This window comes from Commensalibacter sp. M0268 (assembly GCF_016101925.1).
Taxonomy (GTDB): Bacteria; Pseudomonadota; Alphaproteobacteria; order Acetobacterales; family Acetobacteraceae; genus Commensalibacter; species Commensalibacter melissae.
Window position 1 is genome coordinate 57672 of record NZ_JACFPQ010000001.1, and the last position, 57671, is coordinate 115342.

Here is a 57671-nt window from a genome sequence, read left to right on the forward strand (position 1 = left end):
ATTTCATGAATATTTTTGTCGTAATAAAGGTGAAAACAGTATTAAAATTGATGAAAAGCGAAATAAATCTTTAATTCAGATGATCAATGAATATCAAGAACTTTTACCTGAAGGTGTAAAGAGAAATCTTAAAGCTATTATTAAAATTAGAAACACTGTTGAGCATTCTTTATTGGGTCAAGGTGAAAAAAGATGGTATTCTATTTTTCAGGCGTGTTGTTTAAATTTTGATAAATATCTTTGTTCATTCTTTGGTGATAATCAATTAACTTTATCTTATGATTTGTCTTTTTCTTTACAATTTGTAAAACCTGAAATTAGTCAATTAAGTCAGTTAATGGAATATAATATTCCTCCACAAATAAAAGCGTTAGATCAGGCTTTGCAAAAACAACCCTCAGAAATATTACAAAGTACGGATTATCAATTTCAAGTTTGCTACGTATTAAATAAATCAAATAAAAGTGAAGCTCATTATCGGTTCTTTAATTCTAATGAGGAAGAGGCTATAAAAATAGTTAATATTCTCAATAATGAAATTAATACTGATAAAAAATATCCGTACAAATTTTCAGATGTGCTTGAAAAAGTTAATGAACAAATTAATAAAGATCTTGACAGAAATATAACATCAAGGGATCTTGTAAAGATATGGAAACATTTTAAAGTAAGACCCATGGGAAGTGAACGCAATCCTGAAAAAACCGATAAAAGATATTGCTATTACCATAAATCATTTACTAGATATACATATTCACAAGAATGGGTAAATTTTATTATTAACCAAATTAAAGAAAATAATTTATTAGAAATAATCAGCAAAATTAAAATAAGGTAAGTGTTTAGATCAATCATTAAATGAAAGCGGGTCCGATATTATATGCATGTTCTTCAAAATCTGCTTTTTAATAATCATTTATCAGATATTTCAGAAAAATTATATTTTGATATTCAAAAAGGCGGTATACAACCGTTATCGGAAAATGATGGAATTATTCTTGAAAAAAATAGCAGAATTTCTTTTGGAACATATTTCAATTATTTTTCCTTAAATACATGGCGAAAATATTGCCAACTCAAAGATCTTCATTTTCAGTTACAGGGAAAAGGTGAATTTGTATTGAGGTTCTGGTTGACAGACAAAAATTACCAGCCTTCTTCATCAAAGCGTGTTATTGAAAAACAAGTTTATTTAAATAAAGATCAAGATTGTTTTTGCATTGATTGCTCATTTTTATTGAAAAAACAAGGCATTCTTCATTTTACAATAGATACAAAGGGCGAATGTTTCATACAGGGTGGTTCTTTTTGCACCAAAACAGATCCTGTTAACTATGTAAAATTAGGAATAGTTATTACGCATTATAATCGTAAAAAGTATCTGATCCCTGCCATTCGGCGGATAGAAACGCAGCTTTTATCCAATGAATCTTTTAAAAACAACATTGGCCTTATTATTGTAGATAATTCTCAAGATGTTTCTTCAGAAGAGGCAGGGGAGGCGATTGTTATTTCTAATCTCAATTATGGAGGATCCGGGGGATTTACACGCGGATTACTGTATTTGAAAGATCATCATTATACACATTGTCTTTTTATGGATGATGATGCCAGTTGTGAAATTGAATCTATAATCAAGACTTTCAGATTATTGCAATATTCAGCCGTGGAGCGATTGGCAATAGCTGGAACCATGTTATATGAAAAAGAATCGACAATCATTCATGAGAAGGGTGCCCAGTATAAGCCCTTAAGCTTGATACAGCTATATTGTGGTCTTGATATATCGAAATTTGAAACTATTATAGCGACTGATTTAGATAAAAAGAAAATTGAATATGGTGCCTGGTGGCATTTTGCCTTTAAGATTGAAGATGTAAATTATTTTCCATTTCCTTTTTTTGTTAAGGGAGATGATATGCTTTTCGGATTAATGAATCATTTTAATATCATTACTGTGAATGGCATATGTGTTTTTGGAGAGGATTTCCGTTACAAGGATGGCCCCTTACCCCGATATTTAAGCGTAAGGGCCAATTTTGCTTTGGCTTTGATATATTCAGATTGTTCTTTATGGATTTATGTCTGGCGTTATATACGTTGGATATTAATTTCCATTTTAACCTATCGTTATGCTTCTGCCCGAGCTACTAGCATTGCTTTGCAACATGTTATGCGAGGTCCAGAATTCTGGACACGCTATTTATCCTTAACGGATATATATCCTGTCATTTCGAATGTATTGTCGGCAGAGAAAATGGATGATGTTGATATAGATCAACTAAAACCAATTATCAGGCAAGTTCGTTTTCCCATATTGAAAAAAATCATTATTATTATGACCTTCAATGGTTTTTTTCTTCCTGATTTTTTTATTAGAGACAGACTTATTCTGAGTAAAAAGGAAATAAAACATTTCCCATATGAAATATTTCTAGAGAAGAATATATTATATTATTCAAGTGAATATAATAAAGGTTATGTAGCGATATATAATAAAAAAAAATTTTTTTCCGAATTGTTTTTAGGTTTGAAATTGATAATTCAATTTGCTGCCAGATTCAAAAAATTAAAAAGAGAATATAGACAAAAGGTTCCAAAAATCATGACAGAAAAATTTTGGAGAAAGGTTTATCAATTCAAGAGATGATTGGTTAACTGGACATAGTCCAGTTTTATATCAAAGCTAAGAGTTTTTGCATAAAGCTTCATATTCCGCGGGAACCCCACAGAATGTTATGCAATCTTTATTAACAAGTTTATAGTGAATTTTTTTATTATTTTGAATTAAATAATTATATAAGGGCGCTATATATAATTCGGATGTAGAAGGCGTTTTTCTTTCTTGTTGAAGAGCATATAGGAAATCTCCAGATTTCTTGAAGTGATAAAGACCGTTACAACATAAATCGGATATTGGTTTTTTTTCTGCGGTTCTTAGCGCGATAGGCTCTTGACTTTCAGAATCTGGTTCCACGTAAGACCAGTTTTCACCATCACCCTTAAATACTTCTAGATATCCGTCAGAATGTTTAAACCATTCTTGTTTGGGAAAATGAAAATCCCTTCTAAAGGTATCAATATTGAATATTGTAAGCGCCATGTTATTTTCAAGACCGGCTTTGTGAATTCCATATTCTACAGTTTCTGCCTGTCCAGCGGTAGGATGATCTAGAATGACTATATTTGCTTTTTTGATACCAAGCTTGTCAATTTCAGTTTGTATAAAATTTTTCGTATTCATAATTGAACGGGCAATGAACAGAAATGGAGTATCTTGGAAATATGCTTTGAAACTTTCAACTGAATGGGCAAAAACTGTTTTTCCATTTAAAGGCAACATGTATTTAGGTTGCGTATATCCAGCTTTTGAAAAACGGCTGGACAGTCCAGCCATTGGAATAACTATCATTAATCTTTTCTTTCAAATATCGAATATAAACGTAAGGCATTTGCAATAAATGCTTTTTGTCGATCAGGGCGATCAGCATGTAAAGGTAACATCGACAAAAATAATGCTATGGTCATAGCTTGGATTTCTTTGCTTGAAACCGTAATATTTGCAATATTTATTTTATTAAAATATGTCTGTAGCCATTTATGGGAAGATGATAAATCAAATGTTAGTTCGAAATCATATTGATTATTGTTAATAAGATTATAGCGTCCTGTTATGATAAAGTCATATAACCCGTTAATTGAATGGGATAGCTTGGCCATATCATAACGTAAATCACCATAATTTTCCTTTATATGGGGAAATACATATCCTCTTGGATCAATCACTGTAATACGACGATTGCGTGAATTATATAAAATGTTACTGAAACAAAAATCGCCATGCATGATTGTACATAATTCTTCAGGATTTTTTGTAATAAAATCTGACAAATTATTTGCAATAGTTAATAATGATGGATATTTATTACCATTGAAAACGAGGTCATGCATGATATTAAAACCTGTTTGATTTGAAAAGAGTTTCAAACGTTCAAAGGTTTTGTTACCTACTAAATGTGCAGTGTAATCGTCCCGCTTTTTTTTACCTTTTTGTTTTGCGCATAAATTCAGGAAATCAGTACAAGAGGCCAGAATTTTGTTCCATGTAGCTTTTCCAATATCTGAAAATACGAATAATTCAGCTAGCGTTGGTGTGTATTGATATTCAGTGGAATAGAATGTTTTGTCATTATCTTGTCCGTATTCGAAAAGACGAGCGGTAAAGGGCTTTAGATTTGGTGGAGTTGATCCCAACCACTCTGCTTCAGCAAGCATCTTAAAAGAATCAGAAGAAATTTTTTTAACTGTATTTGAGGTAATTTGGAGTGAATTAAAGGCCCTTGCAGTTGTAACCAAACGTCTTGATTGAAAATAAGTCTGAATATGTCCAAAGTCATACCAGTTTTTAATAGCTTTCATTTTTAAGGGCTGATGTTTGTTATATAAGTTTATTCCCTCAATGAAATTTCCACGTGCTTGACATAAGGACTTGATCAGTTCATTCCCCTTTGAGAAAGAAAAATAACCACAAGCTACTGGACGGTAATTATTTTCATCTTTGGTTGATTTGATGGTTTCAAGATTTTTAATATATTTATCATCAGCTTGATTGATAACTGCCCAAGAATAATCGTCACCATCAGGATAACTTGCAATAATATCCATTTCTTGAGGAATATCATCAAGAATTGTATCACCGTGTAAAATACGTATGTTCGAATTGTATGCATTGATGACATTAATCGTATATACTAGGGAATTTCCTAGAGACATGTCATCCGGGACAGAAACGATTACTATACCTTTTTCTTTTAAAGTATGTTTATCATAGGGAGTAACAATAAAGCTATCAGGCAAAGTCAGGTAGATTAGTGAATTTTCAATTAAGTTTTTTCTAAAATTTTTAACCTGTATTTCAAATAATCTTCCCGTTCCCAAAGGTAGAAAGGAAGGGGGAATTAAACCAAATTCGGCTGCCAGTTCTTGATTCACATATGCAGCAGAAGTGATAATATTTACGCAAGATGAAGTCATTTTTTTGTTTCAATTAATTTTGTAATTTCATCAAAAGACATTGAAATGAATTCAGACGGTCGTATGGCACGATCATCAATATAAAATCCCTCTTTTCCACACCATGGTTTTCCTACATAAATTTCATCATATGGAACTTCATGTTTTTTTAACCATTCAATGATAATTGGTAAAGTATTGGCATTAATCTTTCCAATATCACCGTTATAAGTATACATATTTCTGGCTGTTTGAATAATAATTTCAAATCCTTGTTTCTTGTATTCCCTTAATTTTTGAATAACTGGTAGATTCGGGAGTTTGTCAGCATAAGAAACACCCGAAGTATTAATAGTTAAGGTATCATCAAGGTCGAAAACCAAACGTTTCATATAAATATTCAATTCATTATTAATATGTATAAAATTATATATAAATGTTAAAAAATTGACATTTCAACTTCAATTAAATTGTTTGAAATAATTGGGGTACCAATACATTGGCAATTAAGAAAATAGTAATCTATTTTATTTTCATTTTCTTCCTTTAAATCCCAATTTCTTACAAAATAATTATGAGGCCCTTCAATATTTGTATGTTCTACAAAACGTTCAAATAATTTTTGATAATGATGATAGTTATTCATCTTATTTTTATCGATTGAGATTTTTATTGATTTATTCTTTTGCTGTGATGATAAATATAAATATCCCTCCAATTCGGAAATATTAGAAACCAAAGTTTTTTTCTGGGCATCAAAGGTGAGACAAAAATAGCGTAAAATATTACAGGTATTTTTTTTCTCGATGAGAAAAAGGGATAAATCAACAAGGTGATTTGTATTTTCAAAAAATAAGTGTGCAGGTCCTGTTTCTGGATCTTCTGAATCTGTGAAGGACTGACCTATATCTAAATAAAATCTTTGTCGTTCCACTGGATAATTATTATAATTCCAGTGAAAATCTAAAGTCGATTTTTTTTTATCCGGTTTCCATTTTTCAGTCAGTGGCAATGTCTGTATTCTGGATTTAATGGCTTGCAAAAAATCATTAAGGATGATTGAAGCTTGTAATTTGTTAGGCAATCTTTCTTTTTTTTCTAGTCCAATTAATTGTCTTCCCCATGATGTACAAACAGCCAAGGTTGTTGATGCATAACAATCTCTCGGAAACCATTTAATGGATGAAATATGATCTGGTAATTGTGATCCTATAGATAAAATTTCCTTGATTTCTATTAAATAGTTAGGTTTTGTCCATAACATAAAACAGATATGAGTATAATATCCAGAGCCGAACTGGTTGAAAATGGAAATAGGAATGACTTCTTCAAGTGCAACGAAAAAATGAGAGGATAAAAAAGGTGCCAAGTTTTTTATCTCTTCAACTTTTTCAAGAATTAAAAACCAATCCTTTTTATGAGCAAATAATCCCTCGATTTGGGTTGCTGAAATACGGGTAAGTCCGATTTCATTAATGATATGTTCTTTTAATTGGGGAAGAGATTTATAGTGATGCCACATCCAAGTTCCATGATTAGTAGTGATTTCAGCGTCAAGATCAACATCATAATCGTAAGATCTTTGTGAGGCAATTGGAGTTAAAGCTTTTTGATTCAATTGATTTAGTATGGAGGATATTGTAAGGTGCCTTACAAAAAGACTATTTGAAGCCATTGTACAAAAGTAGTCAAAAACAAGATTATTTTTTGCGTATTCCAACGTTTCAAGATGTCCTAATAATAGAGTATTTCCCCATTTGTGTCTTTTAAATCCTCCATTAATGATGATAATACGGTCACTAATTGTTAAAGCAGCCTTAGGAATGGGTCTATTATGTGGAAAATTTAATATTAAAATAACATTTTCTGGTGTAAAAAAAAGAAAGTTATTAATATATAACATTAAATAATCATCAGATTCATTGAATAATGTACTAATAACTACCCTGCTATTAGCTGCCTCTTTTTTTGTTTTTTCTATAAAAGAGGAGATATTTATTATTTCTTCATTATTGTCGATGTGGTTATTGTCCAGTGTTATTTCCAATTTATCTAAATTGCCTTTAGAATTTAATTGAAATTTAATATACTGTGCTTGAACCTTTTTACTTAAATGAATATCAAATTCGGTTGGATTATCCCAATGATGACTGGGTTGTGTATAATAACATACCCAATCTTGGTTATTGTTAGATAAGAATATTGAAAATAAAGGAATACTGATATCATTGTTATTAAAGTTATTGATATGAAGTGTATCAATTGTATTTTCTTTTCCTAAGTCAAAAACTTTAGAAGGAAACCATATTTTTTGCATCATTATTTTTAATGTCTTTAATTGTTAAACTGATGTAGAAATCTTATGAAAATTTAATATTTTGAACATATATGAAGATTTATATTTCGATACATTAACCTTAATTGATATTAAATAAAAGTTATATCAACAAAAATAATTAATGATCATAATCAAATTTACTGTTGATTTAATGATAGATTGTAATCTAATTACAAATTAGAAATAAACTTCCTGACAGGATCACAAATATTTCTATTAATTCTTTTAACCCCATATAAATGGTTTTTATCATAAATTTGCCAAATATAATTGCCATCATTAAGGTATTCTTTTTTTTGAAGGAAATCTGTATCTTTATTTAGGAGAGATAGAACCGTTTTAATATTAATTTTGTAATCACCTTTTTTAAACAGTTTATTATTTAAGATTTTTTTTAATTTATTCTTAATGAATGGATTAAGAAATTTGTTATTGTCTATTTTTGTAAATTTACTCCATAGTATCCTATCAAAATCATGAACTTCTGAAAAAATATAGGGTAATCCATTGGGTTGATATCCTATGCAATGAGCTAGCGTTGAAAAAAATATTTCTTCTTTAGTGTAGTGATAGTTAGTATCCAGCAAATTGTGTTTGTTAATAAGGGTTATAATTTCGAATAAAACATCTGTTTCATAAAAGGATCCTTCTATTTGTGATGCAAAGATAGCGCCTGAATTAAAAGAGTTAACAAAGTTAGTGAAAATCTTATCCTGTAAAACCATATGTGCAGGCCACCAATAAGATCCGGGTAAAACCAATCTTAAATTATAGGCAGATTTTGTGGTAGAAACGTAATTTTCAACTTTATTGGAAATAAGCATATCATTTGATGCATGAAATACGATAATGCCTCTCTCTTTCATATTTTTAATATACTCAATATTGGCAATATGCCCTGCTATTACATTTCCCCATGATGTGTCAGTTTGGTTATTATTGATAATAACATTTTTGATTTTTAAATTTTTTATTTTTTCATTTAAATTATTTGTTGTTATTTTCGAAATTTTGGAAATATGTATGATTATGATGCAGTTAGAATAAAATTTGTTTAAATTATCAATTTGATTAATGATTACATCAATATTTTCATGAACGAGCAAAGAAACATAAATCATTACTATATTAACCCTAATAATGTGTTTAAAAATATAAAAACAATAAATTTTTATATTGAGCTTAAAATTATTCTTATAAGAAAGTAAATTGATTTTTGATATTTTTTTAAATAATTATGATTTAAAAAGAAAGGAACAATTTTAATGGAAAAGCACATATTACATAATTTTTCTTGGGGCGTAGAAACTCCATATGTTGCAGAAAATGAAATTTTTTTCAGATGCCCAAAAGATGTTGTTATACAGGATGGTAATATTTATATTGATGCTTTTTCACATGTGTCTTTTAACACTTATTATAATATCTTTCCTTCCAAACAATATGTTAAGTATACGAATATTAAAGATTTAAATGTTGGGGTGGTTGTAAAAGGTAAAGCAAAGATAGAAGTATATGGGATTAAACAAGAATTGGCACATTCCTATGAAGTTAACTTACTATCGCATTATTTTACTAATGAAGTGAATTTAACAATTGAAAACTGGTCAAAATATGATGCTGTTTATTGTCGATTGGCTTCATGTGAAGATGTTGTTGTTTTGAAAAAAATATTTTTTTATACCAAAGATGAACCGACACAGGATGTAAAATTAGGATGTTGTTTTTGTACATATAATAGAGAAAATTATATAACAAAAAATGTTAAGAAAATTCATGAAGGTATTGTTAATTCACAAATAAATAGTTTAATTTTTATTTCTAATAATGGAAAAAAAATAAATATAAAAAATAATGATATAATTCATTTGGAAAATAGCGATAATTATGGTGGGGCGGGCGGTTTTACAAGAGCTGCATTAATGGCCTCTGAGATGGGCTGTACTCATATTATATTCATGGATGATGATATCGAGTTAAATTTTGAGTCCGTATTTAGAACTTATGCTTTTTATAGTTTTATAGCCAGTAAATATAAGAATATTTTTCTTTCTGGCTCCATGTTTTCTTTAGATGAAAAATGGTTGCAATATGAAAGAAATACAATCATTGACAATTATGGCATGCATCATCAGGGTCATTGTCAAGACCTGCGTTTGTATGGGGAAATTTTACAAAATGCGACTTGTGGATTGGTTAATGGTGTTGCTGGTTGGTGGTTTTGTGCATTTTCAACCCAGCATTTAAAAGATTATGGAATGCCGTTGCCAATTTTTATCCGTGGTGATGATATCGAATTTTCTCGACGTTGTAATGCTAAAATATTGTCATTGCCTGGAATTTGTGTTTGGCATGAGCCTTTTTACAAAAAATACTCTGAGATTATGGAAGATTACTATCTCCTGCGTAATGTATTGATTTTTTCATTTTCTACGCCTCAAAATTTAATCGAATTTGGCATGCGTTTTTTTCGTAACAAATTCATTAGAAATATTACGACTTGGAATTATGTAGCCTTAAAAATGAATATGATGGCTGTTGAGGATTTCATTTCAGGTAGATATGAAGCAAATCCATATGAAAATCATCAAAGAATTGTCAATGTTTATAATTCTGTTAAAAAGAAAAGTAGTGTTGAAGGGTTTGTTTATCATGAAAATCAATATACGCATATCAGGTTAAGAAAAAAGATTTTGTTATTTTTATTGAATTTTATTCTTTCACCTTCTGAACAAGGTGTTTCACAAAAAGGATTTAATCGTAGACCTTCTGATTTTATAAGAAAACGTGAAGTAATTGTATATGATTTTCATAAACAATGTGGTGAGAAACATTTTTTTGAGAGAAAACATTTAATTTTTTATATTACATTTTTTATTAAAAATTATTTATGTATCTTTTTGCGACAAAGTAAGTTTAGGGAACAAATGCTGCAATTTAGAAAAAAAACAACCACTAAAGAATATTGGAATACTTTATTGAAAAGAAAGGTAAAAATTTAGAATTAAATTTTATATCAAGTTAATTTCAAGAATAGGTAAAGATAAATTTTATATATTTTTTTACCTAATTTTTTAATAATGAATTAAAATAATTTTGACATGTGTTAAGGTTATTAGTCGTGTCTTGTTTATGTTATGCATTTTGATTAAGTGTTTTAGGATCGAAGGTGTTTAACTCAATTTTTCGTAAAGTATTGTATGGGAATGTGATCCAACGGAATATGTTGTTAGTTTGAGATAACATTAAATATTTTATTATTATGAATTTTTTTAGTTCCTGAATACGATTTTAGGGGTAATATGAATCCAGATTGCTGGGTTAAATCTTGCAATTTCTTGTCACAAATTACTTTTGTATGAAAATAGGTTTGTATTTTAAAATTTTTTAAATGCATTTACTGTTCACAACAACTGGAATTAATGTTGGCAATGGTAAGAGATTTGTTTTAAAAAATGGTTTCATTCTGTATGAATTGTTTTTTTATAATTACACGTGATAAAAATCAAAGGACTGAAAAATGATCGAAAAAGGTTTTAATATTTATTGAATAGAATAAATATTATTGATTTTTAAAACGACGTTGATAGTTAACATTATATAGGGCACTTTCCATATGGTTTTTACTACCCATAGCAGGACCAACCATAATTAACGCAGTACGTTGGATTGGATTGGCGTTTATTTTTTTTAAAATAGTGGCCAATGTTCCCTGTATAATTTTTTCATTTGGCCAGCTTACATGCGCAGCGATGACGATTGGACAATTTTCTCCATAAAAAGGAACCAAACGCTGAACAATTTCTTCAATACGATGAATGGCGAGATGAATAATCAGTGTAGTGCCAGTTTGTGCATAGGTTTCTAATTTTTCTTTTTCTGGCATTACTGATGCACGTCCAGAAATGCGTGTTAAAACAATGGATTGTGCTATTGTTGGAATAGTCAATTCTTTTTTTATGATTGCAGCAGCGGCTGCAAAAGCGGGTACACCGGGTGTAAGTGTATAAGGAATGGCGTGTTTTTCAAGTCGTCGGATTTGTTCGGCAACAGCACTATAAACAGAGAGATCCCCTGAATGTAAACGGGCAACATCTTTTCCTGCCTGATTTGCCTTTACAAATTCATCTTCGATCTGATCCAAATTTAGAGGGGCCGAATCAATCAATTGTGTATCAAAAGAGCAAAATTTCAGAATATCTTTAGGAATAATAGATCCGGCGTAAAGACATACTGGACATTGTTCCAAAAGCTTTTTCCCACGTAATGTTATAAGGTCAGCAGCCCCTGGGCCTGCCCCGATAAAATGGACGGTCATGGTGTTGAGGATCCTTTATAGGCTAAAGATAAGGTAATTCCTTTATAAATCATCTTTCGCATCAGTAAATGATCTTTTTCGTGCATAATGGCTAAAAGACAGGCTTCTGAAACAGCACCAAAACCGGTTAGTTCATAAATTCTGTTTGAATAAGATTGACATTGGGACTGAAGATTTTTGAGCGTGTCTAATGCAATGAATTGAATGGGTAGTTTATAATGATGTTGCAGGATTAGATAAGTGCTATCTTTTTGTTTAAAAGCAGGCGCAGCAATTAAATAAATAGAAGCCCGATAGTTTCGTTTAATTTCTTGCAGTGTACAATATATATGTTTGGCATTTGTTTTTTTTTGACTGCCCAGACCAATTAATAAAGTGTCAGGGGAGGCGCGTGACGCAATATTGGGTAATGGTACGGTCGGGTCTGAAACCATGATAATTCCCTAAAGATTCATAATGCTGGATTTGAAGGCGGCTGATTGTTCCGCCCAATTGTTGTTGAGTTTGAAAAAGAATTTGATCGCTTTCGGTCGTTACGGAATTAATAACTAGCCGTCCATAAGGATGAAGGTTTCTCCATACAGTTTTTAAAAGATCAGGTGCTGTTAATCCACCTCCGATAAAAACGGCATCAGGACGTGGCAGTTTATCTAAAACTTCGGGGGCCTTGCCTTCAATGATTTTCAGGGAGGGGACACCCAGACTATATGCGTTTTCCCTTGCTTTTACAGCCCGATCATGACGTGATTCAATGGCAATGGCCTTACAGCCGGGATGGGTTAACATCCATTCGATGGCAATGGAACCGGATCCCGCGCCAATATCCCATAACAAAGCGCCAGGAAAAGGTTGCAATGCTGATAAAGTTGCCGTGCGGATATATTGCTTTGTTAATTGACCATCATGTCGAAAATAGGAATCTTTGCGTCCATGGCAATAGGGAAGCCCTTCAAACCGGTCTAATTCGAGGGCAATCATGTTTAAAGGGTCAATTATTCCGGGCAGGGATTCTTTTAATAAAAAAGAACGTATCCGTTCCCGCGGTCCACCAAGTGCTTCAAGAATATAAAATAATTTATATGGGATTTGCCATTTTTCCAGATATGCCTTGACGTTATGAGGTGTTGATTCATTTTCGGATAAAATAAGTGTTTTACGACCCGGTATTAAGGCTGGGCGCAAGGTTTCCAACGAGCGACCACATAAGGAGATTGTCTCAATGGTTTGTCCTGACCAACCTAACCGGTTGCAGGCAAGGCTATAGGATGAAAGGGTGGGAAAACTTTGCCAATCATTGATAGCTAAGGATTGTACGGCTAAAGGACCAATCCCATACCAGAACGGGTCACCTGACGCAATAATTGCAACTGATTCAGGTTTAAGGTTATTGATTTTGTTTATGGATTCTTGAATGGGCGACGACCATATTTCTGTTTGACCTTGAATAAGGGTGTTTGCCAGTCTCAAATGACGCTTACCACCGAAAACGTAAGATGCGTTTTTTAGATATCTACGAGCCTGATCGGAAAGGGAGTTGATACCATCTTCGCCAATACCAATAATGCTAAGAAAAGGGTAAGCCATATTATTTACAAAAACTACTTATTAATTTTATCAGGTAACGGAAATGAATTATAGCTGGGGTAATTGAAAAAATCATGTAATCTATTTACATAATGACAAATTTTTATAGGTATCTTTAGTGGGACAAAAAAGAAAAAAGATTTTGCTTTTAGGTGGCACAAGTGAGGCTTCCCAATTAGTACACTGTCTGCAAAATAATGATTCCATAGAAGTTATTTTTTCTCTAGCGGGTGTGACAAAAAATCCTGTATTACCCAGAAATGTGATATCACGTGTGGGTGGGTTTGGTGGTGTCACCGGATTGATAATGTGGTTAAAGAATAATCAAATAGATTTCCTAATTGATGCAACACATCCTTTTGCCCTACAGATAACTAATAATGCCTGGAAGGCAGCGAAGATTTGTAGAATTCCCTTTTTGAATTTGCAACGTCCGGCATGGCAGAAGCGGGATGGTGATCATTGGTATGAGGTAAATTCAATTCCTGAAGCTGTAAAGGTTTTGGGTTATAGAACGTTAAGGGTATTTTTAACTATCGGTCGTAAAGATATATTATTATTTAAAGAGAATATTATCCAGCATCATTATTGGATAAGAAGTGTTGATAAGCCTGATGATACGGTTTTGCCAAGTCATGCCGAGGTCATTACTGCCAGAGGACCTTTTGATGTGCAAAGCGAATATGATTTTTTAAAACAATACCATATTGAACGTATTGTTACGAAAAACTCCGGTGGTCAGACTGTTTATGCAAAAATTGATGCGGCAAGGAAATTGTCAATTCCTGTGATCATGATTCAAAGACCTGTTATGCCCCAACTTCCTTCTGTTTCAACTATGGATAAGGCTTATCAATGGTTGATGAGTCGTCTTCAGGGATAAATTCGGTTATAATCGAACGAGATGTGTAGAACCAGGGACGTATATTTTCCCTTGACTGGGGAATTAATTGACTATAACGGTTACCAATCAAGACCAGGGTTTGCATATTTCCCATGGAGCCTTTGGCATCGCCCAGGGTGGTTAGGTGAATATGTTCGTTTTTTCGGGAAATTGCCTGACAAAAAGCCACTGGAATATAGGGAGGTAAAATTTCCTTCAATAATTCAAAAGCTTTATCAAGTTGCCATGGTCTCGCTTTGGAAACGGCATTATAAAGGGCTATGACAAAATCAGCCTGAGCCGCAAGCCTTAAACGGTGCAGAATAAGTTTCCAAGGTTTCAGGTTATTGGAAAGGGAAATGGCGCAAAAATCATGACCTAAAGGCGCTCCTAGTCTTGCAGCCGCCGCAAACATGGCGGAAATTCCTGGTAAGACAGTTATTTCAATCTCTTTCCATATTGGTTTTCCATGATCAATGGTTTCAAAAATAGCACTGGCCATGGCAAAAACGCCGGCATCTCCTGAAGAGACAACCCCAACCTTATAGCCTTTTCCGGCAAGTGTTAACGCATGTTCGGCACGATCGAGTTCTTCGCGATTATCTGATTTATGTTTTCGTAAAGATGGTCTATCAGGGATGCGATCAAGGTAAGGACCATAACCAATCAGGTCTGTTAAGGTTGGCAAAATTTTTGATGCTTCAATCGTCAGTAAATCAGGATCTCCGGGACCAAGGCCTATGATGTATAGATGTCCCGTCATCTCAATTCTCCTTACCGGCGATAAGGATCAGTGAAAAATAGGGCGCTTTTTCATCCTGCATTTGTGATAATGGCAAGATACGTTCCTGGTTTTGGGTGCCACGTTCAATATAGGTTGCTTGTTCAAGCAAATGGGTCTGCTTTAAAGCGGTTTTAACCTTTGCAAGATTGCGGCCAATTTTCATGATGACGATGGATTCACACTGGTTCAATTTTACCAAAAGTTTGTCGAGGGGTAAAGTCGCGGACAAAATGGTTAAGGTTTGATCATTGCGAACAATCGGTAAATGTAATCGGCTCCAGCAACCATTCATTGCCATAACGCCTGGAATGGTCTCTATGGTATATTGTTCTTGTAATCTTTCCAATATATAAATTGCAGATCCATACAATAATGGATCGCCTTCACATAACAATCCTATATCTTGTCCTTCATCGAGTTTTTTTTGAATCTTAGAGGCACAGTGATCATAAAATGTTTCTAACGTTTCTTTATATTCAGGAGCATAATGAGGGATTTCTGTAGTCAAGGGGTATTCAAAACGTAATTCTGTTAATTCATGGATAAGGAATGGTGTGGCAATTTGACGTGCATGACCCATTTCACCTTTTTTACAGAAATAAGCGATAAAAGAAAGGGAATTTAGAATGCGTCCGGCTTTTTTTGTCACCAATTCAGGATCGCCCGGTCCCATACCCAATATAAATAATGTGCCTTTCATTTTATATTTCCTGTTTTTGGGCCAAAGCGTTCAATGCGGCAACACCCATGGCGCTTCCACCCTGTCTGCCCGTTATGATCATATATGGAATTTTTCCCCATTCTTGCAATGCCAGTTTTGATTCAGCCGCACCCACAAAACCTACAGGGACGCCGATAATTGCTGCAGGCTGGGGGATTTTCTTCTGGTCTAATAAATTGATCAAATGAAACAAGGCTGTTGGTGCATTACCAATGACCACAACCGCCTGTTTCAGGGTGTCCCCCCATAAATGGATGGCAGCAGCGGAACGCGTGTTTTTTATATCTTGGGCAATCTTGACTGTATCGGGATGGTTCAGGGTGCAAATAATTTTATTATTGGCGGGCAGTCTATGTCGAGTAATTCCATGCGCAACCATTTCTGAATCACAAAAAATCATGGAACCCATGAACAGGGCCTGTTCACTTTTTTCAATAAAATCGGGACTGAATACGATATTTTTTGTTATTTCGATCCGTCCACATGCATGGATAACCCTGACGGCAATTCTGGCTTCATCTTCTGTAAAATTAGATAGGTCAGCTTCTTTGCGAATGGTTGCGAAGGAATTTTGATAAATAATCTTGCCATCATGGATATAGTCATAAAGAGGCATGAATGTTTTTCCTATTTCATTTCAGAATATGTAATGAGTTTAGCGCTGATTTCTTCCAAATCTAGATTTTTGTGAAGGCTTTCATCATTTGCCCTGCCGTGTAAAATAAAATTATATCCCTTGGGGGTTGCACATAGGGTTAAAGGATTTTTCAGGGGAGATGCGCATCCTTTTGCACAGCCAGATATATGCAGTGTCTGTAGTTTGGAATGCCAGAAGCGTATAAGTTTTTGAACATCTTTCATCACGGGTTGCATTCCCTGAAGACAATAGGGTTTACCCGGACATAAGACGATATTTAAACGAGGATCCTGTTTATCGGTAATAAATGATTTCAAATGGGTATGAGCTGCGTTTGAACAATAGGGCAGGATAATTGTCCGATCGGGGGTGAGCTGCAGGGTGGAATTTCCATATTGATCAGAGATGTCTGCCAGTAGACTTAAATCTTGACTATGGAGCAATCCAAAGGGAATGCCGAGATGATAACCATGTGGAAATTGACCAATCGAAAGTTTTTCAATTGAAGTTGGATAGGTATAGGATTGTTTGGAACATGAATTTTCCCTTATAAATTGATCAGCATAGTCTTGATGAAGCAGGCGGAAATAATTGTGTTTATTGCAAAATTGCAAAATCTGTTTAAGCAGTTTGGCACAATTATCCAAGTTACAGGGTATTACCTGTTTTGCATGACCTAATTGCAAAATCCATTGGTCATGATGGATACGTAGATTAATATCGGCATGATGACGGGTTAAGGGGAATAATCCGCCCCCGTCAATAACGAAACTGAATTTGCCAGTCAGAAATTTTACAGTCTCATTTTCAATGATTTCATGTTGTATACACTGGGCATAGCGTATGGTATCTTGGTGGCAAGAAGGATCGATACCGGCCAAGGGTGAAATAAGAATATTGCGTTTACCTTCTTCCAATGCATCAGGACTGCATAGATTCTCATGTTTGGCTAAAGGTATGAATTGTTGGATATGTTTCCGGGTAAATCCCCGTAGTTGCAGATTGGCCTTTTGCGATAAATTAATAAAACCATTTCCCAAATCAGATGCTGATCTTGCAATAAAACGGGCCTGTCGACTGGTTAATTTTGCAAAAGGAGGCTTAACTCGACATAACCACCCATCTCCTGTCTCCATAGGATGATAAAGCGATGGACACCATCCCCGACGTATATTATTCATCGCTTTCTTCCAGTTTCATGAAAACGCTATTTGATTTTGGATGCCACAAGCCACGTTTAAGGGATTCATTGAAGCGATTTTGAATGGATTTTTTTGCCGCAGGATTGGAATTTTGTAAAAATCGGTTAACAGTATCATTTCCAAGCGTTGCTGCAAAGACGAGTTCAAACTGTTGATCAAAACAATGGGAAAGCGTTGCTGAAAAACTGAAAAGTGCATCGACAGAACGGGCTATTTCCGCGGCTCCACGATAGGAGTGATTCATCATTGCCTTTATCCACATGGGATTGGTAACACGTCCACGCACTATACGGTTGACTTCCTCAACCAATAAACGGATTTTTGGATTTTCTGCTTTTGAAGTGTCACCGTGATATAAGTTGGGTGTATTGTCAAAGAGTTTTGCAGCTGCCGCAAAACCACCTTCATGGGCAGCATAATCAGCGCTATCCAGAAGGTCAATTTCGGCATGGTCTTGACTGTGAAAAAAAGCCTGTGTTGTTTTTAAACGTTCTGAAAGCCCTTGTCTATCGTAAATGCCATCTTGCCCGTTTCCATAACTATATGCTGAATTTTCCAGCCATTTTTCGCCCAGTTCCGCTTGTTCACACCAATTTCCAGTATTCAAGGCATATTCTATGCCCGTTCCATATGTGCGTTGGGCTGTACCATAAATGCGGTTAAGCCGGGAATGATGGCTTCCGGGGGGGGTATTTTGAAAGAGATATGCCAAGTAATTCCAATCTTTATCTTCGGCACGTTGGGCAAGGGTTTTAACCGTTTGATCAAACAATGTGATCTGATCTTCAAACGCATCACGGAAAAACCCTGAAATGCGGAGTGTTACGTCGACGCGCGGTCGGTTCAATTTTGCCAATGGGATGATTTCAATTGAAGTAACACGATTTGAACTTGTATTCCAGATGGGTTTGACCCCCATGAGAATATAGGCCAGAGCCAGGTCCTCACCGCCTGTTCTAAGATTGGTGCTTCCCCATAAATCAATAACAATATGTCGCAGGTGATCACCATTTTCCTGTATAAATTTCAGCAAAAGCTGTCCTGCCATCTTTTCTGCCAGAAGATAGGCAGTACGAGTGGGAATACCACGTGGATCAACCGTATACAAATTACGTCCGGTTGGGAGAACATCCAGTTTTCCTCTTGTGGGTGCCCCAGCAGGGCCAGGCTGAATAAATTCTCCATTCAAAGCGTTTAGGAGAGATTGTTTTTCCTGCTCTGCACATTGGTAAAGATTTGATTCAATCTCTGATATTTTATCGGGGGCATAATGTTTTATTGTTTCTAGAAGATGCTGGAATTGAATTGGAGGTTTACCAAAAATATGTAACCCTTCCCGTATTTGCAAATCCTTGACATCACATAAATAGGCATCCAGATGGTTTAGGGCGACCTCATCGCCACTTTCCTTGCGGTTGATGCCTGTTTCAGCCAATAAACCGCAGGATTCTGCTTTATCCAGAATAGTCCCGAGAAGAAGTTTGCTGCGTCGATGGTCCAAACCATCAGCTTCAGCATAATCATCGATTAACCGTTCTAGTTCTGCGGCATCGCCGCTAAGGATTGTCTTATTGACAGGAGGCGTTAAGTGTCCGATGGTAACAGCACCGAGACGTCTTTTTGCGCAGGCTGCCTCACCTGGATTGTTAACAATAAAGGGATAGATGACGGGTAAGCCCCCCAGCAATACAGCAGGGGAACAATGATCGGAAATTGCGGTTGCCTTGCTTGGTAGCCATTCCAGTGTACCATGTGTTCCCAGATGAATGATGGCATCAATGGATTCATGATGGCGTAACCATAAATAGAAAGCGATATAACCATGGCATGGTGGAATATTCGGATCATGATAAGTGTTTTTATGATTTTTTGAATCAGCTCTTTCAGGCTGGATCGCGCAGATGATATGGCCTAATTGAATATATCGTATGGTAAAATTTTCTTTTTGCAGCGTTTCATCTTTTTCAAATTCTGGCCAGTATGCCAAAACCCTTTCTCTGAATGTCGTAGAAAGTGTGGAAAAATATTGTTTATAATCAGTCAGGGATAAAGTGGCCCTGGTACCTGACTGACATAAAATCTGGATTAAATTTTTACAGTCGGGAATTACGGATCCTGTTTGATATCCATTTTTTTTCAACCATTGTAAAATATGTTCAAGACTGGCAAAGCTGTCCAAACCGACGGCATGCCCTTCTTGTCCGCTGACACCCGGGTAATTTGAAAGGATAATAGCAATTTTCTTGTCATGATTGTTTTTTTTTCTTAAATTAACCCATCCGTTAACACGGTTTGTAACGAGATCTATTCCTTTTTGATAAGGTTCATACCGTGTTTGGTTATTTTTCTCTTTTTTAAATCCTATGGCAGTTGTCGAGATTTTACCGTCAAGTTCAGGTAAAACAACCTGGATGGCAAGATCGGTTTGGGATAGGCCACGAAAACTTTTTTTCCATAAATGTTTACTGTTACTAGGCTGAAGAATTTGCAGGACTGGCACATTAAATGTTCTAAAAAGAGAATGATTATAATTTTGCTGTATAGAAAAATATGTGGCGTTTAAAATTATTGTTGGGTAATTTTGGTAGAGATATTGCTTAACCCAATGGGAAATTTCTGGGTCTTTTAGAGAGGTCAGATAAACAGCCTTGATATTTATGCCTTTTCTGAATAAGGATTGTGCGAGGGAAAGAATAGGTTCGATATTGTTGGCCAGCAAATGAGAGCGGTAAAACAATATTACCGCTAGATTTTGATGGGCATGAAATGGATAAGGTAAGGGATATTCCCCAACCATCGGTAAAATGTGTGAGGTAATTGATTGCCCTATTTTATGGTCAAGATGATGGGCGGCAAGATTTAGGATGTGACTGTAATTTTCTCTTCCACCAGCCAGGAACAGTTCCTTGAATTGATTTAACAGGTTGGCGGGTATAGTGGAAAGATTATCAAAATGGGGATTTTCATAATTTTCGCCAGAAATAATGGCTAGGGGAATGTGACGGGACTGACATAAGTTGTGGATTTCTTCCGTACCATAGCGCCATGCCTCAATTCCTCCTAATAATCTTAAAATTATGAATTTGGACTTGCTGATTGTCTGATCCAGATAGAGGTCGACAGACATTGGATGACGAAGACGGTTAAGAGAAACTAGCTGTATTGATGGAGAATTTTCAGGTTGCTGCGCTATGCAACTCGCCATCACATTCAGGTCATTATCGGAAAAGGACAGAAAGACAATATCGGCTGGTTCATGTTGCAAATCTTCAGCCGGTGCCTGTTCATCCAAACTTGTAATTTCTCGAACCAGGATATGCATTATTAAATTTGTGTTTCCAAGGCTGCCTGAATGGCCTTTTGATTGATGCTTTTCTGTCCAATGATGATTAATCGTCCTTGAGATTGTTCATCTTGATACCATGGACGGTCAAAATGATAACTAAAGCGTTCACCGACTCCGTGTATTTCAAGGCGCATCGGTTTATCGATAACCTGGATATAACCCTTAATGCGTAGTATATCGTGCAGGTTTGTTAGTTGAAGGAGTTTGTTTTCCAAGGCTTTTGGACTCGAGACTGGAGGAATATTGACAACAAAACTTGTAAAGTCATCATGTTCATGATCTCCATCCACACCATCATGATGAGAGGGACGTGTCTGTAAATCATTTTCAGCCCCGGCGTGAATACCCAGGATCACTTCTGGCTCGATTTTTCCGTGTGAAAGAGGCAGAATTTTCACGGCTTTTGGAATTTGTTTTTTGATTTCATCAGTTAGATACCCAAGCTGTTCTGAGGTGATGAGATCCACCTTATTGAGAAGGACAAGATCTGCGGAATTAAGCTGATCTTCAAAAACTTCCTGCAGGGGATTGTCATGATCGAGTGAGGGATCAGCCTGACGTTGTTGAGCGATTTTTTCTGGGTCATCCGCGAAACGTCCAGCAATAACAGCGGGGGAATCCACAACAGTAACCACACCATCAACAGTCATTTTGGTTTTGATATCAGGCCAGTTAAACGCCTTGATTAAAGGTTTTGGTAATGCCAGCCCGGATGTCTCTATAATGATGTGTTGAGGTGGAGACGGACGGTTTAATAATGACTCCATTGTTGGCAGAAATTCATCCGCAACTGTGCAGCAGATACATCCATTTGCCAGTTCAACAATATTTTCCTCCTCACATCCTGGAACAGCACATTTTTTTAGGATCTCACCATCAATACCCAGAGCGCCGAATTCGTTAACTATAATGGCTATTCGCTTATTGGCGTTTTTTTTCATGATTGAACGCAATAGGGTTGTTTTTCCTGAACCAAGAAAGCCTGAAATAATGGTTGCCGGGATGCGAGATGGTTGCATAAAAAGCCTTTAATCGGAAATTACATAAATTGTTGTGAAAGATTGAATTTACGATTTTTACAAAACCAAGGCAAGAGACGTTTGTTGAAATACAACGTCACGATATATTATTGAATATTATGAGATTCCTTGTTTTAATAGAATAGGTTGAAATGCAGTATAAAAGTGAGACACCATTGGAAGACTTAATCTTGCCTGTTTCTTACATAGAAAGGGCAAAGGCGCTTTGTGCAGAGGGAATGCGTAAAATTTTGGCCATCGCAGGTGCTCCAGGATCGGGAAAGTCAACGGTTGCCCGTCTTTTGCAGCAAGCCTTACCAGACTGCTCGGTTCTTGTTCCGATGGACGGTTTTCATTTGGCAAATAAAGAATTGGAAAGATTGGGTCGTAAAGAACGTAAAGGGGCACCGGATACATTTGATGTGAAAGGCTATCTTGCCTTACTTCAGAGACTGAGAAATCAAAAGCATGATGAAGTCATTTATGCCCCGGAATTTGATCGAACCATTGAAGAGGCAATTGCCGGTTCCATTCCCGTTTTTCCTGAAACAGAGTTGATCATTACCGAGGGTAATTATTTATGTTTGACACAAGGGGACTGGCAAAATCTGGCTGAACTGTTTGACGAGAAATGGTTTGTTATGGCACCTCAACAGGAACGGCAGCAGCGTTTAATCAATCGGCATTGCTATTTCGGTCGTACGCCTAAAGAGGCAAAGACCTGGGTTGAACAAACGGATGAACCGAATGCCCGGTTAATCGAAAATAATCGAACAGAGGTGGAATTGGTGATTGAGTGGATGGATGTGTCCAAGAGAAGTTGAGTGAAAAGGTATGGAGGTGTTAAAAAAAATATTTATTTGTAGAAAATGCCTAGCCAAACCTAAATGCTAACTTGAAAACAATTATGGGAAGAGGGATATCTTTCCTGATCCATTAAAGAACAGGGTCAGGAAAGAGTGAACATTAGATAGAGTTGAGTTACATGTTTTTGTATTTCTTCAATTTTTGAAAAATTGATTTTTAAAAATGCACTTCATCAGGGAGGTTTTCACCTTTAAAAAAACATTCCAGGGAATTTAGGATTTTTGCGCCGATACGTTTTGAGGTTTCATAAGTCGCGCCTGCTGAATGAGGGGTCATGATAACATTTTTTAACAAACGTAAGGTTTCTGGAACATGAGGTTCATGTTCAAAAACATCCAGTCCGGCTCCAGCTATTTTTTTGTTTTTCAGGCAGTCTATCAATGCATTTTCATCAATGATACTGCCGCGCCCGATATTAACGACGAACCCTCTTTCACCAAGTGCCTCAAGGATTTCGCGATTAACAGCGTGTCTGGATGAGGGACCGCCGCTGGCGGCAATTATTAGGATATCTGATATCTTGGCCAATTCGATCAAGGAGGGAATATATTTCCATTTTACTCCAGGACGCTGATGTCTTGCTGTGTAGGCAATTTCATTATCAAATGCATGTAAACGTTGGGCAATGGCCTGACCAATATGACCCATTCCCATGATTCCTATTTTCTTATTTGAAATGGAACTTCCTTGATAAGGATAGTTTCCTTTTTCCCATTCATTTTTGCGTATATATTGGTCACGCAGGGTTATTTGACGGGATACATCCAATAATAATGCGATTGCCATGTCGGCCACGTCCTGAGTTGGTGCATTTGTAGCAATACTTAGTTTGATTTGACGTTCTTTTAATTTCTGCAAGTCAACATTGTCATATCCCACACCATGGACCGTCACGAGTTTTAGATTGGGAAGTTGATCCAGCATATCTGATGGAGCACCAATAACACCATTTGTAATTACAGCCTCGATTTTTTTGAGAATTTCAGGAGAATCAGGCAATTTATTAAGGCTAATATGATTTGTGAAGCGAGTATTGATTTGTTCCTGGAATTTTTTGCAGACAGGTACTAATTGGAGAATTTGAGGTTTCATAGTTTTTCCTTTTTACAAGGGTTTTAAGCAGGTGATATGTGCACGAATATGGTATATCTTTTTAGAAGAAAGGTATATTTATAAAAAGTAATGGAATCATGATTCATTTTGTATTGGGTGGGGCGAAATCGGGGAAAAGCAGATTTGCCGAAAATCAGGTTATGCTTTATCCGTCACCGTGGATTTATCTTGCAACGGCGCGTTGCATGGATCATGAAATGCAGGAAAAAATTGCCGTTCATCAGAAAAGAAGAGGACAGGGATGGCAAACCATAGAGGAATCCATCAATCTTGCAGATATTATAAATAAGAATAATGTTCATTCAATTCTGGTCGATTGCCTAACCTTATGGTTGACCAATCTATTAATGGATAACCGAAATATAAAAGAGGAGACTGATAAATTTCTTTCCGCATTAACGACATTTCATGGAAATATCATAATTGTCAGTAATGAGGTTGGACAGGGTATTGTTCCAGATAATGCGTTAGCGAGAAAATTTATTAACGAAGCGGGAATTTTACATCAGAAAATGGCAGCCATTGCTCATAAATTTACGATGGTTGTTGCCGGATGTCCCCTGAATATTAAAATTTAGTTGAAACAGGAAAATTGATATGAATGATGATGCGCTTCATCACAAACGAAAAATGCAAAAAAGGCAACAATTGCAAAAAACCATTGTTGCCTCCAAGAGAGAAGAGAAAGGGTTGTTGATGGTGCATACCGGAACGGGAAAAGGCAAGTCAACGGCTGCTTTCGGTCTTTTGTTTCGTCATTTGAGTTACGGATTTAAAAGTGTTGTTATTCAATTTATCAAAGCACCTGAGTGGAAAACGGGTGAACAAAGAATGGTTGAATTTTTTCCTGATTTGCTTGAATGGCATACTTTAGGTAAAGGTTTTACCTGGAACACCCAAGATAAACAAAAGGATATTGAATCATGTCAGGCGGCCTGGTCGTTGGCGTTGGACTATTTGAACCGTGAAGATATATCGCTGGTTGTCTTGGATGAATTGAATATAGCCCTACGTTACAATTATCTTGATCCTGACCAGATTATAAGGGATTTACAACAGCGCCCCAAAATGCAGCATGTTGTTATAACAGGCCGTAATGCTCCCCAAAAGCTTATTGATGCAGCAGATATGGTCACAGAAATGAAATTAATCAAACATCCATTCAATGCTGGTATCAAGGCACAAAAAGGGATAGAATATTAATGGCTAAAATCCTGATGTTTCAGGGAACAGGTTCAAGCGTGGGAAAATCGGTTCTGGTTGCTGGAATTGCAAGGGCCCTGACAAATAAAGGATATAATGTCTTACCTTTTAAACCACAGAATATGTCGAACAATGCGGCGGTAACGGTAGACGGGGGTGAGATTGGACGGGCGCAGGCTTTGCAAGCTTTTGCTTGTAGGGTTGATCCTGTTGTTCATATGAATCCGGTTTTGCTTAAGCCGCATAATGTTCAAGGGTCACAGATAGTTGTTCAGGGCAAAATATGGGGGCAGGCATCGGCAAGGGAATATCAGGAAATCAAGCCGCAATTATTGGATTATGTTATTGAAAGCTTTAATTTATTAAAACGGAAAGCAGATATCATATTAATCGAGGGGGCTGGATCCGCCTCTGAAATAAATTTACGGAAAAACGATATTGCCAATATGGGGTTTGCGCAGGCTGTGAAAGCACCTGTTATATTAATTGGTGATATTGATCGTGGTGGTGTTATTGCCAGCTTGATTGGAACGCATAAAATTTTACCGCCAAATGATTTAAAATTGGTTAAAGGGTTTATCGTAAACAAAATGCGTGGGGATCCCTCCCTATTTACGGAAACAATGGAGTGGATAAGCCATAAGACAGGATGGAAAAATTGCGGTTTGTTGCCTTTTTTTGATGAATTGAGAAAATTGCCTGCTGAGGATGCTGCAGACTTAAAAGCAGATAAATCATCATATCAATATGGCAAGTTGCATATTTCTGTTTTATTGTTGCCAAATATTGCAAATTTTGATGATTTTGATCCTCTGAAAAATGAGCCGCATATTCTGCTTGAATTTATTTCTCCGGGATCAGTTGTTCCGGCTTTTACCAAAGTGATAATTATTCCCGGATCGAAAAATACTATTTCAGATTTGAATGCTCTATATCAAACTGGTTGGGATATCGATATAAAGGCGCATGTCAGGAGAGGGGGATATGTTTTTGGAATTTGTGGCGGCTATCAAATGTTGGGACAACAGATTCTCGATCCTTTAGGCATTGAAAAATCGAGTAATGATCGGATAAAGGGGTTGGGTTTTTTTAAAAGTGACACGATTCTGTCCTCAGAAAAAAAATTAGAGGCGGTTACAGGTCATTTGGCTTTAAAAGATATTGACTGCGAAGGCTATGAAATGCATGTAGGGCAGACAAAACATCATGGCACCTACAAGCCTTTTGCCTATTTGGATGATTCTCGGGCTGAGGGAGCCATTTCTGACAATGGGCAAGTGATTGGAACCTATCTTCACGGAATTTTTCATTGTGATGAAGTAAGGGATTATTTATTGTCATATTTCGGTTCATCAGGAGATGGAATATTGTATGAACAACAGCTTGATTCGGTGATGAATAATTGGGCGAATTTCATAAATGATAATATTTTAGTTGACAATTTAATTTCGTTGTAATAATTATTATCGTATAAAAAGAACCTCCTCAAATATTTGAGAAGGTTAAGTATAAAGTTAAGTAGCTAGGTGGTTTGAGAGATTATAATAATCTCTGCAAGTAGGGTTTTATCGATTTAATAAATATAAAATATTAATATAATTATTTTTTCTAAAAAACCTGAACATTTATATCATATGTAATTATAATTTAGCAATATAAAATCCTTTATTATTTATTTAAAATACGTCATTATTTTGTATAATGCTATTAAAACAACTAATTTTATAAAACTTGCATAATAATAAATTTTACAAGCCTTACAAATATCCTCGGAATATAATTGACTACGTTCTCGACCTATTCGTGGGGATTCAACAATATGGTCTTTATAGTGGCGTGGACATAATAACTGAATATTAAGAGTGTAAGCCATGGCTGCTTCTGGCCATCCAGCGTTGGGTGAATTGTGTTTTCGCGCATCTTTACAAACGGGTTTTAGATTATGGAATAATTTTTTAGGATTTGTAAGTAAAATCAGAAAGGCGGATAGTCGTGCTGGAACAAGGTTCATGTAATCATCCATTTTGGCTGAAGCGTAGCCGAAATTCCGATATTGCTCTGTTAAATGCCCGATCATGCTATCTGCAGTATTAATTGATTTAAAAACAAGCAGCCCGGGTAATCCCCCAATATATCCCCAAAAAACAGGAGAGATTACACCATCCGAAAAATTTTCAGCCAAACTTTCAATGGTTGCACAACAGATTTCCGACATATTGAGATTATCTGTTTTTCTTCCAACAATGTGACTCAACGCAATACGAGCACCTGCCAGATCATTTTGATCAATTTTTTCCCTAACTGCGTGAACATGTTCGTAAAGTGAGCGATGTGCAATGAAAATACTGCCAAAAATCCCTGATAAAAAAGTTGCTAAAGACGGACGAAAAAAGGCAAATACAAATTTTTGGAAAAGATGGGCTATTAATCCCGGGACTAGAAAGTTAAAAAATAAAGTGATGAAACCATTTCTTTTTTGAATATTTGCATTTTTATTTTTTTTATTGAGCTTAAGTTCCAGAAAGTGGATTAATTTTCCAACATAACATATCGGATGCGGAATTTTTTTATAAATTTTCTCTGGATCGCCCCATATCATGTCAATCATGAGCGCAATAATCATGATTTCAATATTACGTTTTCTGTAAAATATGTTTAAAATCTTTATCATTTAAATTGTCATAATCTGCCATGTGGATTTATTGATATTTTCATAATTTAGATGGTTTTAACTATAAATTAAATAAAGTGGATATAGATAAATATATGAATATTCAACATGGGGGGAACCTTGACCAAGCGAAAAAGCTTTTTCCGGAGGTTACGGGATCATGGCTGGATTTATCAACAGGAATTAACCCTTACAGCTATCCATTTTCCTCTTTAGATATATCTCTATATGAAAAATTGCCCTCTTATTCTCATGAAGAAAATTTGCGGCAGATTGCTGCAGACTATTATGGTTGCAAGAATAAATCTTGTGTTGCGCTTGCGCCTGGTACCCAAATCTTGATATCGTTAATGCCGACTGTGCTTAATGCAAAAGAGGTTTATGTTTTATATCCCACCTATGAAGAGTATATTTCATCTTGGTGGCAGGCTGGAGTAAAAGTAACACGGGTCGTTAATTTTGAAGATTTTGAGACGCTTTGCCTCCAAAAAAATGTAGTGGGGGTTATTTGTAATCCAAATAATCCAGATGGTCGGAAAATTGATATAGCCAGGTTAGAGTCCCTGATAAAAAAATGGAGTGCATCCGGTAATCATCTTATCCTTGATGAAGCTTATATGGATTTTTCAGGGCAGAGTATGGCTTATTTATTACCTTCACCGGGATTGTTGGTATTGCGATCTTTTGGAAAGACCTTTGGTTTGGCTGGGTTGAGGGTTGGATTTTTGCTGGCTTCACCTGAAATTGTTCAAAAAATACGATATATGCTTGGTTTATGGCCTGTAAATGGACCCGCCTTGCATATAGCTGCTGAGGCCTTACAAGATGGTTTGTGGAAAATTGAAACTGAAAAAAAATTGAGAATTCAACAAAAACGTCTGGATGCTTTTTTGCAAAGTCATTCCTTTAATCTTGTGGGTGGGACGCTTTTATTTCGCTTATTTTATCATCGGTCTTCGAATGATATATGGAAACATTTGGCCTCTCATGGGATTTGGGTACGCAAATTTGATTATAATCCCAATTGGTTGCGTTTTGGATTGTTATACAGGCAGGTAGATTGGCAAAGGTTGGAAGCGGTTTTATTGTCAATTTCGTGAAATGACAATAAACATGTAACATCGGCCATGGATCAGTTTGATGGCATTTAATAACTTTTCATCCTTTTGTTTCATTCAGTTCAGGAGCTGTTTATGATATTTATTGTTACATTAATGCCTTAATATAGCCCGAATTTTGTTTTGATTTAAGATGATTAGATTCATAAAGAAGGAAAGAAAATGTTGTCAAAACGTTTAATTATCTCTGCAAGTTTTTTAAGTGTATTTATGATGGGGAATTTGGTCTCTCAGGTTCATGCTCAGGATGTAATACAGAATTTGCAACAAAAGGAAGATAATTTTCATAACCGTGTTACACAGCATAATCAGGCAATTCGCGATCGTATGCAGCAAAATCAGGAACGTATGGATCGTTATAGGGATTATCAAAGGGATCAGAGAGCACGCTGGGATCAACAAAGACAGGATTTCAAGGATCGTCTGAATGGACCCAAAAGAGAAGCACAGGAACGTATGGACCGTTATAGGGATTATCAAAGGGATCAGAGAGAACGTTGGAATCAACAAAAGCAGGATTTCAAGGATCGTCTGAATGAACCCAGAAGAGAAATGAAATATCGTCAGGAACAAAGACGTCAGGAATGGAAAGATTTAAAAAATAATACAAAACAGGATATACATGATTTGACACATCCATTTTCAAATTAAATTTTTAATTTGTGACACGAATTTGGTAAAGGGGCATAAGCCCCTTTATTTATTTTTTGCGTTTTCTTGATGAAGATGATGGACCCGATTTATCTTTGTATTTAAAATCGGTTTTCTTTCTGGTTCTTGTTTTTTTTAAATCCGACCCATTTTTTCTTTTGCGCCTGTAATCCGGTTTTTTATCACCTTCCCCAATAGACGGGGCTGACGTTTGGTAAATGTTTACGGATTTGTCATTTGCAATATTTTTGTTAAAAATATCTTTTTTTTCCGAGGAAATCTCGAATTTTGTGGCGTTATCAAAAATACGAATATTTCCAATATCTTTTTTCTGGATATTACCAGATTTGCAAATGGTTGGAATAAGCCATTTAGGATCTGCTTTTTCATTTCGACCAACTGGAATTTCATACCAGACCCCGTTTGTAAATGCATATTTTTCTGATGATTTTTGTCTTCTATTTTCCTTATTGTAAGGGGCGGAGCGCTGTTTCTGCAGGGATATGTTTGTAATTTCCTCGGGATTAGGAATAATTGAACGATAAAATGAAATGACAGCATTCGCAAGTTCATTAAGATTGAACTGTTCAATCAACTGCTGAATCAAAGGTTGATCTTCTTCCATAATATCCTTGCTGCTTAAAAGTACAGGATTGGAAAGAAGACGCTGGTTATCCTTTTCACGGATGGCCATCATATCAGGCGGGTTTTCCCAACTTGCTGTTACTTTAGCGTGAGCCAATAGGCGTTCGGCACGATTGCGTTGATTTGAAGGAACAATTAACACGCACCGACCTTTTCTTCCGGCACGTCCAGTCCTTCCTGAACGATGCAATAAGGTGGCGGAATTGGTTGGAAGGCTAGCATGAATGACAAGATCCAGAGTGGGCAGATCCAAACCACGGGCAGCGACATCAGTGGCAACACAGACTCGTATTTGACCAGAACGAAGACTTTTAATGGCATGATTTCGTTCTTCCTGTCCAAGATCGCCAGAAAGGGCAACACATGAAAAGCCCCGTTCAATCAAAGTTGATTGCATATGACGAACGAGTTCTCGGGTGGCACAGAAAACCATTGCTGTGGGGCTGTCAATAAAACGTAAATAATTAATAACGGCGTTATCAACCTCCTTTGGGTGAATCAAAGAAGCGTGATATTCAATGTCTCTATGCTGATTGGTGGGAACTGTATTAATTCTCAATGCTTTTTTCTGATATCGTCGGGCCAGGTTTTCAATATCTTTGTCAATGGTTGCGGAAAAAAGCAGGGTTCTATGATTTGATGGACATGCGGATAATAATTCCTCCAGTTCATCACGAAAACCCAAGTCCAACATTTCATCTGCCTCATCAAGAACAATTGTGTCCAGGCCAGACAGATCAAGATGATTATGCCGTACGTGATCACAAAGTCGTCCGGGTGTTCCCACAACGATATGACAGCCTTTTTCCAGTGCATAAGCTTCTTTACGAACATTCATTCCGCCAATACAGGTTACAATCTTGGCCTTGGTATTTGTATATAGCCAGGATAATTCTTGGTGAACTTGTAACGCTAATTCGCGAGTGGGAGCGATAATCAGGGCTAGCGGTAATTTTGCAGCAGCAAACTGATCTTTATTAGCAAGTAATGTTGTTGCCATGGCAATTCCATAAGCCACGGTTTTACCTGAACCGGTTTGAGCAGATACAAGTAAATCTTGTTCATTATTCTGTTGTTCAAGAACAGCCTGTTGAACAGCAGTCAAGGCTGTATAGCCTTTATTTTCTATAGCTTTTGCAAGGGAGGAATGAATTTGAGTAAATGGCATATAGTAATCCGAAACGTAGGTTATAAATCTAAACAAAAAATCAACTATATAACAAAGTGGATTTTGTTAAATAAATGAAGGTTTTGTGGGAAATTGTAAAAACAGAATGAGTGAAATGGGGATATTATCAGATACATTCAAGGTTGATATAATATCATAAAGCGGTTTATCAATATTTATTGGGTTAAAACATATCTACAATATTTATAAAATATTCTAAATACAAATTTTTTCAAACTTAAAAATAAATATTCAAGGGTTTATTTTGTATTATCATGAAACAATTTTTATAAAAAAAGAAAATTAATGTCAGTATTATTTAATACTGTAGAATATGTTAAAAACTAAAGCATGATTAAGGGAATATTTTCTGTTTTGATAATAATCAACCAAATTGGTAAGCAGAAATTGGTTTATGTAAAATTATATCTTTAAATATACATTTTCCATGATCTTGTCTTGCTGCGCCAGAAACCGCCATCAAGGGTAGAAGATGTTCTGCACGTGGATGAGCCGAATGTGCGCCGGCGGTTTTTTCCCATTCAATCAATAATCTATCACGATCATCACAAGCGGGAAGGGAAATGACATCGGTTAACCAGTTATCAAAAGCATATGCCTCTCTGGTGCCTTGACCAGAAAATAAAAAGGGCAGGTTATGATAGCTCATCCCACTTCCCATAATTAAAATATTTTTATTGCGTAGCGGATAAAGGGCCCGACCGATATTAAAATGGTATGCCGGATCAAGGTTATTATGTAGCGATATTTCCACAATTGGAATATCGGCATCAGGAAACATGACTTTTAAGGGAATAAAAACACTATGATCCCATCCTCTTTTTTCTTCAAATTCACTTTGAATATGCTGTTCTGTTAAAAGGGTATGGATTTGTTCGGCAAGAAGCGGATATCCTGATGCTGGATATTGTAATTGATAAGTATGTTCAGGAAAGTCATAATAATCATAATACAAGGATGGATTTGGGTGATGGTGGATTTTGATCGGATCGCTTTCCCAATGAGCCGCAATGACAACGATGGCATCTGGTTTTTTAGGTAATGTTTTAGGGAATTTATGTAGAAAATCACCCATATTGGTCCATATATTATAAGGATCATCCATAAAAAAACACGGACCGCCCCCATGGGGAAGATAACAAGCAGGTTGACGCATTACAGATTCATTCCAATATGATTAGCATAAATTAAATTTTACTGGCAACAACACTATATATGCTGCTTTTCCAGAGAGGCTGATTATCGGGTGGGTGAACTTCTCCCTGATCGAAATTGTTGAATCCTGATCGTTTCAGAAGAATTTTGATAAGGCGCTGGCGCTCCCCGTTATCAAGTGCCTGCCATAAGGCAATGGTGCGGGTCGCTAAATATCGGGGGGAAAAAGAAAAGATTATTCTGCCTCGGGGTTTTAATATCCGATAGCATTCCTCAAGAATAGCGAAAGGATTTCGCAAATATTCAATGACTGAGCACAGACAAATATAATCGACACTGTTATCCTGTAAAGGAAGGGATAAATTTTGGTTAATGTCCTGAAGAATTTTTTTTGTTAATTGATGATTTTGTTGTAAGGCATTGTTATCGATATCAATACCGATTAAATCTTGGTATGGAACATTCGCGGGAATATGACTGTTTGATCCACACATTAGGTCGAGGATGGTATCGCCTTTTTGTATGAGAGTATGATATAAGGCTTCAATAGTTTTATATCCCCCTTGGTCGATAAGAGGTACAGGTTTATGGTGCGTATAATATTCAAGATCATTTTCTGTACCAGCAATATCAAAAGAATGGGGATGGAAATCGTTTAATTCGGTCATGGGCATAAAAAATTGGCGTTTTTTGTGTTACATTGATAAATTAAGTCAAGTTAAGTACCAATAGTTACGTTAGAATAATAATGGATATTTCTTTTAGTAAAATGCATGGTATCGGTAATGATTTTGTCATTATCGATAATTCTGTCAACAGAATTCAGCTAAATAATAATCGTATTGCCGAACTATGTGATCGTCGTTATGGGATTGGCTGTGACCAGTTGATTATATTATCTGCTCCAAGAGATAAAAAAGCCGATGTTTATGTTCGTTTTTTCAATCCTGGCGGAGATGAGGCAGGTGCCTGTGGAAACGGTTCACGCTGTGTCACGGCATGGTTGCATGATAAATTTCAACGTAAGAATTTTACCTTACAAACCAGCGCTGGGTTACTGCCAACCGAGGTCATTGATGCTTTTACAGTAAAAGTAAATATGGGACAGCCAAAAATGAATTGGCGTGATATTCCACTACAACGTGATGTTGATAGTTTATATTTGCCATTATCCGGGGAACCGGCAGCGGTTTCTATGGGAAATCCCCATGTAACATTTTTCGTTGAGGACTTATCTACGGTCGATCCTGTATTTTGCGGTCAGGTTCTGGAAAAAGACCCCTTGTTTCCGGAAGGGGCAAATATAGGGTTTGTACAGATGCTGGATCGTCAAAACATGCGGGTTCGTGTTTGGGAACGCGGGGCAGGGTTAACACTGGCTTGTGGTTCCGGTGCATGTGCTTCTGTTGTGAATGCGGTTCGGCGAGGTTTGGCTGATCGTTATTGCGAGGTAAGAATGGATGGTGGGAATTTGATTGTTGAATGGGATGAAGCCTCTAATGATGTATTGATGACAGGTCCTGTTCATTTTTCTTTTACCGGGCAATTTAATTTGGATCATTACCCTTTATGACGTCAAAGACCCAAAAGGAAAAACCGCAGATCATTACCTTTGGATGCAGGCTTAACCGTTATGAAAGTGAGGTAATGAGCCAGCATGCCGAGCAACTTGACAATGTCGTTATTGTCAATACCTGTGCCGTGACAGCTGAGGCAGAACGGCAGGCAAAACAGGCAATTCGTCGGCTACACCGAAAAGATGGCGAAAAACGTATTATCGTCACGGGTTGTGCCGCACAAATCAATCCTGAACAATGGTCGTCATTACCGGGTGTGAAGCAAATATTGGGGAATGAAGACAAGTTAAAGGGGGAAAATTGGACAGAGGCAGCTTTATCTCAAGGAAATCAGGTTTCCGATATCATGACGGTGAAAAATACCGTGGGACGGATTGTAACTGATTTTACCGGTCGGACTAGGGCTTTTGTTCAAATTCAGCAGGGATGCGATCACCGTTGTACTTTTTGCGTTATTCCTTTTGGGCGGGGACCTTCCCGGTCTGTTTCTGTTAAGGGAGTGGTTGATCAGGTAAAAGCTTTGACCCAACAGCAATACAATGAGATTGTTCTTACAGGAGTTGATATCGCTTCATGGGGAAGGGATCTGAAACATAAAGGAAGGTTGGGGGATCTGTGTAAGGCTATTCTAAAAGATGTTCCGGAATTAAAAAGGTTAAGATTATCATCAATTGATCCAATTGGTATGGATCCGGTTTTGTGGGATTTAATGGCCAGCGAATCTCGTTTTATGCCCCATCTTCATTTGTCGCTTCAGGCAGGTTCCGACATGATATTAAAACGGATGAAGAGACGTCATCAAACCAAAGATGTTGGATCATTGGTTGAACAACTTCGTTCAATACGCCCTGATATCGGACTAAGTGCCGATATTATTGCAGGTTTTCCGACGGAGGATGAATCGTATTTTCAGGAGACATACGATTTTCTAAAGACAGTTGCCATTCCCTATCTTCATGTTTTTCCCTATAGTGAAAGAAAGGGCACACCTGCGGCCCAGATGCCAGCCGTTGCAGTTTCCGTAAGGAAAGAGCGTGCGGCCCGGTTGCGAAATTTGGGTGCAAAAATAGCCAGTTCATATCATGAATGTTTTGTTAATAAAACGGTTTCCATCTTGATGGAAACGGTTGATCGTGGTCACAGTGAACAATTTTCCCCAGCAACCTTAACAGGTAAGGAGGCAACCCCCGGTGAAATTATTTCAGCCCGTGTAATTTCGGGTAATTCTGATGGTATTATAGTAGAAAGAATATAAATGGCGCTTGGTTTTTTTTCTCGTCTTAAACAGGGGCTTTCCCGTTCAACGCAAAAATTGGGAAACAACTTAACATCTGTTTTTACAAAACGACGATTGGATGATGAATCACTTGAACAATTGGAGGATATTCTAATTTCTGCTGATTTCGGGCCAGAAGTAGCGGAAAATGTTATTGAATCCTTTCGTAAGACCCGGTTCGGTTCGGAAGTTACGGATCAGGAAATAAAACAGGCCCTTGCAGAAGAAATTTCCAAGATTTTAAAACCAGTTGCCGTACCATTTCAGCCCAATCCTGATTTGAAACCCCATGTTGTTTTGATGGTTGGCGTAAACGGGACAGGAAAAACGACAACGATTGGAAAAATGGGACAGTTTTTTACTGATCAGGGGCTTAAGGTGATGATGGTTGCCGGGGACACTTTTCGTGCGGCAGCAGTGGAACAATTGCAAGTGTGGGGTGATCGGGTTGGTGTATCGGTTATTTCAGGAAAACCGCAGGCAGATGCGGCGGGTCTAGCTTTTGAAGCCCTGAAACGAGCAAAAAATGAGAAAACAGATTTGCTGTTGATTGATACGGCAGGTCGTTTGCATAATAAAAGTGCCCTGATGGAGGAGCTTGCCAAAATCATTCGTGTCATGCGTAAATTTGATGAAACGGCGCCGCATTCTGTTTTATTGGTTTTGGATGCCACAACAGGTCAAAATGCAATTGAACAGGTTCGTATCTTTAAGGAGATGGTTGATGTTAGTGGATTAATCATTACCAAATTGGATGGTACGGCACGAGGAGGTATTGTCATTGCCTTGGCTGAAAAATTTAAGTTGCCAATCCATGCAGTAGGAGTTGGTGAAAAGACGGAAGATCTTCGCGATTTTTCTGCAGAAGAATTCGTCAAGGGATTGGTGGGAGATACAGTTCAACTTTCCACTACAGAAGTTAATATTGATAACTGAGCTATTATTTTGATTATTGCTATAATAAATGGTTTTATAGGGATATCGTTGATGGCTCTATAATGTTTGAAAACAAAATTGTGAATTTATAGTTTATATTTGCAAAAGCCACTTAAATATATCTAGAGAAATTGATACAAACAGTCAAACATTATTGAATTTTCTGTCAGATTTTGAGATTATTTTAGTAAGTTAGTATTAGTATAGTTTGATGAAGCGACCTTGATAGTAGGTCGTTTTTTTGTTTTTTATCAATAGAATTTTTTCAATAGATGCCAAGACAATAGCATCAATATTCCAATTAATTTCCAAAACAAAAAATTTAAGAAAGCCTTAATTCTATGAGTAAAAAGGATAATAAACATGTCAAAGTCATGGTTGTTGCTCCCAAAGATGGAGAATTTTCAGAATTATACACTTTAAGTTATAAAGAAATGTATAATTTGGTAGGAAAATTCATAAAAAAGGCTATCCCTATTAAAGGAACTGAATTAACGATTATACAAGGTCGCGGCAACCGAGTTTCAACCCCCAAAGTACCCTATATACTCATGAATATCGTTGACGAAAACCGTCTTTCAAGTAATGAAAGCTATTATCGGGGGCGTCATAAGATTTTCAGGTCAAGATCGCAGATTACAATGACCCTGATGTTCGTCGGAAACGAATATGTTCCAGCACTGCAAATGGCCAAGTTGTTTATAGTCAGATTTAATGATTCCTGGGCAAGTGATCAGTTTGAGCAATATAAAGTGCCATTTTTTCCTCTTTATAGCGATGAAGTAACCATAGAAAGTTCATTTGTCAATGCGGAAGATCAATATGAGGATGTTTGCTCGGTTGATGTTTATTTTGAATATCATCCAGAATTTGGAGTTTGTGAAGGCAGCGCCAAAGAAATCATTATGAATGTCAATCGATTCAATGAGTAATTAAAATGCGTAACATTCGTCATTCGGTTGGGCGTAATGCTGTAAATAACCGTCAAGATGTTATAATTGTACATTCGTTACTCAAACGGCATGGTGCATCATATGTTGATGTTGATGGAATATGTGGTCCGCTTACAAAAAAGGCAATCATTGAGTTTCAGAGTAAATTTTATACACATCCTGATGGTGTTATAACACCCGGTAAAAAAACTTCAATATACTTGAATAATTTTACGGGTTTGCTGACCCAAGATTCTTCAACCTCGCTTGCAATAAATCATGCTGAAAGGAAACTGTCATCTATTCAACCCTGGCAAAAAGAAGGAGAAAAGCAAAAGGGCTCCGCAAGTGAGGCAACAAAAAATGCCGTTTATCCTCAAATTATAACGATTGGTATGCTGGATGCTGTAAATCCATCAGGTAAAGGAAAGAATGAAGTTAACGCTACAGCATTGCCTTACCTTAATAGAAATGCCAATCATTTTAATATGACAGATAAGCGGAAAATTGCTTATTTCCTATCTCAGATATCTGCTGAAAGTGGACTTCAACCAATAGCGGAAAATTTAAATTACCGTGTAAGTGCAATGCGCGATAAATTTGGTTACCAAGCAGTACGGATGTGTAAAAAAAAATTATGCAAAAAAATAAGAGTGCGAAGAGATAAATTGTGGACACAAACTTCTCATTATGCTCATCATCCACAAGCATTAGGTAACTATGTATATGCTGATCGTATGGGAAATGGTGATGAGGCAAGTGGCGATGGATATAGATATAGAGGCAGGGGGTTTCTTCAAATAACAGGCAAAAATCTGTATAGAAGAATGCAGGATTATCATCATCAAGAATTTCCCGATGATATTAATAATTTATTAAACAATCCTGATTTGGTTGCAGATAGAAAACATTATGAATATGCTGTGGAGACAGCATTTGTTTACTGGTTTGATATTGCAAATGTTCATGATCTTGCAATTTCAGCAGATGCTACAGTCAAGGCCGTAACACGTAAAGTTAATGGAGGCCAAAATGGTTATCAGGCAAGATTGAATGCATTTAATCGTTTGGTAGATTATTTGGGGTTAACCAAGGCTAGTCAATAGATTTAAGTAAAAAGATTTCAGTTAACAAGATCGCAAAAATTATTTTAGGATTATTTATATTTCCATTTTTTCCAATTCATGGAAAACAAAATATTTTTGTTATGTTAAAATGGCATAATTTTCATAGAGGTTTAACAGATGTTGATAGTTATAAAACCTATACTTATAAAAAATATAAAACTGCTATTGATATTAAAAAATTCATCGGGAATATGATTGTCATATTTCAAGTAGAAAAACAAAAAAGACTGAAAAATCAGCCTTTTTTGTTTCAAAAGTTTTTTTAAAAAACCTATAAAGGCATTGTTTCTTGAGCTAATGTTGTTAGGGCAACAATACCTGGAAGAGCTTTACCTTCCAGCCATTCAAGAAATGCGCCACCAGCGGTTGAAACATAAGACATTTCATTGATAACGCCAGCATGTTTTAAGGCAGAAACCGTATCACCGCCGCCAGCAATACTTTTAAGCTTGCCAGCCTTGGTTAATTTGGCAGCTTCTTGAGCCACTTCATTGGTTGCCTTATCAAAAGGTGTGAATTCAAAAGCACCCAAAGGCCCGTTCCATACCAAGGTCTTGAGCTCAGCTAGATACTTGTTCAGTAATTTCACCGTTTTTGGCCCAACATCCAAAATCATTTGGTTATCGGGAACGGCATGGACATCAACAGTTTGTGTCGCTGGATTATTTTTTAATTCAGCGGCCACAACAACATCTACAGGTAATAGAATTTTACAATTTTGTTCTTTTGCCTTTTCCATGATGTCACGAGCTGTTTCATGCATGTCGGCTTCCTGCAGGGATTTACCAGTCTTGACGCCTTGAGCGGCAAGAAAGGTATTGGCCATAGCCCCACCAATAATCAATACATCAACCTTATTGATCATATTGGAAAGCAAATCAAGCTTTGTGGAAATCTTTGACCCGCCGATAATGGCACCAACTGGACGGTCAGGATGTTCCAGGGCGGCATTCAATGCATTTAATTCAGCCTCCATTAGACGACCTGCAAATGAAGGCAGGAATTTGGTAACACCCTCGGTTGATGCATGGGCACGATGGGAGGCTGAAAAAGCATCATCAACATAAACGTCTGCCAAAGAAGCAAGCTCTCTAGAAAGCGTTGGATCATTCTTTTCTTCACCAGCATGAAAGCGGGTGTTTTCAAGTAAGAGAATATCACCGTCTTTCATTGACGTGACAGCTTTCTGGGCATCAGGGCCAACACAATTATCAGCAAAAGCCACAGGCTGTTTTAAGATATTGGATAAAGCTTCACCGACTGGTTTTAAAGACATTTCTGGAACCACCTTGCCTTTTGGACGGGCAAAATGGCTGCACAGAATAACCTTTGCACCTTTTTTAACCAGTTCCTTGATGGTGGGGACCAAACGATCCAGACGCGTTGTATCGGTAATTCTGCCATCATGCATGGGGACATTCAGATCCCCGCGCAAGAGAACTTTCTTACCTTTGCAATCAAGATCATCAAGGGTTTTGAAAGTTTTCTGTTCAACCATTATTTTGCATTCCCAAGGGCAACAGCTGTATCAGTCATACGGGTTGAGAAACCCCATTCATTATCATACCAGCCAGCAACACGGATCAATTTACCATTGTCAATAAATCCGGTTTGTGTTGCATCAAAGGTTGAGGAGTTAAAGCAATGGTTGAAATCGGAACTTACGAGTGGTTCATCATTATAGCCAAGAATACCCTTTAGCTCACCCTCGGCCGCTTTTTTGAAATAGGCATTTAACTCTTCAACAGAAGCGGGTGTTTTGGTGGGAACAAAGTCCAAAGCAACATAAGAAACATTAGGGGTTGGAACGCGAATGGCAATTCCATCCAGTTTCCCTTTTAATTCGGGAATAACCAATGCAACGGCTTTTGCGGCACCAGTTGTTGTCGGAATGATGTTTTGTGCAGCGGCACGGGCACGATGGAGATCTTTATGTAATGTGTCAACCGTGCGTTGATCACCTGTGTAAGAGTGGATGGTCAACATGCTGCCCCGTTCAATTCCGACTGTATCCTGAAGAACCTTTGCGATAGGAGCAAGACAGTTTGTGGTACATGATGCATTGGAAATGACAGTCATGTTGCCATTGATAATTTTGTGGTTAACACCGTAAACAATGGTTGCATCAACATTTTTTGCGGGGGCGGAAACAAGAACCTTACGGGCACCAGCCTGAAGCAATGCACTTGCGGCCTCCTTGCTTGTGAAACGTCCTGTGCATTCCATTGCAACATCAACACCTTGTAATGGAAGTTTTGTTGGATCTGCTTCGGCTGTAATTTTGATTGGGCCAATTTTACGTCCATTATGTGTTGTAATGGTCATTGTATTATTTTCGACTTTAACATCTGCAGGAAGACGACCGTGAACCGTATCATAACGGAGAAGGTGAGCATTGGCCTCTGGGCTGCCAAGGTCGTTAATCAATACGACTTCCGCATCAGTACGTTCGGTTTCAATGATGCTGCGTAGTACCAAGCGACCAATACGTCCAAAACCGTTAATTGCAAGTTTAATAGCCATGATAGTTAAATCTCCCTTTAAGGTTAAAAAGATTTTCCAAGGCGAATCGTCTTGTGAAAATTAATATAAAAACTTTTTTTCGTCTTTAACTCTATTTAATCACGTTTTTTTGATAACGTGAATATTAATCTTAATAATTTACCACAAATTTGATCTTTTGTTAGCTTTTTTAACAATATGCTAAATGAGGTTGTGATTGCACAGGATTATCAATCTTTTATATGAATCAAGTGTAGGATCAAATTTTTTTAATGAAACTTTCATGTCAATAGCAGTCTTAGTTTACGGTTTATTTCGGGTAATTGAATAAATTCGATTATTGAATAACAGAAATATAAGGGTAAAGGATTTCTTTATATTGTAAAATCAATTATTAAGGTTTAATTGAGATTGTTAGCGTTCTTTTCCAACTTTGCACTTTAAGTCAATTTTATGATCAGTCATTTGCGTTATGTTTCCTTGTTATTAAGTGGTTTTTTTTTATTCAGTTCTTGTAAGCTGGTTGATCAAAGGACTTTTAACCCGAGTGCAGGACGTAGGCCCGCTCCTTATATTCCCCCGCCTCCTCCACCTCCTCCGCCTCCGCCCGCACCACCGATCGAAATTGTAGAGGGAACGCCCCAGGATCAATGGGAAAAAACTTTGACAAATTTGGTAAAGGATGCGTTGTCAAGAAAAGCGGATGCCTTGTTTGTTATTACTTCTGTCACCCCAATTTCATCTGATCCTGTAATGCAGCAGGAACAAATGACTAATATTGCAGCGCATGAAGGCAGGGCAATTGCAAATGAAATAATCCGAGCGGGTGCAAAAGCGGAGCAAATTCAAATGAATGCCAAGGCAGATGGTGGGGTCAAGAAAAATGTTGTCCAAGTCACTATACAATAAGGTTATTGGATAATTTTTTATATGTTCTATATGAGGACGTAATGGATTGGTTATTCAGACAATGTTTTGTCATGTTGAATCATTTAAATCCCGAGGGATTTAAAATAGGAGAATAGATTGTGTCAGAACCCATAATATCTTCACATCCTTTTTATGCCTATTGCAAAGAGGCGCTTGGAGATATCGAGAAACAGGGACGGTATCGGCGTTTTACCCCATTAAGTCGTCAGTCAATGCATTATCCTGTTTATGATAGAAAGATTAATGCAAAAGAGGAGACCCCGATTATAGCCTGGTCAGCCAATGATTATCTGGGTATGGGAATTGAACCTGAAGTCATGAATGCCGCCATTATGGCTATTCAAAAATATGGTGCAGGTGCAGGTGGGACAAGAAATATTGCCGGAACCCATCCCTTGCATGAAGCGCTTGAGGCTGAGCTTGCAGATTTGCATGGTAAAGAGGCTGGCTTGTTATTTGTATCAGGTTATGTATCAAACCAGGCGAGTTTGCAAACTATTCTAACGAGTATGTCCGGGAACTGGATGACCTTTTCCGATCAGCAAAATCATAATTCTATGATTGCTGGTATAAAAGGAGCTAAAAATGCTGATTGTGTGGTTTTCAAACATAATGATTTGCAGGATCTTGAACATAAACTTGCAAATGCTCCAAAAAATGTTGCCAAACTGATTGCTTTCGAAAGTGTCTATTCTATGGATGGCGATATTGCGGATATTGGGTCCATCTGTGCATTGGCACACAAATATAATGCCTTAACTTATTTAGATGAGGTACATGCTGTCGGTTTATATGGAAAAGAGGGAGGAGGTGTTTCTCAAAGGGATGGTGTAGCGAATCAGGTTGATATCATTGAAGGAACCCTTGCAAAGGGCTTTGGTGTACATGGGGGATATGTAACGGCGAAACGTGAAATTATTGAATATTTACGATTGGCTGCGGCTGGATTTATATTTACAACTTCTCTACCTCCATCTGTTGTGGCAGCGGCATTAAAAAGTGTTCGTTTGGTTCGTCAGCAGAATTGGCGTCGTGAAAAATTGTTTGAACGTATTCATACGTTTCAGGAAAAATTGAGACAGGCCAATATTCCTTTTATCGAGACAAAAAGCCAGATTGTACCCGTAATTATTGGAGAGGCTGAGTTATGCAAAAAAATAAGTCAATGTTTACTGGATGAATACAAAATTTATGCACCACCAATAAATTATCCAACCGTGCCCAAAGGAACGGAACGATTGCGATTGACCCCCAATCCTTATCATACGGATAAAATGATGGATGATATGGTAGATGCCTTGAAAGCTTTGTTACCTAAAAAATGAATTTTAAAGGCGATTTGCGAGTCGCCTTTAGTTTAGCTATGATATTATTTATTAAGTTTATCAATAACTTGTTCAAGATTGTCATAGCTTATTGCACCTTGAATGATATGTTCACCATTAATGATCAAGGCTGGAGTACCTTCAATACCAAGATCATGAGTTAATTGAAGGTTGCCGTTTAAAGCGTTGGTGACGGAATCCGCTTTCATATCGATTACCAATTGATCGGCGTTCAGTTTAAGTTTCTGTGCAATAGATTTGATTGTATTAAGGTTGATATCTTCCTGACTGGTCATCAAGGAGCGCATCATTGCAACATAATTGTTTTGTCTAGTTGCCGCAATTATGGCCTGAGACTGCAATTTGCTGTTTTCAGAAAGGATGGGAATGACTTTTAGGATTATCTTGACATCCTTATGTTTCTTGACCAGATCGATTAAAATAGGCAGCATTTTTTTACAGTATCCACAATTTGGATCGTAAAATTCAGTAATGGTTGTAGCTGCGTTTGGATCGCCCATCAGTCCGTCAGTGGGTAGCTGACGTAATAGTAATCCTTTTTTCTCTTTTATTGTCTGGGTAGAAAGTGAAGCGCGTTGTTGCTCTTTCTTTTTCATCAGGGTTTGAATTCCAGTTTCTAATAGGGTTGGATCATCTTTTAGAGCCTGTCTGACAATGGAAATGATTTCTTTACGTTGTTGGGATGAGAAAGTTGCTGCTGGATCTTCACTATGACCAATGACAGGGAAAGAGATAAGACAGGAGAGTAATGAACCTGTCATCAAAGGACGAAAGGATAATTTTTTCATAAAGCGTTTTCCGATTGGTAAAATTGGGATTTTATCATATGGATGGATAATATTATACAGAATTGTAATTGTTGTGATATAAAATGAATCTCGATAGAGTATGGCTTGATAATTTGAGTTAAATATAACTTTCGAACCCTATTATGGTATTATTGATTTTTTAAGTGGAGCGCTGCCACGTGTCAAAACGTTATCAAATTTCAAAAGGTCGTGTTGAGGCAAAGACAACAAAATTTACTCAAAAATTCAGGGACGGATCAAGGCAAAAGATAGTTTTGTTTAAGAAGGCTGTTTGTGGTTTGGCCTTGGCATTTTCAATAACGGCATGTGGTGGGGATCATCACGAGAAAAAACTATCAAAATCTGCAAATTTGAATCATCGTGTAACAGGATATGTTGGGAGCGTTGCTGCAGATGAACCACAAGCCGCCATGTTGGCGCGGGATATCCTGATTCGTGGGGGAAATGCGGCTGATGCAGCTACGGCCCTAGGTATGGCATTGACAGTAACTTTGCCTTCCCGTGCCTCGCTGGGAGGAGGTGGAGCATGTCTGGCGTATCATCCCGGACAGCCGGCACAGTCAATTATTTTCCTTCCTCAGGCAGGAAGAAAACCTTCCAGTAATAGTGATCGTCCAGCTGCGATTCCAATGATGGCAAGAGGATTATATTTATTACAGGCAAGTTACGGCAAGTCAGATATTAATGATATTTTACGGTTGGTTGGTAATTTGGCAGGAAATGGTGCTCCCGTTTCTGACACGTTGGCGAGTGATCTGGCAGCTGTTCAGCAGCCCTTATTTGAAGATTCTGCCATGCAGAGAGCATTTACAAACGCAAATGGACTTCCTCTTAAGGCTGGGGATATTCTATATCAGCCTCGTTTAAAGATTATTTATGACCGATTGATTAGTGCAGGTATTGCAGATCTTTATATTGGTTCTCTTGCAAGAAGTTATGCCTTGGGATCCCAGATTGCGGGAGGGGGGTTGTATAACGAGGACTTTAGAAATGCCCTGCCTGTTCAAACCTCAGCTTTGTCTTTGACACAAGGACAAAATATTACATATTTTTTATCTCCTCCTGCAGATGGAGGTCTGGGTATGGCAATGGCGATGCATAATGGACAAAATAGGGATGATGTTGCCCAGGGTACAGTTGCAAAATGGCGTGCAGAAAACAGTTCTACTTATTTGAAGTCATCCATTGAGGGAATGACAAAAAAAGCTCAAGACTGGCTTGATAATGGGAAGGCGGGCAGCGGCAGTTTGCCAGCATTGCCAGCATCTACATCTTTTGTAGTTGTTGATCGTGATGGGGGAGCCGTTTCTTGTGCCTTAACCATGAATAATTTATTTGGTACAGGACGTATTTCTGGAACAACCGGTATCGTCATGGCTGCGTCTCCTCGCCAGTTGCCGCCACCTTTGTTAACAGGATCGATTTCAACGTATAAACAGCGTTTTATTGCAGGAGTTTCTGCCTCTGGACAGAATGATGCGGCGCAAGAGGCTGCCGTGACCATGAATTCTTTTTTGAACAAACAAGGAAATGAACGGGAAAAGGGTGTTTCATTACCGAATTCGAGCGGCTCAAAAGGACGGGTAAATGCCGTTTATTGTTCTGATGGGTTGCCAGGAAATGACAGGCAATGTCATGCTTATACAGATCCAAATGGTATGGGATTGGCAATTAGCCGTTAAGAATAATTATTGCTGTTATGGATCATTGATATTTTGATAAAAACACCAATATTGTAAATGTAAATATTGTATTTTTATCTTTTAAAATCTTCAAAAGCAGCAATAAATGTTTAACTGGGGTTAATCTGAGGATTTACGGTCCCCACGTTATTTATTTATAAGGAAATTCTAAAAATAATGGACAAGAATAAAGCATTAGAAGGAGCTTTGTCTCAGATTGAACGTGCCTTTGGTAAAGGTTCAATCATGAAGATGGGAGAGCAGTCTGTCGTTCAAGTGGAAGCAATTTCAACAGGCTCGATTGGTCTGGATATTGCTTTAGGAATTGGTGGTGTCCCTCGTGGACGTATAGTTGAAATCTATGGTCCAGAAAGTTCCGGGAAAACAACAATGGCGTTGCATATTATAGCCGAGGCTCAAAAAAAGGGTGGTACATGTGCATTTTTGGATGCCGAACATGCCCTTGATCCCATTTATGCGCGTAAGCTCGGCGTTGATATTGATAATTTGCTCATCTCTCAACCTGATGCCGGGGAACAGGCATTGGAAATTGCGGATACTTTGGTTCGTTCTGGCGCTATTGATGTCTTGGTAGTGGACAGTGTGGCGGCATTGGTTCCCCGTGCAGAGTTGGAAGGGGATATGGGGGACAATCATGTTGGATTACATGCCCGTTTGATGAGCCAGGCCTTAAGAAAATTGACCGGATCTGTTTCTCGTTCCAATACCTGTCTGATTTTCCTCAATCAAATTCGTCAAAAGATTGGTGTTATGTTTGGATCACCAGAAACAACTACAGGCGGAAATGCATTGAAGTTCTATTCTTCTGTACGAATGGATATTCGTCGTATCGGTCAGGTGAAGGAAAAAGATGAAATCACAGGAAACCAGACGCGGATTAAGGTGGTTAAAAATAAAATGGCTCCTCCTTTCAAGCAGGTTGAATTCGACATTATGTATGGAGAAGGAATTAGTAAGATGGGAGAATTGATAGATCTGGGTGTAAAAGCAGGGATTATTGAAAAAGCCGGTTCTTGGTTTTCTTATGACAGTCAGCGTATTGGTCAGGGACGGGAAAATGTAAAGCAGTTCTTGCGAGAGCATCCGGAGATAAGTCAGGTTATTGAGCAACGTATTCGTGAGCATTCTGGTATTATTGGTGAAGGCTCGATGGATGATATGGCTATCGGCACTGATGATTTGTGAGATAGCTAGTTATAGTTGTTAATTTTCTTCATTTATCAATTTGTTGTATAGAAATTGATAAATTTAATAGTTTATGATTATTAAATGTTGCATTCAAATGATCTAGATGGAGAAAATTAAAAATGGAATGTGAATAAAATTAAGTGGCAGGGTTTATTAACGCAGACAGAAGAACTCGCTAAAAACTTTTTTTATCCTTCCCTTTGCCCAGATGATTCTGGAGCATGACGTATTCAGTCATCTTGGGGTTATGCAGGAATATAATTGCAGATACAGTATTAAAATGGACGAAAAGATGGATTTTGCGATCTTAAAAGATGAAAAAAATCAAATTTTAATTGTATATAAAATATTGGCGATGATCTTAATATAAATACAGGCCTCACAAATTCACGGTATTTTTCAGTAACGGAAGCTCGTATAGTCATTCTTGCAAATGGCAGGGTATATAGATTTTTTACAAATTTAGATGTACCTGATAAAATGAATAACGAATTGTTTCGATATTAAAAAGGTAGTCTCTCAGCAAGTTGTAGATCTAAAACAGTTGTATGTCGAGATATAAAAAGTTATTTTGACATTGTTATTAGATAATAATCATAAATCGATATGCTGATTGCATTTTAAATATAAGTATAATCCTGTTTGATGAGAAAAAAACAGAAACATGATACTTGCAAGAAACTCTGGATAATATATTTAAATGCATACCAGATATATATACAGAGTATAATTAATTATTATACTCGTATAGATCAACTGGCAGAATAGATTTATTTCAATTCAAACCAAGCTTCAACCTCAACACAGGCATCCATTGGTAAACATGCCACACCAAAGGCAGAACGTGCATGTCGTCCTTTGTCTTCAAAAATTTCTACAGCTAGATCTGATGCTCCATTCATGACAACAGCCTGCTGGGTAAATTCCGGTATACTGGCAATGAACCCCCCTAGGCGGATTAATTTGCTGATTTCATTTAACTGTCCAATAGCAGCCTTGGCCTGTGCCAAAATATTGATCATGCAATAGCGGGCTGCTTGTTGCCCAGTTTTAAGGTCAATGGTCGCGCCCAATTTCCCGGTTGCAAAAAGTTTCCCGTCTATAAAAGGAAGTTGACCAGAAATAATCAGGGAATTATTGGTTTTGATTGCAGGAAGATAATTTGCAACAGGGGCTGTCGGGGTAGGAAGTTGAATTCCAAGTTTGGCAATGCGTTCCTCAATAGATGACATGTCTTGATCCTTTCTCAGCTTACAAGTTTGAATTTTGAATGTTTCCGTGGGGAAGAGTGAGATTGATTCATTTCTTCCTCTGGTAGATCCAAAGGCAGCATGGGGAGTTTTTCCTCATCAGACTGTAAATTATTAGGTGCGTCAGGTAAAGGCTGGTTTAAATAAACATCTGATAATAGCCGGAAGCTATAATCCAGAAACGAGGTCGCGTAAATCGCTCCTGGATCCCCTTCAACGGTTCCGGCAATGCCGAAGCGGCTATAGGCAAATGCGGAAACGAATTCCTTTAAAGGAACCCCATATTGCAGACCAATACTGACAGCCTGGCCAAGGCTGTCTAACAAACCTTTAACCATGGCATTTTCTTTTAAAGGCGTAATCGATATCTCACCAAGCTTGCCATCTTCGTATTCACCTGTACGCAAAAACAATCCACGTCCAGCAATACTCGCTTTTTGTGTAATTCCTTTGTGACGTGGTGGAAGAGGTTCTCGAATTCCCCGGGGTAATATGGTTTTTGAAGCGAGGGGATATTCCATTGGATGGGGACGGGGGGGCATTGAAGTTGTAAAACCGATCAATGCCTGATGCATTGTGCAATGCGCCTGATGAGAAGGGGGTTGAAGTATCAAATTTCCCGATAGGGTTGCAGCCAGTGCACTTTCAGGAGTTAATTTTTGTTTTGCCATTCGCGCAATAGTACTTATTGCCAGATGTCCGTCTTCGGTAACAGGGGAAAATATGGGGGCAAGTCCACATGCTTCTGATCCTAGAAATAGATCTTCAGGTCCGGGAATTGAGAAACTGGTTTCTATCCTGGGCAGAGGCAAAGTTTTTTCCTCAGAGGCAAGACTCCATATTTCTTTGGCAAGGGTAGTTAATTCTGGTAATGCATTCCAGTCTGGTGACAAGGGAAGATAATCAGATCCACAACCCGCAGTTGAGAGTAAGGTTGCAAAACAGGTAAGGCAACAAGCCACATCCCGTCCTTGGATACTGTCATATTCCAGACCGAGCTGTGCAAGACAGGCATCTAAATTGGTAAGATAAACTGTCCCGGCAATATTGTGATATGATTCTGCATTTTCAGAATCTACAGGCTTTTGCTTTGGGGAAATCTGCAAATCTGGAAAGGGGAGCTCACTGTTAATGAAATTGAACTGTTGCTTATAGAGAATACGGATACTATCGATAACAATTTGCAGAACTTTCCGATAAGAATGCGCGTCAAACCCTGTTTCAGTTGACGCAAAGGCAGCCAAATTTATGGTAAAGGCGGGTTTTTGACTGTTGTCATTTTGCCAAATACGTTGATTGGGACAAGCCTGTTGGTTTAGCAGAATTGTTTCCCAGTCATAAACTGTCCAATTTTTGATCCCTGCATTTGCCGCATGATCACAAAGAGGCAGTAACCAGTTGGCAGTGATCTGATCTGTTTTAACAGAGGAGGATTCCAGTTGATAGGATGAACATAACTGTAGGATCGCTGTTGCAGTTTGATCCTCCCATCGAGCGGGCATGGTTACTGAATAAAGAGATGCGTCGGGATCAATCGCGGCTTGCAGATTACGCATCCTGACGCCATTCCAAATATGTCTTGTGTTCATAATAATCAAGTTTACATTTTTTTTGGATTGTCGATAAGCTGAATAAATAGGTAAAAAGTTATACAGGTATCTGTATTCAGTGGATATTGTGGATAAAATTCCGGTTTAGTTTGTTTTCAATTTTTTATTTATCTTAGGATGTAATCTTTTGATTATTCGCTTTAATTAGAATCCAATTTAATTTTTTTTTGTGATTTTTATGGAAAAAAGGTATATGGTTGTTAGAAGTTATTTGATAAAGATACTACATAATTATTTTGTTTGAATTATATTATGACAACACTTGGAACGCGTTTACACACACTTTTAAAAGGACGTTTGGTCGGGAAAGATTCTGATGGACGTTCCTATTATGAATCTCGCAAACTAAACCGTCTTGGCGGAGGTGAACGTCGTCGTGAGCGGTGGGTTATTTATAAAAAAGGTGATGATCCCTCCGCGGTTCCCCCAGAGTGGTGGGTCTGGCTACATTATGAGGCGGATGCACCAGTTCCGGTATCAAAGCGTCATCCCTGGCAAATTCCCTATCATTCCAATTTAACCGGAACAGCCAAGGCTTATCATCCACAAGGGAGCGATTATGCCGGTGGTCAACGAGCCAAGGCTACGGGTGATTATGAAAGCTGGGTTCCTGAGGTTTAGTTGAAAAGATAGTTCATGGTATTGACGCCCTCTCAAAAAACACAGCAAATAATTGCACTTGTCACAGGTTTGATAGTGTTGGTTGTTTTTGTTGTTGCTGTTATCATGGCTATTATTGGACATGGGCAGAAAAATGTTGGGGGATATCCGTTATGCGCATCGTTTAGCCAGATTGACGGACTGGAAGTTGGTTCAGACGTAAAATTGGCAGGGGTGAGCGTAGGTCAGGTTATTCAGGAAAAGGTTGATCCAAAGAAATTTAATGCAGTTGTAACTTTTACGGTTCGGCCAGATGTAAAATTACCAGTTGATACGGCGGCAATTATTACAAGTGATAGTTTGCTAGGTGGAAAATATATTGATCTTTCTCCAGGTGGTGATGAAAAGGTTCTTAAACCTGGTCAGTTTCTGACCCATACCCAAGGGGCTATCAGTTTGCAACAGCTTTTAAGCAAATTTATTTTCTCTGTTACAGATAATATGAGTAAGAATGAAAAGAAAAAGGCGGACAATTCTGCTGATCAATTCCATAATAATGAATTACATTGACTAGTTTAAGAATTTAAGGGTTGGTTAAGATGAAAACAGAAGTTCAAACATCTTCATTAAACTGGCCTCAATCTGATGGAAAACCTGTAACCTGCAAAGAAAAATTAAAAATTCTGGAAGAAAACAAAACCGAGTTAACACAATATATGCAGGATGTATTTGAGGACGCATTGCTGATTGGAGTGGACGAAGAATTCATGCGGGATTTTCTAAAAGATATGGTAGATCAATTACGGAGTCCGGTAAAATGAAAAAATATTTTTACTGTTTAGCTGTTGTCATACTGGGAATAGGTAATATTTCAAACAGTTTGGCTGAAACCAGTAAATCAGCAAAACAAAATCCCAATGTTGCTGAACAGTGGATAAGACAATCCGAAGCTGTTGTTCGAATTTTGAATAAACTTGAAGCCCATACTGAAATTTTAAATATACCGGTTGGACAATCAGTGCGATACCAGACCCTGACAATCGAGGCTCTTAATTGTGTAATACGTCCTCCCTCAACACCTTTTGATAGTGCCGCTTTTCTTCAAGTAACAGACACAAAATTAACATCCATTCATTTTGCCTCATGGATGTTTTTATCTGAACCTGGAATAGCTGTTTTTGAGCATCCTCTATATAATATAAGTGTTGTTGGCTGTGCGGGTAATTCAATGAATGATCCCAAAAAAGTTGAAAAAAAAGATGAAAAAAATATACAGCACCCTGTTGAGCAATCTTCAGAATCAATTGAAAATTCGTTAGAGAAGTCTTTGCAATCGCAACATTAAAAAAAATATGGTAAACTCACTTTTTTATAAAGTCTATTTCATATTTAACCGTTCATCATTCATGTGCAAACCAGTCTAGGTATCAGTCGTGACCAATTATAATAAATATTATATGAAAACGATTACCGCAATTTTCTTTATATTGGCAGGCGCATTCGCTATTGGTGCAGCGTGGTTTTTACAGCATGTTTTGCATATGGTTCCCTGTGGTTTGTGTTTATTGGAAAGATGGCCATATCGTTTTCTGATTATTTTGGGTATTTTGGGTATTTTTATTCCGACACGATATTTGACCTTGATTTTATGGGTTGGATTTATGGTTTTGTTGATGAGTATTGGCATTTCCTGTTTACATATTGGGGTGGAACAAGGATGGTGGGCAAGTCCGTTACCTGAGTGTAGCGCCAATCTTGTCGCAACGGACAATCTTGCCGATCGGCTTGGCGCTATGCCGGATCGTCCAGGCAAACCCTGTGATGTCGCTTCTTATCCTTTTTCTTGGCTGCCAGTTTCATTGACAATGCTAAATGGATTATATTCTCTTTTCTTATTTGCTATATTGATTTGGCGGTTGGTTGAAGAAAAACATAATCGTAGAATATATTTCTAGATCATTAAATTATATTTAGTATGTGAGATTCTTCTTGAAAAATTTTTACTCGTTGTATGAACATAACCTTGCCCGGGTGGGATTATGCAATTTTACAGTCTGTTTGGCAGATCCTTATTCGAACAGCGAGAAAATAATTCAACTGGCTTTAAAGGCCCATCAGGAATGCGTTGCACTTTGTGTTTTTCCTGAATTGTCTCTGACAGGATATTCAATTGAGGATCTCAGGTTACAGGACAGCCTGTCAAGTGCTGTTAAGGAAACTATTGAACTGATATGTGATGCAAGCCAATCCCTTATGCCTGTTCTCATATTTGGAGCTCCTGTTGTTTTTAAGGGTGCTTTGTATAATTGTGCGGTTGTTATTCATAAAGGTAAGATTCTGGGAGTTGTTCCCAAATCCTATTTACCTGGTTACCGGGAATTTTATGAGGCCAGACAATTTGCTGATGGGCAATTGATTGTCAATGAGTCCATAGTTTTTAACAAACAGAACGTTCCTTTTGGTGTTGATCTGCTTTTTAAAGCAGAGGATTATCCCGATTTGCTTATAGGGACGGAGATTTGCGAAGATTTGTGGGTACCAATTCCTCCAAGTAGTTATGCCTGTATGGCTGGTGCCACCGTGATTGCTAATCTTTCGGCAAGTAACATAACTGTAGGTAAAGCGGATCAGCGTTCTTTGTTGTGTCAAACGCAATCTTCACGTGGAATTTGCGCTTATCTATATACTGCTGCAGGAAATGGTGAATCTACAACGGATCTTGCCTGGGACGGACAATTGTCAATTTTTGAAAATGGTGAACTTCTGGCGCAAACAGAACGTTTTCCAAAAGGCGATAATTTTCTATATGCAGATATTGATCTTGATTTGATACGTCAGGAACGGTTGCAACGCGGAACATTTCATCAGTACTATGCAAAACACCCACCTTATCGTTTGATTGCATTCAAATTGCAACCTTCAAATGACACCATAGGGCTTCAACGTCCCTTGGAACGTTTTCCCTTTGTCCCTTCGGAAGTCCATCGGTTGGAACAGGACTGTTATGAAGCCTACATGATTCAGGTTTCAGCATTGAAACAACGTATTCAAGCCAGCAAAGCCCAGCGAATGATCATTGGTGTTTCTGGAGGACTTGATTCGACACAGGCTTTGCTGGTTGCTGTACAGGCTGCTGACGATCTCGAAATGGATCGACAGTCTATTTATGGGTATACAATGCCGGCATTCGGAACAGGCAAAGAGACGAAAAATAATGCCGAAACATTGATGAAAAGCCTTGGTATTCATTGGGAATGCTTGGATATTTCTGATACAGCCAGACAAATGTTAAAAGATATAGGACATCCTTATGCAGAAAATAAGCCTGTATACGATATCACCTTTGAAAATGTCCAGGCGGGATTAAGAACAGATTATCTGTTTCGTCTGGCCAATCTGCATAATGGTATTGTTGTTGGGACCGGGGATCTATCAGAACTGGCTCTGGGATGGTGTACTTATGGCGTAGGGGATCAAATGTCCCATTATCATGTCAATGCTGGGTTACCCAAAACATTAATTCAACATTTGATACGATGGGTTGTTCAATCCAGATTTTTTTCAGAGGAAACTGGCAGGGTTTTGCAGGAAATCTTGAATACTGAAATCTCGCCAGAACTCATTCCTGCAAAAGATGCAAAATCCATTCAAAGTACTGAATCAATAATTGGACCATACGCATTGCAAGATTTTAATTTATATTATTTTCTAAGATATGGTCTAAAACCTTCAAAAATTGCTTTTTTGGCCTATCATATATGGTCAAATTCATGCAAGGGGAGCTGGCCTGCAGGTTATCCTGATACAAAAAAAACCGATTATAATTTATGTGAAATTAGGCATTGGTTGGAAATATTCATTAAACGGTTTTTTGCTTTTAGCCAATTCAAACGATCAGCCATGCCAAATGGTCCCAAGATTCTCGCAGGAGGAAGTCTTTCTCCACGGGGAGATTGGCGTGCCCCTTCAGATGGAAATGCGAATATATGGTTAAGAGAACTTGAAAATGTTCCTTTCGATTGATTTTGTTCAAAAGGTTTAAAAAGTAAAAAAACTAGTATTTTTGGAAATACTAGTTTTTTGGTTATTTTTTAAAGATAAGCGATATTGTTATTTAGTGATTATAATTATGATGCTCATTATCAGCAGTTTGATTTTCTAGTTTTCTGCAAACGGTTCTTTGCCCCAATAATCCACAAGCGGTACTAACCAATGCACCAACTAGCAAGGCGATAAAAGACCAGAATGAAAGACGTGCGATGGCTTTGACAGTCATATCCGCTTTTTCTTTAGCCTGTTCTTTCCATGTGTTTAATTGTTCTTTTGCTTCCTGAAGATTGTTTTGCAAATCATTCAATTTATTGTTTGCTTCTTGTACTGCCTGGTTATGCATGGCAATAATATTGTCAACCGAACGTTCTGCCTCTTTAGGGGTTAAATTAGTATTATTGGCAATTGCCTTTTCTACATCATTACGATCAATGGACTGATAGATGTTTTCGGTACGGGTTTTGAGGTGGCTTATTAAATCAGAAAGAATCTTGTCGGAATTATTTGGGTTGATGCTAATTTCCTTGATAGCATTTTTGGCTTCTTTTTTAACTTCCTTAAATTGTGAGGATAGATAGTCTGGATGTAAAGCTGGAATATCGCTTTTTTTCAAAGCCTCTATCAAATTTTGATTAAGTTGTTGATTATTCGCATTTGATTTGAAATCAAAATTTTTCAGAGTGTTTTTGCTAAGATCAAAAATTCCTGAAATACCATTTTGGGATGCAGAACCAATGCCGCTTAATAGGGAACCTGTAGATGAGGTCACTGTTCCGATTGTTCCCCCGATCATGGTAAGGATGGAACTTAAAATCATGCATCCAATAATAATGGATAAAATAAGCGAAGTGGCCCAAACAAGAAATCCATGAATGAGGCCATTTACGCCAGCCAAGCGTCCAGTCACAAAAGCGCCACATGCAAGGCTGAGGATAATTGAAACCACAGTCCAGATTAAAACTGTTGTTCCTGCACCATTAATAATATCATCGGATTTAGGAGACAGCATTGAAACACCCAGGCTGCTTCCCAAAATAAAAAGAAGAAAAAATACTGCCATAACTGTAAAAATACCAGCAATAATACTTTCCCAGCATATTCTTTTTTTATTTATATTATTATTTTGATAATCCATTATTACGCTCCTTAATAGTTATTTATTAAAAACAATATTAGCGTAAATAAAAATCTTATCTATTCAATAATTTTATTTTTTTTATTTGTTGTTTTAAAATCACTAAAATGTAATATTTTATTTTAGTGATTTTATATTAAAATATTATAAGTAATTTAATATAGTTACTAACTATTTATTAATAATATTAAATGAGTTTAAGAAATTATTGTTTTTTATTCCAGGGTGAAATTTCGGGATAAACCAGGTCAAGCCAAGGATGTCTATTTTCAAGATGAGAAACAACCTTGGGTTTGTGGGTATTTTGTTCGGTGAGTACATTGGTCATTGATGCAAAATGTGCCCTATATTCAGCAATAGTATTGGTTACCTGTTTTCCGCTGATACCCATTTCAGCAAGGGAGCACCACATATCAAAATCCTCCCACCCCATTGCATCCCGTTTTACATAAAATCCACCAGCTGCAGCCCAGGCCCATTTGGCAATAAGAACCATTGCGTCAATATAGTTTCCGACGGTGAGGCGTAAGGGATTAAAGGGAACGTGCCCTCCAATGGCCTCTCCTGCGCCAAAATGCTGTATTTCTGGATAGGCATAACCAATATTCGTATTCTGTATGGCCTGCAATAATTTTTCACATGTGTCAGGCATTAAACGGTTATCTGCATCCAATTGCATGGAATACAGTGTTTCACTGGCTGCAATACCAATATTTCGTGCGCCTCCCAAACCGACATTATTTACTGATTGATGGATTTGCAATCGATTGAATCGATGCTTGTGATTTATTGACCATTCAAGAATTAGGATTATTGATTCGTCAGACGAACCATCATCAACAATAATCAAATCAATATCTTTTAATGTCTGAATAAAAACGGACTCGAGTGCCTCCAGTATATATTGCTGATAGTTATAGGAAGTAATGACAACCGTTACCTCAGATTCCCGCAAGTTATCATGTTCAAAAAGAATGTTGCTGTGTGGAATGACGGGTAAATTGCGAAGGTTATAGTTTTTGCGTGAAATAATAGTTTCCGCTGCCTGTGCTGCGCCTTTTTCATTAACCAAACTTAAAAGCATTGTATCGCAAAGTTTGGATTGACGTTGCAAACTGAAATTCCATAAAACGGCATGATATGCATTTTGCGCCATTTCTTTTCTAAGTGTTTTATTGTCAATAAGCGATAGTAAATATTCTTCCCATTCTTTCGCGGTAGATGCTAGATATCCAGTAACACCGTGTTGAATGCATCGTTTCAAGGGTTGGGTTGGTGAAACGATTGAACAGACATTTGCCAATGCAGCTTCAAAATATTTAAGTTCACTTTTTGCATTGCAGAAAACATTGTCAATTTCCAATGGGGCAATTGAGATATCAAATCTTGCCAACTCTTGGGGAAGTTTTTTTAAAGGTACGGTATCGCGCCATTCGATGAAATTTTCATAATTTTTCAGTTCCGGAAATTCATTCATATGCAAAATGGGACGGTGATTTACGGGTTCCCTGAATAAAACGAGGCGTACATTGGAACGTTGTTGAAAAATTGAAATGAGTGCAGGTATGACAAGGGCAAAATCACGCTGATGTGTTCGGGTGCCGCTTGCATAGCCAATCCGGATGTAATCATCATTTTTTGTTGCTTGAACAATACGGGCGGCAAATCGTGATAATTTTACGCATTCATCATCAAAAATATTGGGTAGGGTATATACTAATGGACCGGCATGTCTAGGAATAAGTTCCTGCGCCATATGTTCACGCATTTCTTTTGTAGTTGCAATCGCAAAGTCTGAACGCATGAGGGTTTGACGCATGTTATGAAATGTATGGGCTGTTTTTGCCTCGGTTGTACCAATGCTACGTATACCATCTATGATCTCAATATGGGCAAAATGGGGTTTAAAGACAATATCGTCGACATCAAAGGCGGTTAATTTATTATATTCCTTGCTTAGTTTCAGAATTCCATCAATGTGACCGCTAAACTCAACACGCCATAAAATGATGATATCAGCCCATTGTATATCGTTAACGCTAATATCAGCCGCATTTGAAACCTTAGCTTCATGGCCGGCCATAATGCAAGCTTTGGCATTGCGATAACAACGATAAATTACACCCGGTGTATCGGGTTCTCCAGCAACAAAAAGAATTTTTCTTATGGGATTATAGGAATTGTAATCAGGCCTGGCAAAGTAATTCAGGCTATCCATTGAATGTAAAGAGTTAGAACTTTGA

General features: G+C 37.3%; 51 protein-coding genes (2 of these 51 cut by a window edge). 25 read left to right on the forward strand and 26 right to left on the reverse strand.

The genetic code is table 11. From position 1 onward, the window contains the following. Positions 1-838 carry the 3' portion of a DUF3644 domain-containing protein gene (locus tag H3R28_RS00280; protein WP_198209454.1) on the forward strand. Its footprint begins 278 nt before the window's first position, so the window shows 838 of its 1116 coding nt (coding positions 279-1116); its start codon lies beyond the left edge, outside the window; its stop codon occupies positions 836-838. 42 nt (positions 839-880) lie between these two features. Then, entirely contained in the window at positions 881-2650 is a 1770-nt protein-coding gene (locus H3R28_RS00285; protein ID WP_198209452.1) for a glycosyltransferase family 2 protein, read from the forward strand. Positions 2651-2686: 36 nt separating this feature from the next. On the opposite strand, the gene H3R28_RS00290 is transcribed toward H3R28_RS00285, so the two are convergent. The 5 genes from H3R28_RS00290 to H3R28_RS00310 form a co-directional block, all read right to left on the reverse strand. Further along, the gene (locus H3R28_RS00290) at positions 2687-3412 is read right to left on the reverse strand and encodes a glycosyltransferase family 2 protein (protein ID WP_198209450.1); all 726 of its coding nucleotides are present in this window, start codon (positions 3410-3412) and stop codon (positions 2687-2689) included. Beyond that, positions 3412-5034 carry a capsular biosynthesis protein gene (locus H3R28_RS00295; RefSeq protein WP_198209449.1) on the reverse strand — a complete coding sequence of 541 codons (1623 nt, stop codon included), beginning with the start codon at positions 5032-5034 and terminating at the stop codon, positions 3412-3414. The genes H3R28_RS00290 and H3R28_RS00295 overlap by 1 nt, the downstream gene beginning before the upstream one ends. Further along, positions 5031-5405 (reverse strand): HAD-IIIC family phosphatase, encoded by a 375-nt coding sequence (locus tag H3R28_RS00300; protein WP_198209447.1) that lies wholly within the window; start codon positions 5403-5405, stop codon positions 5031-5033. Before H3R28_RS00300 ends, H3R28_RS00295 begins: the two co-directional genes overlap by 4 nt. Before the next feature lie 47 nt (positions 5406-5452). Next, on the reverse strand, positions 5453-7333 hold the full coding sequence (locus H3R28_RS00305; RefSeq protein ID WP_198209445.1) for a discoidin domain-containing protein: 1881 nt from the start codon (positions 7331-7333) through the stop codon (positions 5453-5455). 188 nt (positions 7334-7521) lie between these two features. Further along, positions 7522-8472 carry a hypothetical protein gene (locus H3R28_RS00310; protein WP_110438529.1) on the reverse strand — a complete coding sequence of 317 codons (951 nt, stop codon included), beginning with the start codon at positions 8470-8472 and terminating at the stop codon, positions 7522-7524. 144 nt (positions 8473-8616) lie between these two features. Here H3R28_RS00310 and H3R28_RS00315 point away from each other — a divergent pair, with 144 nt between their 5' ends. Then, the gene (locus tag H3R28_RS00315; RefSeq protein WP_198209443.1) at positions 8617-10353 is read left to right on the forward strand and encodes a glycosyltransferase family 2 protein; all 1737 of its coding nucleotides are present in this window, start codon (positions 8617-8619) and stop codon (positions 10351-10353) included. Positions 10354-10913: 560 nt separating this feature from the next. Here H3R28_RS00315 and cobM read toward each other — a convergent pair. Genes cobM through cbiE form a run of 3 tightly spaced genes read right to left on the reverse strand, consistent with a single transcriptional unit; the run spans position 10914 to position 13253 of the window. Then, positions 10914-11669, reverse strand: coding sequence for a precorrin-4 C(11)-methyltransferase (cobM, locus tag H3R28_RS00320; protein ID WP_198209441.1), 756 nt, complete (start codon positions 11667-11669; stop codon positions 10914-10916). Continuing rightward, complete coding sequence (locus tag H3R28_RS00325) at positions 11666-12103, reverse strand: cobalamin biosynthesis protein (protein ID WP_198209439.1); 438 nt, start codon at positions 12101-12103, stop codon at positions 11666-11668. Before H3R28_RS00325 ends, cobM begins: the two co-directional genes overlap by 4 nt. After that, positions 12048-13253 (reverse strand): precorrin-6y C5,15-methyltransferase (decarboxylating) subunit CbiE, encoded by a 1206-nt coding sequence (cbiE, locus tag H3R28_RS00330; RefSeq protein WP_155580828.1) that lies wholly within the window; start codon positions 13251-13253, stop codon positions 12048-12050. Before cbiE ends, H3R28_RS00325 begins: the two co-directional genes overlap by 56 nt. A gap of 118 nt (positions 13254-13371) precedes the next feature. Between cbiE and H3R28_RS00335 the strand changes: the two genes are divergently transcribed. Further along, a complete protein-coding gene (locus tag H3R28_RS00335) occupies positions 13372-14136 on the forward strand; it encodes a cobalt-precorrin-6A reductase (protein WP_155580827.1) in 765 nt (254 codons plus the stop codon). On the opposite strand, the gene cobJ is transcribed toward H3R28_RS00335, so the two are convergent. Genes cobJ through cobW form a run of 6 tightly spaced genes read right to left on the reverse strand, consistent with a single transcriptional unit; the run spans position 14090 to position 21845 of the window. Further along, positions 14090-14899: a precorrin-3B C(17)-methyltransferase gene (cobJ, locus tag H3R28_RS00340; RefSeq protein ID WP_155580826.1), complete on the reverse strand. Its 810-nt coding sequence runs from the start codon at positions 14897-14899 to the stop codon at positions 14090-14092. The two genes, H3R28_RS00335 and cobJ, sit on opposite strands and share 47 nt — an antisense overlap. 1 nt (position 14900) lies before the next feature. Then, a complete protein-coding gene (cobI, locus tag H3R28_RS00345; protein WP_155580825.1) occupies positions 14901-15620 on the reverse strand; it encodes a precorrin-2 C(20)-methyltransferase in 720 nt (239 codons plus the stop codon). A 1-nt stretch (position 15621) separates the two neighbouring features. Then, on the reverse strand, positions 15622-16257 hold the full coding sequence (locus tag H3R28_RS00350; RefSeq protein WP_155565880.1) for a precorrin-8X methylmutase: 636 nt from the start codon (positions 16255-16257) through the stop codon (positions 15622-15624). Positions 16258-16268: 11 nt separating this feature from the next. Beyond that, the gene (locus H3R28_RS00355) at positions 16269-17459 is read right to left on the reverse strand and encodes a hypothetical protein (protein ID WP_198209437.1); all 1191 of its coding nucleotides are present in this window, start codon (positions 17457-17459) and stop codon (positions 16269-16271) included. Continuing rightward, positions 17452-20802 carry a cobaltochelatase subunit CobN gene (gene cobN / locus H3R28_RS00360; protein ID WP_198209435.1) on the reverse strand — a complete coding sequence of 1117 codons (3351 nt, stop codon included), beginning with the start codon at positions 20800-20802 and terminating at the stop codon, positions 17452-17454. The genes H3R28_RS00355 and cobN overlap by 8 nt, the downstream gene beginning before the upstream one ends. Before the next feature lie 2 nt (positions 20803-20804). After that, positions 20805-21845 (reverse strand): cobalamin biosynthesis protein CobW, encoded by a 1041-nt coding sequence (gene cobW / locus H3R28_RS00365; protein ID WP_155569575.1) that lies wholly within the window; start codon positions 21843-21845, stop codon positions 20805-20807. Between the two features lie 152 nt (positions 21846-21997). Here cobW and H3R28_RS00370 point away from each other — a divergent pair, with 152 nt between their 5' ends. Then, positions 21998-22669 (forward strand): nucleoside/nucleotide kinase family protein, encoded by a 672-nt coding sequence (locus H3R28_RS00370; protein WP_198209434.1) that lies wholly within the window; start codon positions 21998-22000, stop codon positions 22667-22669. A 199-nt stretch (positions 22670-22868) separates the two neighbouring features. Here H3R28_RS00370 and H3R28_RS00375 read toward each other — a convergent pair whose 3' ends face one another. Next, positions 22869-23804 carry a 2-hydroxyacid dehydrogenase gene (locus tag H3R28_RS00375; protein WP_198209432.1) on the reverse strand — a complete coding sequence of 312 codons (936 nt, stop codon included), beginning with the start codon at positions 23802-23804 and terminating at the stop codon, positions 22869-22871. 98 nt (positions 23805-23902) lie between these two features. Here H3R28_RS00375 and cobU point away from each other — a divergent pair, with 98 nt between their 5' ends. From cobU to H3R28_RS00390, 3 genes are read left to right on the forward strand one after another with little or no spacing between them, the layout of a single operon-like run. Beyond that, positions 23903-24403 carry a bifunctional adenosylcobinamide kinase/adenosylcobinamide-phosphate guanylyltransferase gene (gene cobU, locus H3R28_RS00380; RefSeq protein ID WP_198209430.1) on the forward strand — a complete coding sequence of 167 codons (501 nt, stop codon included), beginning with the start codon at positions 23903-23905 and terminating at the stop codon, positions 24401-24403. 19 nt (positions 24404-24422) lie between these two features. Beyond that, on the forward strand, positions 24423-25028 hold the full coding sequence (cobO, locus tag H3R28_RS00385) for a cob(I)yrinic acid a,c-diamide adenosyltransferase (protein ID WP_198209429.1): 606 nt from the start codon (positions 24423-24425) through the stop codon (positions 25026-25028). Beyond that, positions 25028-26485: a cobyric acid synthase gene (locus tag H3R28_RS00390; RefSeq protein ID WP_232351187.1), complete on the forward strand. Its 1458-nt coding sequence runs from the start codon at positions 25028-25030 to the stop codon at positions 26483-26485. Before cobO ends, H3R28_RS00390 begins: the two co-directional genes overlap by 1 nt. Positions 26486-26700: 215 nt before the next feature. Here H3R28_RS00390 and cbiB read toward each other — a convergent pair whose 3' ends face one another. Continuing rightward, complete coding sequence (cbiB, locus tag H3R28_RS00395) at positions 26701-27651, reverse strand: adenosylcobinamide-phosphate synthase CbiB (RefSeq protein WP_198209427.1); 951 nt, start codon at positions 27649-27651, stop codon at positions 26701-26703. A 143-nt stretch (positions 27652-27794) separates the two neighbouring features. Here cbiB and cobD point away from each other — a divergent pair, with 143 nt between their 5' ends. Next, positions 27795-28799: a threonine-phosphate decarboxylase CobD gene (gene cobD / locus H3R28_RS00400; protein WP_155572220.1), complete on the forward strand. Its 1005-nt coding sequence runs from the start codon at positions 27795-27797 to the stop codon at positions 28797-28799. Positions 28800-28979: 180 nt separating this feature from the next. Then, positions 28980-29468, forward strand: a complete 489-nt coding sequence (locus H3R28_RS00405; RefSeq protein ID WP_198184487.1) for a hypothetical protein — start codon at positions 28980-28982, stop codon at positions 29466-29468. 49 nt (positions 29469-29517) lie between these two features. On the opposite strand, the gene H3R28_RS00410 is transcribed toward H3R28_RS00405, so the two are convergent. The 3 genes from H3R28_RS00410 to H3R28_RS00420 form a co-directional block, all read right to left on the reverse strand. Further along, entirely contained in the window at positions 29518-31281 is a 1764-nt protein-coding gene (locus H3R28_RS00410; protein ID WP_110438509.1) for a DEAD/DEAH box helicase, read from the reverse strand. A 385-nt stretch (positions 31282-31666) separates the two neighbouring features. After that, a complete protein-coding gene (locus H3R28_RS00415) occupies positions 31667-32458 on the reverse strand; it encodes a class III extradiol ring-cleavage dioxygenase (protein WP_198209423.1) in 792 nt (263 codons plus the stop codon). 31 nt (positions 32459-32489) lie between these two features. Next, positions 32490-33125, reverse strand: a complete 636-nt coding sequence (locus H3R28_RS00420; RefSeq protein WP_198209421.1) for a class I SAM-dependent methyltransferase — start codon at positions 33123-33125, stop codon at positions 32490-32492. Positions 33126-33205: 80 nt separating this feature from the next. On the opposite strand from H3R28_RS00420, the gene dapF reads away from it, so the two are divergent. The 5 genes from dapF (at position 33206) to H3R28_RS00445 (ending at position 38284) form a co-directional block, all read left to right on the forward strand. Further along, on the forward strand, positions 33206-34030 hold the full coding sequence (gene dapF / locus H3R28_RS00425) for a diaminopimelate epimerase (protein WP_155567257.1): 825 nt from the start codon (positions 33206-33208) through the stop codon (positions 34028-34030). After that, positions 34027-35289, forward strand: a complete 1263-nt coding sequence (gene mtaB / locus H3R28_RS00430) for a tRNA (N(6)-L-threonylcarbamoyladenosine(37)-C(2))-methylthiotransferase MtaB (RefSeq protein WP_198209419.1) — start codon at positions 34027-34029, stop codon at positions 35287-35289. The genes dapF and mtaB overlap by 4 nt, the downstream gene beginning before the upstream one ends. After that, positions 35290-36246, forward strand: coding sequence for a signal recognition particle-docking protein FtsY (ftsY, locus tag H3R28_RS00435; RefSeq protein ID WP_198209417.1), 957 nt, complete (start codon positions 35290-35292; stop codon positions 36244-36246). A 341-nt stretch (positions 36247-36587) separates the two neighbouring features. After that, complete coding sequence (locus tag H3R28_RS00440) at positions 36588-37178, forward strand: LIC_12616 family protein (protein ID WP_198209415.1); 591 nt, start codon at positions 36588-36590, stop codon at positions 37176-37178. Between the two features lie 5 nt (positions 37179-37183). Continuing rightward, complete coding sequence (locus H3R28_RS00445) at positions 37184-38284, forward strand: peptidoglycan-binding protein (protein ID WP_198209414.1); 1101 nt, start codon at positions 37184-37186, stop codon at positions 38282-38284. A gap of 292 nt (positions 38285-38576) precedes the next feature. Here the strand turns inward: H3R28_RS00445 and H3R28_RS00450 are convergent, their stop codons facing one another. Together H3R28_RS00450 and gap are read right to left on the reverse strand one after the other, a co-directional pair. Continuing rightward, positions 38577-39803: a phosphoglycerate kinase gene (locus tag H3R28_RS00450; RefSeq protein ID WP_110438500.1), complete on the reverse strand. Its 1227-nt coding sequence runs from the start codon at positions 39801-39803 to the stop codon at positions 38577-38579. Then, on the reverse strand, positions 39803-40828 hold the full coding sequence (gene gap / locus H3R28_RS00455) for a type I glyceraldehyde-3-phosphate dehydrogenase (protein ID WP_155568432.1): 1026 nt from the start codon (positions 40826-40828) through the stop codon (positions 39803-39805). The genes H3R28_RS00450 and gap overlap by 1 nt, the downstream gene beginning before the upstream one ends. A 432-nt stretch (positions 40829-41260) precedes the next feature. Between gap and H3R28_RS00460 the strand changes: the two genes are divergently transcribed. Next, positions 41261-41716, forward strand: a complete 456-nt coding sequence (locus H3R28_RS00460; RefSeq protein ID WP_198209412.1) for a hypothetical protein — start codon at positions 41261-41263, stop codon at positions 41714-41716. A 119-nt stretch (positions 41717-41835) separates the two neighbouring features. Further along, positions 41836-43062 (forward strand): 5-aminolevulinate synthase, encoded by a 1227-nt coding sequence (gene hemA, locus H3R28_RS00465; RefSeq protein WP_370552806.1) that lies wholly within the window; start codon positions 41836-41838, stop codon positions 43060-43062. A gap of 44 nt (positions 43063-43106) precedes the next feature. On the opposite strand, the gene H3R28_RS00470 is transcribed toward hemA, so the two are convergent. Beyond that, positions 43107-43871 carry a DsbA family protein gene (locus H3R28_RS00470; RefSeq protein WP_155565857.1) on the reverse strand — a complete coding sequence of 255 codons (765 nt, stop codon included), beginning with the start codon at positions 43869-43871 and terminating at the stop codon, positions 43107-43109. 179 nt (positions 43872-44050) lie between these two features. Between H3R28_RS00470 and H3R28_RS00475 the strand changes: the two genes are divergently transcribed. Then, positions 44051-45574, forward strand: a complete 1524-nt coding sequence (locus H3R28_RS00475) for a gamma-glutamyltransferase (protein WP_370552807.1) — start codon at positions 44051-44053, stop codon at positions 45572-45574. A 177-nt stretch (positions 45575-45751) separates the two neighbouring features. Continuing rightward, positions 45752-46780, forward strand: coding sequence for a recombinase RecA (gene recA / locus H3R28_RS00480; RefSeq protein ID WP_110438496.1), 1029 nt, complete (start codon positions 45752-45754; stop codon positions 46778-46780). Positions 46781-47553: 773 nt separating this feature from the next. Here recA and H3R28_RS00485 read toward each other — a convergent pair. Next, the gene (locus H3R28_RS00485) at positions 47554-48015 is read right to left on the reverse strand and encodes a RidA family protein (RefSeq protein WP_198209410.1); all 462 of its coding nucleotides are present in this window, start codon (positions 48013-48015) and stop codon (positions 47554-47556) included. Between the two features lie 14 nt (positions 48016-48029). Further along, positions 48030-49589 carry a vitamin B12-dependent ribonucleotide reductase gene (locus tag H3R28_RS00490; protein ID WP_155569561.1) on the reverse strand — a complete coding sequence of 520 codons (1560 nt, stop codon included), beginning with the start codon at positions 49587-49589 and terminating at the stop codon, positions 48030-48032. 306 nt (positions 49590-49895) lie between these two features. On the opposite strand from H3R28_RS00490, the gene H3R28_RS00495 reads away from it, so the two are divergent. The 6 genes from H3R28_RS00495 to H3R28_RS00520 all read left to right on the forward strand — a co-directional run bounded on the left by H3R28_RS00495 (position 49896) and on the right by H3R28_RS00520 (position 54266). Beyond that, complete coding sequence (locus H3R28_RS00495) at positions 49896-50264, forward strand: NADH-ubiquinone oxidoreductase subunit NDUFA12 family protein (RefSeq protein ID WP_122123979.1); 369 nt, start codon at positions 49896-49898, stop codon at positions 50262-50264. 15 nt (positions 50265-50279) lie between these two features. Next, positions 50280-50813, forward strand: coding sequence for an outer membrane lipid asymmetry maintenance protein MlaD (gene mlaD / locus H3R28_RS00500; protein WP_198209408.1), 534 nt, complete (start codon positions 50280-50282; stop codon positions 50811-50813). Between the two features lie 29 nt (positions 50814-50842). Continuing rightward, entirely contained in the window at positions 50843-51064 is a 222-nt protein-coding gene (locus tag H3R28_RS00505; protein WP_122123977.1) for a hypothetical protein, read from the forward strand. Beyond that, positions 51061-51588, forward strand: coding sequence for a DUF2155 domain-containing protein (locus H3R28_RS00510; RefSeq protein ID WP_198209406.1), 528 nt, complete (start codon positions 51061-51063; stop codon positions 51586-51588). The genes H3R28_RS00505 and H3R28_RS00510 overlap by 4 nt, the downstream gene beginning before the upstream one ends. Before the next feature lie 88 nt (positions 51589-51676). After that, positions 51677-52198, forward strand: coding sequence for a disulfide bond formation protein B (locus H3R28_RS00515; RefSeq protein WP_370552808.1), 522 nt, complete (start codon positions 51677-51679; stop codon positions 52196-52198). A 34-nt stretch (positions 52199-52232) separates the two neighbouring features. After that, entirely contained in the window at positions 52233-54266 is a 2034-nt protein-coding gene (locus H3R28_RS00520; protein WP_198209404.1) for an NAD(+) synthase, read from the forward strand. Between the two features lie 91 nt (positions 54267-54357). Here H3R28_RS00520 and H3R28_RS00525 read toward each other — a convergent pair whose 3' ends face one another. Next, entirely contained in the window at positions 54358-55428 is a 1071-nt protein-coding gene (locus H3R28_RS00525) for a TIGR04086 family membrane protein (protein WP_198209402.1), read from the reverse strand. Positions 55429-55633: 205 nt separating this feature from the next. Beyond that, on the reverse strand, positions 55634-57671 hold the 3' portion of the coding sequence (locus H3R28_RS00530) for a glycosyltransferase (RefSeq protein WP_198209400.1). The gene runs 1052 nt beyond the window's last position; only the last 2038 of its 3090 coding nucleotides appear in the window; its start codon lies beyond the right edge, outside the window; the stop codon is at positions 55634-55636.

Coding starts and splice junctions, on each gene's coding strand:
- H3R28_RS00285 (WP_198209452.1), top strand. CDS start 881: ATGCATGTTCTTCAAAATCTGCTTTTTAATAATCATTTATCAGATATT.
- H3R28_RS00290 (WP_198209450.1), bottom strand. CDS start 3,412: ATGATAGTTATTCCAATGGCTGGACTGTCCAGCCGTTTTTCAAAAGCT.
- H3R28_RS00295 (WP_198209449.1), bottom strand. CDS start 5,034: ATGACTTCATCTTGCGTAAATATTATCACTTCTGCTGCATATGTGAAT.
- H3R28_RS00300 (WP_198209447.1), bottom strand. CDS start 5,405: ATGAAACGTTTGGTTTTCGACCTTGATGATACCTTAACTATTAATACT.
- H3R28_RS00305 (WP_198209445.1), bottom strand. CDS start 7,333: ATGATGCAAAAAATATGGTTTCCTTCTAAAGTTTTTGACTTAGGAAAA.
- H3R28_RS00310 (WP_110438529.1), bottom strand. CDS start 8,472: ATGATTTATGTTTCTTTGCTCGTTCATGAAAATATTGATGTAATCATT.
- H3R28_RS00315 (WP_198209443.1), top strand. CDS start 8,617: ATGGAAAAGCACATATTACATAATTTTTCTTGGGGCGTAGAAACTCCA.
- cobM (WP_198209441.1), bottom strand. CDS start 11,669: ATGACCGTCCATTTTATCGGGGCAGGCCCAGGGGCTGCTGACCTTATA.
- H3R28_RS00325 (WP_198209439.1), bottom strand. CDS start 12,103: ATGGTTTCAGACCCGACCGTACCATTACCCAATATTGCGTCACGCGCC.
- cbiE (WP_155580828.1), bottom strand. CDS start 13,253: ATGGCTTACCCTTTTCTTAGCATTATTGGTATTGGCGAAGATGGTATC.
- cobJ (WP_155580826.1), bottom strand. CDS start 14,899: ATGACGGGACATCTATACATCATAGGCCTTGGTCCCGGAGATCCTGAT.
- cobI (WP_155580825.1), bottom strand. CDS start 15,620: ATGAAAGGCACATTATTTATATTGGGTATGGGACCGGGCGATCCTGAA.
- H3R28_RS00350 (WP_155565880.1), bottom strand. CDS start 16,257: ATGCCTCTTTATGACTATATCCATGATGGCAAGATTATTTATCAAAAT.
- H3R28_RS00355 (WP_198209437.1), bottom strand. CDS start 17,459: ATGAATAATATACGTCGGGGATGGTGTCCATCGCTTTATCATCCTATG.
- cobN (WP_198209435.1), bottom strand. CDS start 20,802: ATGCATATCCTGGTTCGAGAAATTACAAGTTTGGATGAACAGGCACCG.
- cobW (WP_155569575.1), bottom strand. CDS start 21,845: ATGCAACCATCTCGCATCCCGGCAACCATTATTTCAGGCTTTCTTGGT.
- H3R28_RS00370 (WP_198209434.1), top strand. CDS start 21,998: ATGCAGTATAAAAGTGAGACACCATTGGAAGACTTAATCTTGCCTGTT.
- H3R28_RS00375 (WP_198209432.1), bottom strand. CDS start 23,804: ATGAAACCTCAAATTCTCCAATTAGTACCTGTCTGCAAAAAATTCCAG.
- cobU (WP_198209430.1), top strand. CDS start 23,903: ATGATTCATTTTGTATTGGGTGGGGCGAAATCGGGGAAAAGCAGATTT.
- cobO (WP_198209429.1), top strand. CDS start 24,423: ATGAATGATGATGCGCTTCATCACAAACGAAAAATGCAAAAAAGGCAA.
- H3R28_RS00390 (WP_232351187.1), top strand. CDS start 25,028: ATGGCTAAAATCCTGATGTTTCAGGGAACAGGTTCAAGCGTGGGAAAA.
- cbiB (WP_198209427.1), bottom strand. CDS start 27,651: ATGATTATTGCGCTCATGATTGACATGATATGGGGCGATCCAGAGAAA.
- cobD (WP_155572220.1), top strand. CDS start 27,795: ATGAATATTCAACATGGGGGGAACCTTGACCAAGCGAAAAAGCTTTTT.
- H3R28_RS00405 (WP_198184487.1), top strand. CDS start 28,980: ATGTTGTCAAAACGTTTAATTATCTCTGCAAGTTTTTTAAGTGTATTT.
- H3R28_RS00410 (WP_110438509.1), bottom strand. CDS start 31,281: ATGCCATTTACTCAAATTCATTCCTCCCTTGCAAAAGCTATAGAAAAT.
- H3R28_RS00415 (WP_198209423.1), bottom strand. CDS start 32,458: ATGCGTCAACCTGCTTGTTATCTTCCCCATGGGGGCGGTCCGTGTTTT.
- H3R28_RS00420 (WP_198209421.1), bottom strand. CDS start 33,125: ATGACCGAATTAAACGATTTCCATCCCCATTCTTTTGATATTGCTGGT.
- dapF (WP_155567257.1), top strand. CDS start 33,206: ATGGATATTTCTTTTAGTAAAATGCATGGTATCGGTAATGATTTTGTC.
- mtaB (WP_198209419.1), top strand. CDS start 34,027: ATGACGTCAAAGACCCAAAAGGAAAAACCGCAGATCATTACCTTTGGA.
- ftsY (WP_198209417.1), top strand. CDS start 35,290: ATGGCGCTTGGTTTTTTTTCTCGTCTTAAACAGGGGCTTTCCCGTTCA.
- H3R28_RS00440 (WP_198209415.1), top strand. CDS start 36,588: ATGAGTAAAAAGGATAATAAACATGTCAAAGTCATGGTTGTTGCTCCC.
- H3R28_RS00445 (WP_198209414.1), top strand. CDS start 37,184: ATGCGTAACATTCGTCATTCGGTTGGGCGTAATGCTGTAAATAACCGT.
- H3R28_RS00450 (WP_110438500.1), bottom strand. CDS start 39,803: ATGGTTGAACAGAAAACTTTCAAAACCCTTGATGATCTTGATTGCAAA.
- gap (WP_155568432.1), bottom strand. CDS start 40,828: ATGGCTATTAAACTTGCAATTAACGGTTTTGGACGTATTGGTCGCTTG.
- H3R28_RS00460 (WP_198209412.1), top strand. CDS start 41,261: ATGATCAGTCATTTGCGTTATGTTTCCTTGTTATTAAGTGGTTTTTTT.
- H3R28_RS00470 (WP_155565857.1), bottom strand. CDS start 43,871: ATGAAAAAATTATCCTTTCGTCCTTTGATGACAGGTTCATTACTCTCC.
- recA (WP_110438496.1), top strand. CDS start 45,752: ATGGACAAGAATAAAGCATTAGAAGGAGCTTTGTCTCAGATTGAACGT.
- H3R28_RS00485 (WP_198209410.1), bottom strand. CDS start 48,015: ATGTCATCTATTGAGGAACGCATTGCCAAACTTGGAATTCAACTTCCT.
- H3R28_RS00490 (WP_155569561.1), bottom strand. CDS start 49,589: ATGCGTAATCTGCAAGCCGCGATTGATCCCGACGCATCTCTTTATTCA.
- H3R28_RS00495 (WP_122123979.1), top strand. CDS start 49,896: ATGACAACACTTGGAACGCGTTTACACACACTTTTAAAAGGACGTTTG.
- mlaD (WP_198209408.1), top strand. CDS start 50,280: ATGGTATTGACGCCCTCTCAAAAAACACAGCAAATAATTGCACTTGTC.
- H3R28_RS00505 (WP_122123977.1), top strand. CDS start 50,843: ATGAAAACAGAAGTTCAAACATCTTCATTAAACTGGCCTCAATCTGAT.
- H3R28_RS00510 (WP_198209406.1), top strand. CDS start 51,061: ATGAAAAAATATTTTTACTGTTTAGCTGTTGTCATACTGGGAATAGGT.
- H3R28_RS00525 (WP_198209402.1), bottom strand. CDS start 55,428: ATGGATTATCAAAATAATAATATAAATAAAAAAAGAATATGCTGGGAA.